This window comes from Arthrobacter sp. Soil736 (assembly GCF_001428005.1).
Lineage (GTDB): Bacteria > Actinomycetota > Actinomycetes > Actinomycetales > Micrococcaceae > Arthrobacter.
In genome coordinates this window covers 1-43,134 of the sequence record NZ_LMSB01000033.1, presented here as the reverse complement: position 1 = coordinate 43,134, position 43,134 = coordinate 1, and the positions used below count along the sequence as shown (strand labels likewise).

The 43,134-nt window shown below is 63.0% G+C and carries 43 protein-coding genes and 6 pseudogenes; 27 read left to right on the top strand and 22 right to left on the bottom strand.

The window, feature by feature from the left end; genetic code table 11:
* The 4 genes and pseudogenes from ASG92_RS17000 to ASG92_RS16990 all read right to left on the bottom strand — a co-directional run.
* Positions 1-183: pseudogene (locus tag ASG92_RS17000) on the bottom strand (NADP-dependent oxidoreductase); the annotation flags it as partial.
* Between the two features lie 231 nt (positions 184-414).
* On the bottom strand, positions 415-561 hold the full coding sequence (locus ASG92_RS28425; protein ID WP_346763001.1) for a hypothetical protein: 147 nt from the start codon (positions 559-561) through the stop codon (positions 415-417).
* Positions 562-604: 43 nt separating this feature from the next.
* On the bottom strand, positions 605-1,281 hold a 677-nt coding region (locus tag ASG92_RS16995), incomplete at its 3' end, for an SDR family oxidoreductase (protein ID WP_240987176.1).
* A gap of 123 nt (positions 1,282-1,404) precedes the next feature.
* Positions 1,405-2,481 (bottom strand): alkene reductase, encoded by a 1,077-nt coding sequence (locus ASG92_RS16990; RefSeq protein ID WP_056630746.1) that lies wholly within the window; start codon positions 2,479-2,481, stop codon positions 1,405-1,407.
* Between the two features lie 181 nt (positions 2,482-2,662).
* Between ASG92_RS16990 and ASG92_RS29915 the strand changes: the two genes are divergently transcribed.
* On the top strand, positions 2,663-3,679 hold the full coding sequence (locus ASG92_RS29915; protein WP_240987175.1) for an aldo/keto reductase: 1,017 nt from the start codon (positions 2,663-2,665) through the stop codon (positions 3,677-3,679).
* Between the two features lie 272 nt (positions 3,680-3,951).
* Positions 3,952-4,236 carry a GlsB/YeaQ/YmgE family stress response membrane protein gene (locus ASG92_RS16980; protein ID WP_056630743.1) on the top strand — a complete coding sequence of 95 codons (285 nt, stop codon included), beginning with the start codon at positions 3,952-3,954 and terminating at the stop codon, positions 4,234-4,236.
* A gap of 45 nt (positions 4,237-4,281) precedes the next feature.
* Here the strand turns inward: ASG92_RS16980 and ASG92_RS16975 are convergent, their stop codons facing one another.
* Positions 4,282-4,668: an FtsW/RodA/SpoVE family cell cycle protein gene (locus ASG92_RS16975; RefSeq protein WP_056630740.1), complete on the bottom strand. Its 387-nt coding sequence runs from the start codon at positions 4,666-4,668 to the stop codon at positions 4,282-4,284.
* Between the two features lie 291 nt (positions 4,669-4,959).
* On the opposite strand from ASG92_RS16975, the gene ASG92_RS16970 reads away from it, so the two are divergent.
* Positions 4,960-5,148 (top strand): hypothetical protein, encoded by a 189-nt coding sequence (locus ASG92_RS16970; RefSeq protein ID WP_056630737.1) that lies wholly within the window; start codon positions 4,960-4,962, stop codon positions 5,146-5,148.
* 161 nt (positions 5,149-5,309) lie between these two features.
* Here ASG92_RS16970 and ASG92_RS16965 read toward each other — a convergent pair whose 3' ends face one another.
* Positions 5,310-5,702 (bottom strand): hypothetical protein, encoded by a 393-nt coding sequence (locus tag ASG92_RS16965; protein WP_056630734.1) that lies wholly within the window; start codon positions 5,700-5,702, stop codon positions 5,310-5,312.
* A gap of 148 nt (positions 5,703-5,850) precedes the next feature.
* On the opposite strand from ASG92_RS16965, the gene ASG92_RS16960 reads away from it, so the two are divergent.
* Both ASG92_RS16960 and ASG92_RS16955 read left to right on the top strand, forming a co-directional pair.
* Entirely contained in the window at positions 5,851-6,102 is a 252-nt protein-coding gene (locus ASG92_RS16960) for a helix-turn-helix domain-containing protein (protein ID WP_056630731.1), read from the top strand.
* A 547-nt stretch (positions 6,103-6,649) separates the two neighbouring features.
* Positions 6,650-7,174 (top strand): hypothetical protein, encoded by a 525-nt coding sequence (locus ASG92_RS16955; RefSeq protein WP_157372269.1) that lies wholly within the window; start codon positions 6,650-6,652, stop codon positions 7,172-7,174.
* A 26-nt stretch (positions 7,175-7,200) separates the two neighbouring features.
* On the opposite strand, the gene ASG92_RS30460 is transcribed toward ASG92_RS16955, so the two are convergent.
* The 4 genes from ASG92_RS30460 to ASG92_RS16935 all read right to left on the bottom strand — a co-directional run bounded on the left by ASG92_RS30460 (position 7,201) and on the right by ASG92_RS16935 (position 8,961).
* Positions 7,201-7,590, bottom strand: coding sequence for a helicase associated domain-containing protein (locus tag ASG92_RS30460; RefSeq protein WP_056630725.1), 390 nt, complete (start codon positions 7,588-7,590; stop codon positions 7,201-7,203).
* Complete coding sequence (locus tag ASG92_RS29275; protein ID WP_200952004.1) at positions 7,587-7,898, bottom strand: hypothetical protein; 312 nt, start codon at positions 7,896-7,898, stop codon at positions 7,587-7,589. The genes ASG92_RS30460 and ASG92_RS29275 overlap by 4 nt, the downstream gene beginning before the upstream one ends.
* Positions 7,899-7,958: 60 nt before the next feature.
* Positions 7,959-8,084 (bottom strand): hypothetical protein, encoded by a 126-nt coding sequence (locus tag ASG92_RS30320; protein ID WP_277309603.1) that lies wholly within the window; start codon positions 8,082-8,084, stop codon positions 7,959-7,961.
* A 373-nt stretch (positions 8,085-8,457) separates the two neighbouring features.
* Positions 8,458-8,961: a hypothetical protein gene (locus tag ASG92_RS16935; protein ID WP_056630717.1), complete on the bottom strand. Its 504-nt coding sequence runs from the start codon at positions 8,959-8,961 to the stop codon at positions 8,458-8,460.
* 590 nt (positions 8,962-9,551) lie between these two features.
* Between ASG92_RS16935 and ASG92_RS16930 the strand changes: the two genes are divergently transcribed.
* The gene (locus ASG92_RS16930; protein ID WP_157372268.1) at positions 9,552-10,031 is read left to right on the top strand and encodes a hypothetical protein; all 480 of its coding nucleotides are present in this window, start codon (positions 9,552-9,554) and stop codon (positions 10,029-10,031) included.
* A gap of 637 nt (positions 10,032-10,668) precedes the next feature.
* Here the strand turns inward: ASG92_RS16930 and ASG92_RS27530 are convergent.
* Positions 10,669-10,899: a DUF1508 domain-containing protein gene (locus ASG92_RS27530; RefSeq protein WP_082579574.1), complete on the bottom strand. Its 231-nt coding sequence runs from the start codon at positions 10,897-10,899 to the stop codon at positions 10,669-10,671.
* A gap of 216 nt (positions 10,900-11,115) precedes the next feature.
* Between ASG92_RS27530 and ASG92_RS16925 the strand changes: the two genes are divergently transcribed.
* Entirely contained in the window at positions 11,116-11,358 is a 243-nt protein-coding gene (locus tag ASG92_RS16925; RefSeq protein WP_056630757.1) for a hypothetical protein, read from the top strand.
* Between the two features lie 303 nt (positions 11,359-11,661).
* On the opposite strand, the gene ASG92_RS16915 is transcribed toward ASG92_RS16925, so the two are convergent.
* The gene (locus ASG92_RS16915; protein ID WP_200952003.1) at positions 11,662-12,168 is read right to left on the bottom strand and encodes a hypothetical protein; all 507 of its coding nucleotides are present in this window, start codon (positions 12,166-12,168) and stop codon (positions 11,662-11,664) included.
* An 82-nt stretch (positions 12,169-12,250) separates the two neighbouring features.
* Here ASG92_RS16915 and ASG92_RS16910 point away from each other — a divergent pair.
* Positions 12,251-12,415, top strand: a pseudogene (locus ASG92_RS16910) (thymidylate synthase); the annotation flags it as partial.
* Between the two features lie 73 nt (positions 12,416-12,488).
* Here ASG92_RS16910 and ASG92_RS16905 read toward each other — a convergent pair.
* The 6 genes and pseudogenes from ASG92_RS16905 to ASG92_RS16875 form a co-directional block, all read right to left on the bottom strand.
* Positions 12,489-13,208: a hypothetical protein gene (locus ASG92_RS16905; RefSeq protein ID WP_056630706.1), complete on the bottom strand. Its 720-nt coding sequence runs from the start codon at positions 13,206-13,208 to the stop codon at positions 12,489-12,491.
* Positions 13,209-14,398: 1,190 nt separating this feature from the next.
* Positions 14,399-15,276 (bottom strand): annotated as a pseudogene (locus ASG92_RS16895) (fumarylacetoacetate hydrolase family protein).
* A gap of 9 nt (positions 15,277-15,285) precedes the next feature.
* Positions 15,286-15,978: a 3-oxoacid CoA-transferase subunit B gene (locus ASG92_RS16890; protein ID WP_056630701.1), complete on the bottom strand. Its 693-nt coding sequence runs from the start codon at positions 15,976-15,978 to the stop codon at positions 15,286-15,288.
* A gap of 2 nt (positions 15,979-15,980) precedes the next feature.
* A pseudogene (locus ASG92_RS16885) lies at positions 15,981-16,663 on the bottom strand (3-oxoacid CoA-transferase subunit A).
* A gap of 5 nt (positions 16,664-16,668) precedes the next feature.
* Positions 16,669-17,868, bottom strand: coding sequence for a thiolase family protein (locus ASG92_RS16880; RefSeq protein WP_056630698.1), 1,200 nt, complete (start codon positions 17,866-17,868; stop codon positions 16,669-16,671).
* Positions 17,869-17,906: 38 nt separating this feature from the next.
* The gene (locus ASG92_RS16875) at positions 17,907-18,308 is read right to left on the bottom strand and encodes a nuclear transport factor 2 family protein (RefSeq protein ID WP_056630694.1); all 402 of its coding nucleotides are present in this window, start codon (positions 18,306-18,308) and stop codon (positions 17,907-17,909) included.
* A gap of 475 nt (positions 18,309-18,783) precedes the next feature.
* On the opposite strand from ASG92_RS16875, the gene ASG92_RS27525 reads away from it, so the two are divergent.
* From ASG92_RS27525 to ASG92_RS16860, 3 genes are all read left to right on the top strand, one after another.
* On the top strand, positions 18,784-19,500 hold the full coding sequence (locus ASG92_RS27525) for an SDR family oxidoreductase (protein ID WP_082579572.1): 717 nt from the start codon (positions 18,784-18,786) through the stop codon (positions 19,498-19,500).
* Positions 19,501-19,610: 110 nt separating this feature from the next.
* Positions 19,611-20,411 (top strand): SDR family oxidoreductase, encoded by an 801-nt coding sequence (locus tag ASG92_RS16865; protein WP_056630690.1) that lies wholly within the window; start codon positions 19,611-19,613, stop codon positions 20,409-20,411.
* A 34-nt stretch (positions 20,412-20,445) separates the two neighbouring features.
* Positions 20,446-20,883, top strand: a complete 438-nt coding sequence (locus ASG92_RS16860; protein ID WP_056630687.1) for a nuclear transport factor 2 family protein — start codon at positions 20,446-20,448, stop codon at positions 20,881-20,883.
* A gap of 194 nt (positions 20,884-21,077) precedes the next feature.
* On the opposite strand, the gene ASG92_RS16855 is transcribed toward ASG92_RS16860, so the two are convergent.
* Entirely contained in the window at positions 21,078-21,833 is a 756-nt protein-coding gene (locus tag ASG92_RS16855) for an XRE family transcriptional regulator (protein ID WP_082579570.1), read from the bottom strand.
* A gap of 406 nt (positions 21,834-22,239) precedes the next feature.
* Between ASG92_RS16855 and ASG92_RS16850 the strand changes: the two genes are divergently transcribed.
* The 16 genes and pseudogenes from ASG92_RS16850 (at position 22,240) to ASG92_RS16765 (ending at position 39,736) form a co-directional block, all read left to right on the top strand.
* A complete protein-coding gene (locus ASG92_RS16850) occupies positions 22,240-23,301 on the top strand; it encodes a sugar ABC transporter substrate-binding protein (RefSeq protein WP_082579569.1) in 1,062 nt (353 codons plus the stop codon).
* 57 nt (positions 23,302-23,358) lie between these two features.
* The gene (locus tag ASG92_RS16845) at positions 23,359-24,888 is read left to right on the top strand and encodes a sugar ABC transporter ATP-binding protein (RefSeq protein WP_157372267.1); all 1,530 of its coding nucleotides are present in this window, start codon (positions 23,359-23,361) and stop codon (positions 24,886-24,888) included.
* A gap of 62 nt (positions 24,889-24,950) precedes the next feature.
* Complete coding sequence (locus ASG92_RS16840; RefSeq protein ID WP_056630677.1) at positions 24,951-25,994, top strand: ABC transporter permease; 1,044 nt, start codon at positions 24,951-24,953, stop codon at positions 25,992-25,994.
* 37 nt (positions 25,995-26,031) lie between these two features.
* Positions 26,032-26,760 (top strand): glucose 1-dehydrogenase, encoded by a 729-nt coding sequence (locus tag ASG92_RS16835; RefSeq protein WP_056630674.1) that lies wholly within the window; start codon positions 26,032-26,034, stop codon positions 26,758-26,760.
* A 44-nt stretch (positions 26,761-26,804) separates the two neighbouring features.
* Positions 26,805-27,752, top strand: coding sequence for a dioxygenase (locus ASG92_RS16830; protein ID WP_082579568.1), 948 nt, complete (start codon positions 26,805-26,807; stop codon positions 27,750-27,752).
* Entirely contained in the window at positions 27,749-28,804 is a 1,056-nt protein-coding gene (locus ASG92_RS16825) for a maleylacetate reductase (protein WP_056630670.1), read from the top strand. Before ASG92_RS16830 ends, ASG92_RS16825 begins: the two co-directional genes overlap by 4 nt.
* A 49-nt stretch (positions 28,805-28,853) precedes the next feature.
* Complete coding sequence (locus ASG92_RS16820) at positions 28,854-29,957, top strand: zinc-binding dehydrogenase (RefSeq protein WP_056630668.1); 1,104 nt, start codon at positions 28,854-28,856, stop codon at positions 29,955-29,957.
* Between the two features lie 12 nt (positions 29,958-29,969).
* Complete coding sequence (locus tag ASG92_RS16815) at positions 29,970-30,893, top strand: sugar phosphate isomerase/epimerase family protein (protein ID WP_200952002.1); 924 nt, start codon at positions 29,970-29,972, stop codon at positions 30,891-30,893.
* A 96-nt stretch (positions 30,894-30,989) separates the two neighbouring features.
* Positions 30,990-31,721, top strand: coding sequence for an XRE family transcriptional regulator (locus ASG92_RS16810; RefSeq protein WP_056630751.1), 732 nt, complete (start codon positions 30,990-30,992; stop codon positions 31,719-31,721).
* 121 nt (positions 31,722-31,842) lie between these two features.
* Positions 31,843-32,133, top strand: coding sequence for a hypothetical protein (locus ASG92_RS28420; RefSeq protein WP_157372266.1), 291 nt, complete (start codon positions 31,843-31,845; stop codon positions 32,131-32,133).
* 34 nt (positions 32,134-32,167) lie between these two features.
* On the top strand, positions 32,168-32,386 hold the full coding sequence (locus ASG92_RS16800) for a hypothetical protein (protein WP_056630664.1): 219 nt from the start codon (positions 32,168-32,170) through the stop codon (positions 32,384-32,386).
* 87 nt (positions 32,387-32,473) lie between these two features.
* Positions 32,474-33,556: a Gfo/Idh/MocA family oxidoreductase gene (locus tag ASG92_RS16795; protein WP_200952001.1), complete on the top strand. Its 1,083-nt coding sequence runs from the start codon at positions 32,474-32,476 to the stop codon at positions 33,554-33,556.
* Positions 33,557-34,420: 864 nt separating this feature from the next.
* Positions 34,421-35,320: pseudogene (locus tag ASG92_RS16790) on the top strand (ComEC/Rec2 family competence protein); the annotation flags it as partial.
* Between the two features lie 531 nt (positions 35,321-35,851).
* On the top strand, positions 35,852-36,424 hold the full coding sequence (locus ASG92_RS16785; protein ID WP_056630659.1) for a hypothetical protein: 573 nt from the start codon (positions 35,852-35,854) through the stop codon (positions 36,422-36,424).
* A gap of 1,825 nt (positions 36,425-38,249) precedes the next feature.
* A complete protein-coding gene (locus ASG92_RS16770) occupies positions 38,250-38,831 on the top strand; it encodes a carboxymuconolactone decarboxylase family protein (RefSeq protein ID WP_056630649.1) in 582 nt (193 codons plus the stop codon).
* Between the two features lie 5 nt (positions 38,832-38,836).
* Complete coding sequence (locus ASG92_RS16765) at positions 38,837-39,736, top strand: RNA polymerase sigma-70 factor (protein WP_056630646.1); 900 nt, start codon at positions 38,837-38,839, stop codon at positions 39,734-39,736.
* A gap of 720 nt (positions 39,737-40,456) precedes the next feature.
* Here ASG92_RS16765 and ASG92_RS16760 read toward each other — a convergent pair.
* The 3 genes and pseudogenes from ASG92_RS16760 to ASG92_RS16750 all read right to left on the bottom strand — a co-directional run.
* A complete protein-coding gene (locus ASG92_RS16760; protein ID WP_056630640.1) occupies positions 40,457-41,377 on the bottom strand; it encodes a LysR substrate-binding domain-containing protein in 921 nt (306 codons plus the stop codon).
* Positions 41,378-41,437: 60 nt separating this feature from the next.
* On the bottom strand, positions 41,438-41,926 hold the full coding sequence (locus ASG92_RS16755) for a RidA family protein (RefSeq protein ID WP_056630638.1): 489 nt from the start codon (positions 41,924-41,926) through the stop codon (positions 41,438-41,440).
* A gap of 22 nt (positions 41,927-41,948) precedes the next feature.
* Positions 41,949-43,007, bottom strand: a pseudogene (locus ASG92_RS16750) (ArgE/DapE family deacylase); the annotation flags it as partial.
* Positions 43,008-43,134 lie beyond the last annotated feature (127 nt).

Here is a 43,134-nt window from a genome sequence, read left to right as displayed (position 1 = left end):
GAGGATCAGCTGGAGCTTGTAGGGGAGGATCTGCTTGAACTCACCCAGGCGGATCTTCTCGTCCAACTGGTTCAGGCCCGCTGCCTGAACCTGCACGAGCACGTCGCGTTCGCCGACGGTCGGCTCAGCGACTTCCGCTTCGCGCAACGGCTCCTTGTACTTCGTGACGACGAACGCTCGCATGTCGTGATGTCCCTTCTATGAGGGTGTTGGTGGGGCGGTTGGGCCGGGCCGACTCAATACCGAATACATTCAATTCTGAGTGCACTCAGATATTTGTCAAGGTGCCTATGTATCCGGATGGTCATGGTCCTGGCCTGCTCGTAGTCGGCCATGCCGGTTCGATGCTGCGGGTTTGTAGTGCCGTGGTCATGAACTTGAGTCATGACCACGGCACTATCGTTTTCTCCTGGCTTACTTGTGGGTGAGTTGCGGGTAGAGAGCCTCGATGGGAGCGCTGAGTCCGGCCTTGAGCTGGACGGATGTCTCGTCGGCGAGAACCTCGTACTCACCGGCTTCGACGGCATCCATTACGGTGCGGACGAGATCGGCCGGGTCCATCTTTCGGCAAACTTGGGATCAGCCTGGGCGAACCACTTCTCCNTCGATGGGAGCGCTGAGTCCGGCCTTGAGCTGGACGGATGTCTCGTCGGCGAGAACCTCGTACTCACCGGCTTCGACGGCATCCATTACGGTGCGGACGAGATCGGCCGGGTCCATCTTGGGGACGGTGGCGTTCGCAGCCATCGCCGTGTCAACGTACCCGACGTGGACGCCCACCACGTGCACCCCTTCGGGGGCGAGTTCCAGGCGCAGCGAGTTGGTAGCGGACCAGAGGGCGGCCTTGGTGGCGCTGTAAATACCGCCGACCGCGTACCAGCTCATGGCGGAGTGGATGTCGATGATCACCGACTCATCCTTCGCTGAGAGGATCGGTGCGAATGCGCGGGCGAGGAACAGCGGGCCGAGGAAGTTCGTCTCGACGTTGGTCCGGATTTCCTCATCGGTGTGGGTGAGGATGCCCGCGCTGGCTACGGACGCTCCGGCGTTGTTGATCAACACCGTGACGTCACCGGCGGCTTCGACTGCTGCCTGGATGGAGGCGGCGTCGGTGACGTCGAGGGTGAGCGGGATGATGCGCTCATCGTCCCAGGTGCGGGGGGTGCGGGCGGTGGCGTAGACCTTGCTGGCGCCGCGGGCGAGGGCGTCGTGCACGAAGTGCGTTCCGATGCCACCGTTTGCACCGGTGACCAGGACGACTGCTCCATTAATTGAGGGCATTTCACGAACTTTCTTGTTGCGGGATACATCCGCACCGGTCGGCGCGGGTGGTGTTGATGGTTGAGGGGCCGCCCGCCCTGGCCCCGAGGGGGCAGCCAGGTCGGGCGGTTTAAGGGCACCTGATCAGGCGTGGGCGAGGGCTGGGTAGTCGGTGTACCCGGAGGCGCCGCCGCCGTAGAGGGTGGTTGGGTCCACCTCGTTCAGCGGGGCGTCCCCACGCAGCCGGTCCACGATGTCGGGGTTGGCCAGCGCAAAACGGCCCAGCGGGGCGATGTCAGCAAGGCCGGCCTCGATGTCGCCGGCGATCTGTTCACGGTTGCGTCCGTAACGGACCACGAGCACCGCCGTCGGCCATACATCCCTGAGGGAGCGGAGTAGTTCGTCGTCGCCCACATGGTGAAGGTGCAGGTAGGCCAGGTTCAGGGTGGCGAGCTCACCGACCAGGTGCCGGTATTGAGCGCGCACGCTCTCGGTGTCGCCCTCGTCGATTCCGCCCAAGGGCATGGCGGGGGAGAGTCGGATGCCAACCCTGTCCGCCCCGATTTCCTCGGCCAGAGCCTGGGCGATCTCGATCACGAGCCGGGACCGGTTTTCTACCGATCCTCCGTAGGAGTCGGTGCGGTGGTTGGCGTTGGGGGAGAGGAACTGGTGCAAAAGATAGCCGTTTGCGCCGTGGATTTCGACTCCGTCAGCGCCGGCGGCGATGGCAGAAGCTGCGGCGTGACGGAACTCAGCCACGGTGGCCTGGATACCCGCCGGGCTCAGCTCCCGCGGCGTCGGCGTCTTCTGCAATCCTGTTGGCGTGAATATTTCCTGGTCGGCCGAGACCGCCGACGGTGCGACCGGCAGCCGGCCGTGCTGGGTATTGTCCGGGTGAGACATCCGACCTACATGCATCAACTGGATGAACACCGCCCCACCACCGGCGTGCACTTTGTCGGTGATCTTTCGCCAGCCCTTGATCTGCTCAGGGGTGTAGATCCCCGGCGTGTTCGGATAGCCCTGTCCGTCTTCCGACGGCTGTGCGCCCTCGGTAATGATCAACCCCAGGGACGCGCGCTGCCCGTAATATTCGGCGGCCAGGTCGCCCGGCGTACCATCCGGGTTGGAACGGCTTCGGGTCATTGGTGCCAGCGCAAGTCGGTGGGGAAGGTCCAAGCGGCCAAGGGTGAAGGGTTGCCAGAGAGAAGACAAGATCATGAGGGTTCGTCCTTTGCGTTCGATGGGTCATTAGCACCACCACTGTGCGGCACGCAGTGCTTCCGCGTAAGACAATGAGCGCAGACACTTTTGAACCTGAATCAATGGTGACTATACTCATAACTGAGCCTAGTCATAGTTTATTCCGAGGGCACCCCGCTGCGCGAATCGCTTGCCGATCTTGCACGTCGGACCGGGCTTTCCGATCGTGTTCGGCGGATTCGTGCAGCAGGATCGGATGGTACTCACCCAGTTGCTTGGGAACAAGGGCGTTTCTCTGCGAGGGCTGGATGTGCGCATGGGGTCCGGGCTCGGCGGTCGGACACTCTTGGAGCGGCGTCCACGGCTGACGGCTGACTGCGGGGCATCGAGAGCGATCACGCACGACTACGATCAGGCCGCTCTCGCGGAAGGCATCCAGCAGGTCGAGCAGAGCCTGCGCCGGCTGCGCACAGACCGCATCGACCTCTATTACGCGCATTTCCCTGATCCGAACACGCCGCTGGAGCAGACGCTCGCCGTCTACGACGACCTGATCCGTCAGGGAAAACTGCGTTACGTCGCACTGTCCAACCATCCGGCCTGGCAGATGGCGGAGGCCCTGTGGATCGCCGATGACCGCCGGCTGGCCTCCGCCCCCGTGGCTGCGCAGGTGATGTACAGCCTCCTGGACCGAAGCGTCGAGCGGGAGCTGGGTGCCGCGTGCGTGCGGTTCGGACTGTCGGTCGTCCCCTACGCGCCGTTGCATGGCGGGCTGTTGGCCGACCTGTCCGTGCTGGACCGCCCGATCGCCGGGGGCAAGCGCTACGGTGGCCCCGGCTTCACCGAGTCCGAGATCGCCGTCGCCCGCAAGCTCGATTGCCTGGCCAGAGAGTGGGGATTGGGGATGCAGCAGGTCTCGCTGGCCTGGCTGCTGTCCCGTCCGGCCGTCGCCGAACTCGATTACCTCCGCACCGACGGCCACGGCTGCAACGGAAGGCAGGGGCAGTTCATAGCGCGCCTAACGGTCGCCGACAAGTCCGATCAGCAGGAATTTAACTTTGACTCCGATGGCGGGTTGGCGCTGGGCGACCCGAAGCCCACGGAGTTCACGGGCTTGCTGAGCCAGAACTCCGACGGTTCGTATACCTACACGGTCTACCCTGCTTCTGCTCTCACCGAAACGGTGGAACCGGCGTCTGCTCTCACCGGGGCATAGACCCTACTCGGGCAACCAGCAGCCGGTACCGCATCGCTGCTGGTGAGATGGGTGAAGACGCCCGGGACTGAGGCGTCAGCGGGGCATCAGTTCGATCTTGTCGCGTCCAAGCCCATGTGTTTCTCCTACGGCCTGCTCCCGCTGGCGTCTCGGTCGGCGGCTTACTCCTTGACCAACCAAGGATGCTTGTCAGATGCGAAGCACGCTGACCATACTCAGAGTATGGCCGGTGATGGCCGGTTTGTAGCTGACTGACTAGAAAGAAGTGCGTCATGGGAATCCTCGGATTTCTCGTTCTCGGCCTGATCGCTGGAGCGATCGCGAAGGCCATCCTTCCTGGCCGGCAGGGCGGCGGGTGGCTGATGACCCTGCTTCTGGGCGTGGTCGGGGCGATCCTCGGTGGGTGGATCGGCTCTCTCATCTTTGGTGGCGGCCTCGGAAGTTTCTTCAACCTCCGGACCTGGCTGCTGGCCATCCTGGGATCCGTCATCGCCTTGGGAATCTTCGCTGCCGCGACGGGCGGAAGGCGGGGGATCTTTTCCCGGCGCAGGCTCTGAAGGGCCCAGGCGGTCCGGCAGCGGCTGCGCCGCGGCGCCGCCACGCTAAGTTAGGTAGGGGGCGCTGACCGGCTGCCACTTGGGGGACCGGGGCCGTCTCCATGATCGGAGCGCCCTGGTCTCGGTGCGGGTGACGGCCAGGATCATGCCGATGCCGGCTAGGGAGGAGACCATCGGGAGCAGGCCGTAGGAGATGAACGGCAAGGGCACGCCGATGACGGGGAGCAGCCCGCTGACCATGGCGGTGTTGACGACCGCCTGGCCGATGATCCAGGTGATCACGCTGGAGGAGACGATGCGCGCAAACGTGTCCTGGGTTCTGGCGGGGACCTTGAAGACCGCGATGGCGAGAATTGTGAACAGCCCCAGAACTATCAGCGTCCCGGCCAGGCCGAGCTCCTCGCCGAGGATCGTGGACCAGAAGGCCCGCAAGCACCAGGCTGGCCAGACTAACCGGATCGGCTCCCGCTCCGCCCGGCTCCGTGCCGTCCTCCGGCACGACTACAGCTGACCGCCGATGGCATACGAAGTACTTGCCAGGTCCTGCACGGCTTCTACTGGTGGGGCCGTCAGGGGACCATCGAAGCACGCCGTCCGACTGAACAGGGACGCACCATGTTCGGCCGCGGATCAGCTCCGAGGGACCATGAAAGGATCGCCCGGCTCTCGACCGGGGCGACCTATCGGAGGACGATTAGAGGGCACCGTTTTAGGAGGTCAGTGATGTGCGGTTCGTACGGCAAGGAGTTCCGTCGTGACGCCAGGAAAGACGCCACACGGGAAACTGACAAGCGCCTGGAGCGCCGGGTGAAAGCGAAGGACTTCAAGTTCTGGGCCTTCCCATGGCGCCGCAGGGAGTTCACAGTCAAGGAACCCGAGAAGGCTCCTGACAGGACCGGCCAGAAGGTCTAGTCCAAGACATGAAGGAGGGGCGGCTGAAATGAGTTGCCCCTCCTTCATGTCTGTCCGGACCGCCGGCCGAGCAAAAGTTTGGAACGCGGCTCGCACCACTCATTGCGGGGGTCGGGGAGTACGCGTATTTGAGGGGGCGCTCCTGCTTTTTCATAAGGCCCTCAGACGAGAGTGGGCGTGTCCTGGAGCGGAACAAGCCGCAAATCCAAAGCTCCGGATGGCCGGGCGTCAACCAGAGCCTTCGACTTCGGCTTCGTATTCGGCCTCGCCCAGCTGGTGTATGAGCTGGCGATGGCGTCGCTGCCGTAGCAATGCCTCGCCCCGGAGGCGTCGGTGAAGATGAGGTACTCGTTCGGCCCAGCTGATGAAATGCGCGGGGCGAAAAGGGCCCCGGAGCGCAGCTCCTTGGTCCACAGCAGCTCGTGGTCCGCCCGCAGTTTCTGACTGTCCTGGCCGGCGTCAGGCCTGGTCCTCGCAGGAGTGTCGGTTTTGTAGTCGAACGAAGTATCGAAGACGCGCGGCTGTTGCTGCTGCGGGTATTCCGGATAACTCAAGGTTCCCCCAAAGACCAGAGTGATAAGACGCGTTCATCGTACGGGAGATAGGATCTCACCGCACTGGTTTGAAAGGCCTCCTAGATTTGGCTGATGAGACCAGGAGCACAACCCTGACCTAACTGACTGGCGCCCATAGGATGGTGCAGTGACAGATCAACCCTCACAGCGCCGCTTCCTGACCGTCGAGCAGGCAGCCGAAGAGCTCAACGTGAAGTCGAGCCTCATCCGGGGGCTGATCACCAGCGGAGAGCTGCGCGCCATCCAGGTGGGCGGCCGCGGCCTCTGGCGCATCGGCCTCCAGGATCTCGAAGACTACATCGCCGACGCCTACCGGCGTACAGCCGAACGCATCGCCGCCGGTGAGCTCATAGACGAAGGGGAGTCAGACGGTGAGTAGCCGTTCACTGGTGAGGCCTGACGGTCAAAATTACGAGCTGGGGTGCGTTTGGGTCTGGGCTGGTGACGTTCAGGAGGTCCGCTGCGGGTCACCGTGGTGTTCCGGCAGGCTGATGCGGACGTGCCGACGCCCAAACCGACGTCGGAGAACCGGAGGCTGTACAGGATGGAGCCACCGGGGAAGCTGACTGGGACTCGGTTGTGTGTGTCGATGATGTTCTTGGACCGGACCCGAGGAAGTCGGCCAATGAACACAACCAGCTGGTGACCTGGAGCAGCCAGACCCTGGCAGGGACCTGACGGAGGAACACGTGGCCCGGGTAGAGATGTTCACAGCTGGCGGCAAGAACAAGAGAGGCTGACAGGAGAATACATGGAAAACGACTCAAGGAAAGCCGCAGCCCTTCGAACAATCTCCCGGTTCGTACTGCGCGCACGGCTGGTCCAGAAGCATTCCTTGGCGGCTGACAAAGAGCACTCTGGAGAAGCACGCTGCCTGGACTATGTCCTTTCGTATCACTCATAACGCGGCGACAGGGGAGCGCGCTGTGGCTATGGTGCCTGCACCCTTACTCCCCACCGAGCAGGTCGAGTCAGCGGCGGCCCGAGTGCGTCCCGTCTTTCTGTTCAGCGATGGCGTCCATTACGACAAAGTGCTCAACGCACTGGGAGAGGCTGCGGCGGCCTCCGCCAGCGTAGAAAAGGAGATCGAGGGACTGAGGGCAAAGTTCCGGGCTGCCGACCCCGACTACCCGAAAGGTCGCCCGACCGAGCCGCGAAGCGGACCGAGCATGACCAACAAGGAAGTCGCCGGTGCCTGGCTTTACGGTCAGCTGTTGCACGAGGATGAGCTGCGCCGTTCCTACGGTGCCGGCATCAGCGCCGAAGAGATGCTGCTGAATGCAACAAAGACAGTCTGCAGCGAGATGCTGGCCGCGGTAGAAGCCCTGCACCTGACCGAGCGGCTTGTAGCTGATGGACTACTGGCTCTCTCCGAAAATCTCTTCACCGAACCCGTCAGCGTGACTGCAACCGAATGGTCACCCCAAATTGCCGGGGGCTTATGTTGCTGATGTGGGAACAGCAATGCCTGAAAGCCTTACAGAACCCCTCGGCAGAGAGTGGAGCGAGGTTCATGATCTGTTCGATTTCGACCCTCCCACCACCGGTTCATCTGGCCCCCTTTAAGGCAGACGACCTGCCTGATCATCCGGCTGTTAGCACCTCTCCTGGCCCTGCCCTGCCGCCACCCCGGGATTACCTTGTCCAGCTGGTCTTTCTTGGCGGGTTCCAGCTTGCCGGCGCGGTCGTTGATGCGTTGGACGTGCAGCCACACGCCAAGCATTCGTTCTAACGGGTCGTTGGTTTTGTTGTGCCGGGGCCAATCGTTGCCGGCAGCCCGGTACTCAGCGACCTCAGTAAGGCGCTGCGTCCAGCGCGCTTCGTCGTCAGCCTGTTTTGTCGATGGTTTCCGCCAGTCGGGGATCACGTCCAGGGCGTCAGCGTAGGCAGGGGAGAGGGTGCCCTGCGCTGCGTCCTTACGGCGTCGATGCAGCCACACCGCGCCTTTTCGCGGGCCGAGCGGCTGAAGATTGGCAACCGGCCTTCGGTCTTGTAGAAGGCGAGGACGTCTTCCAGGTTCCACCGGCCGGCCGCTGTCAGACGCTGTGGGGATACAGGGAGTGCCGCCTTATGTTCTTCTCTGATGCCGGGATCTTGTTTGGCAGCGATGGCCAGGTGGTATCGGACTACCGACCCGGCAACACCGGCGGCCGACGCAATCTTCTGCGTTGCCATGCCACGCTTGTACATCAGCACCCATTCAGGATCTGGCGCGATGCGCCTCGTCTGGGTCATTCACTTGCCAGTGTCATCACCGCAGGGGTCGTCCTTGGACCGTCCAGCCTGCTTCAGCTCAGCGATCCGCAGCCGGAGGAACACGATGACGAGGACCAGGGCGTATACCGCCAGTCCGGCCAGCACGATCGTAGAGATCGCATACAGAACACCGCGGGAACTTCTCCGGGCCGTCAGGAAAGAGTCAGCGCTTGCGAGGGACGTTGGCGCGAATGTCGGCGGCCTGGGCTTCGTCCAGCACCCACCGCGTACTTCGGATGGTCTGGGTATTTCTTACGAAGATAATCCCGGACGACCTTCCCCGGTCGATGCTCATCGGTATAGCCGAGTTCCCGAGCGAGTTCGGCAGGTTCATATGTGGCCACGACTCTGAGTCTATGCAGGCACGGGCGCGAGGACCTGTGCCGGCAATCTCAGCCGCATCACAGCCGGGGAGCAACCCGGCCCAGTTGCCGCCAGGCAACCTGAAAGCCGTCGTAGTGATGGGCACTGCCGAGGACTATCGGTAATTGGCTTCAAGAACTACGTAGCTATGGAGGCCCTCGTTGTTCACTGCCCAGCATGTCATGTCAGGTGAGCCTTCGTTCCGCTCAGCGTAACTGGCTTCGTAGCATTCGTAGTCGGCAGTCACCTGGCTGCGTGCGCCCAGGGGGCGGCCTTTGTCCAACACTGTTTGGAAGATGGACTTCGCTTCTTCGCGGGTGACGCCCGCAAGATTCTGGTACGTGAACCTGGCGCCAACGCAACTGGCGGTCATCTCACCCGGGGCAGGAGGTGAGGATGCGGTCAATGATTGGATGATGGGGAGGATTTGGGTGCGGAATCGGGGACTGGCAGCGAACCGTTCTGCTTCAGCCTTCAGATCGACTTGGTTGTTCGGACCCAGCTCCCGCCCGCCCGAGAAGGACAGCAGGTAGTCGTTACCCCAGCGAAGATCGAAGAGCGTCGTATCCGCTCCGGTGCCTGCGGCCATGCCGTAAAGCAGGCCGCCATTGGCGCCCACGTCTCGGCCCGGAGAAGCAGCGACAAGTCCGTCCAGCCCGGATTGGGCCTCGCGGCAAGACCGTGGTGAGCGGCGCAGTCCCAAAAGGAGCCTCCCAGGTACGCCCACTCAACCCGAGCACGGACTGGCCTTCGGGGTCGGTGAGTGTCCAGGACTTGTTCCCGGGGTCCACTCAGTAAAAGGTCCAGCCGGCCGTATCCTGGCTGCCGGCGCTCCGCTTCCCTGACCGCCAGGTCGCCCAGGCCCAGAATGCTGCTGTCACTGATGATTTGCTGCTGGAGCCATTTCTCGTTGAACTGCGGATGGGCTTTCAGACTGAGGCGCCGGGATGGTTTGTATTCCAGGCCATGATCGTATTTGAGACGGCAAGCCAGACTCGCTGATGACAGCCAGCTCATTCAGCAGGCCCAGTCCGGAGTTGTCGGAGGCTTTGCCGATACGTCCGGCTTAGTATCTACAGTCGGTCGGCTGCGCCGGCTAGTCCGTCAGAGGTGCTTGGTCCGGCAGCGTAAAGGTATTAAGTTCGGGGAAGGGCTTGCCTGCGGCATTTCTGCCCTACAAATTGTCGTTGCTTGGTGGGATCCTGCAGTATGGCTAGCAAGCGTCGTCGATCCAGCAGGGCCGCAGTGGGCGCCGGCGCCGCCGGGTGTGGCCCCTTCGGCATTTTCCTCACCCTCGCCGCAATCGGGCTTCTCATCCAGTATTGGTGGGTTCTCCTGATCGCCCTAGGCGTGGTCGCGCTGACCGTGGCACTGATCCACTTCGCCAGAATCCCGGCCCCGCCGCCCACGCCGCGGCCAGCCAAGCCGGTTCGGGCGCCGGAGCCCAAGCTCCTCGTCAGTGACGAGCTCGCGGCCGAGATGCGCGCCACCAAGCACGCCCGCCACGTGCGGGCTATGCAGGAATGGGACTACGAGTGGATCCGGCTGACCTACCCCGAGAAGAGCAGCCGGGAGCTCAGCGAAATCGCCAACGCCCACTTCGCGAAGGGGCGATCGGTTGGCCTCAACTACGGGGATCGCTCCGTCCCTGGATTCAACTCCCGCGAGCCCGACAAGCATCTCCCGTAGCTGGCATGCCCGGCGCCGCAGCGAGAACGCGGGAGGACTACCCATCTAGGCAACGTTAACTGTAACAAGCACGAGGAGCGCTTGCCTGGGCGACAGGAGCCCATCGGAAAGGACCGAACCCGCTCCAGCAACCCACAGCAAATCGGGGAACATGAATCCGCGCGGGGTTCTGAACCTCAGGTTTCGTCTTCTGAAGGCTCGTCTGCACCTTCTTGTTCTCGGGCCTGATCTTCGTAGGCATATGGCCATTGGCGACGCACTGCGACCTCGTCCCAACCACCCTGCAGGCGGTTGTGCGCCCGATTTGCGAGGATCTCAAGGGACCGCACAATTTCCGCCGGCGGTAGCTCGGGCCTGCCCGCGAAGTATCCCAGCAATATATTCACTGCCGTCGCTTCCTGGGGTGTCATTCGAGCCATACGGCAACAGTAGAACGTGGGGGACCGACTCAGGAAGCGTCCGGAATGCTGACACACCCCGCTCCAGCCTGTGGCCGTGGGACTGCCTTTGGGATACGCGAGGGTTTCGACGACGGATCAGAACGGCCGCGCGGCCTTGGATCGTGGTTGGCCGGGCCTTCACTTATATCGGCGACGTCAATCCAATGCGTCGGCAAGGGCAGAACGTCCGAAATCGCTTAGTTGCGCGTCTCATCAGCTGCTTCCGGCAGGGAATTGCTTTCCAGCTCACTGCTTAGATCCCGGATGAGGCCGCTCGCGGCAACCTCGCGTGTCTGAGAAACTCCCGCCGCCGCGGCCTGTTTCGTCGGATATCTCACGGACAAGGCGATAATTTCTCCGTTACCGCCACGAAGCCTTAGTTGATATCCGCCCTCCGGGGCGTTTATGAGTTCGAAGTAACCGGCCATTGTTTGTGATCAGACCCCGCGAAAAAGACTAGGAACGCATCACGCCCCGGGTGATTGACAATATTCGTCATTGAACATAACAACCCTATCACTTTGTCCTAAGGGTCGGAGGTACGCATTCAGGACGGGACGGCAACGGTCATCCGTAGCTGTAGAGGAGCGATTGAGGGAACTGCCGGAAATTGATCACCGGTGGAGGCGGCGACCCGTGAACTGATGGATCTCGCCTGGAATGTTGTCTATGACCTGCTTCAGGAACGGGGACTGATCGGCGACGGCTTCTTCGTCGAGGATTGCACCGGGATCCATTCCTGGGTGGAGGAGGCCACCCGGTACACAGTCGTGCACTCACGTGGGGTGGCGGTCCTGTTTGTGGACACCCGGCCAGTGGACGCCATCCCGTTCCATCACGACCTACTGGGCGCCGACGACCCGAAGGGCTTCTTCAACGTTCCGTAGCTGGGTCTGAGCCTTTGCTCTGGCTCTGTTGCCGAACTTGCCTCGCCCACCAAGGGCACGAACTGTACATCCCTGCTTACGGCCTCCTGAAACCTTGTCTGAACGAGGGGGATTAAGCGCTGTTCAGCGTCGTCCCACTCGCCGGCTGCAACTCGTTCACGGTTAGATTTGCCGCTATCGCCCATTTCGATTGATGGGGGTAATCCCTTTGGTACCTCCAGTCCTGTGAGCACGGGCGCCGGTCAGGGATTTCGTCCATCCGTGGGCCGAAGATCCTGGTGGCGACGGGGAGCGGCTGGATCGTCACTGGGCCCGCTTCAGCCCGTGCTCGCGTGTCCCGGCCGAGTGGGCTGCATGGGTGTGGTGGTGTTCTTCGGCGGCGGCGGCGGCGTCGTCGGTGGTGGTGGCCTCGAGTCGGGCCCGGTCGATCTTCTCGGTGCCGTCGATGATGGCCCCGATGGCCGCGTCCGACAAGAGGGCGCGGAGGCCGCCGATGCTCCCGCCGGTGCGGTCCCAGAGGTAAGCGGCTTCCTCGGCGAGGGATTCGGGTTCGTGCTCGGCAAGCGGGAGGAGGTCCTCGACGCCGAGGACGAGCTCGGCCCAGGCCTCGCGGTCTGTCTTGGAGCTGATCCCGTAGGGACGCGTCTGGTGCATGATCATCCTGGCCTTGATCTGCCTCCCCATGTCCCCGGCGAACAGGTCCGTGGTGGGCAGGTCGATGCCGGCGTAGAGGAAGGTCGCGTCTAGTCGATCGGCGAACTGCTTGAGTGTGCTGGCAGCCTCGGCGACAGCTTCTGCTGCATCACCCACCGGACCCAGGTCATGCCGCGCCGCGGCTGCATGATGCGCTGACCCACACCTCTAAAACCAGCGCTACGAAAGAAAAGGAACCATGATCCCCACCCCGTACGAGGACCTCCTCGCTGACATCCCGGGCACAGGCGTCGCCCGCTCCGACAGGACTGGCACCGGCGCCGGCACCCGCACGTTCGGCGTCTTCGGTCGCCACATCCGCTATGACCTCTCCCAGCGCTTCCCGCTCATCACCACCACGCGCGGCACGCACGCAAGGTGAAGCGGATTGCAGCGTCCGAAAAATGGGCGAACGCCGGCTACCGGGTGTCAAGGCCTCATCGGACCCTGGAGTTGGGTTGGGGACTGAGCAAGTAGTCGTTTCCGAAGTTGTTGTCCCAGTAGGTGTCACCCGAAGTCAGATCCCGATAGTACGCTGCAAGTCTCAGGGGTTGAGAACTCACGAAGGCAGGGGATATGAACTGCCATTTCTCGGCTATCCCTTGATTGGCGTACGCGGCCTCGGTGGAGGTCCCTACGTAATGAGCCGCTACGTCATGCCACACACTTCCACCATCCGTTGACATCCTGATGCCCACGTCTTTCTGCGGGGACAGATTGTTGACATAAATATCGCCCGCCACATCCCGCTGGGTGGGCCCCAGCCCGGCGAACCTGGTGGTGGCTCCGAAGAGCGCGATATTCCCACCAGTAACGGTGGTGAGTGGAGGCGTCTGGTAGTTCTGCCCATATTGGCTATCCCAATAGGTTTGCCCGTTCACAGTGTAAGAGAGCGCGAATTCAGCGGCGCTGGGAGGGGAGTCATTCGGCGCGCCCGTCGAGAAAATGTCGTGGTCCCCCTGCCACTCAATCCAGGACATCTGGCGTTGTTTCCACGGACCAAATCCCTCACGGTAGTGCAGGAAAACCTTCTTGTCGTACCCAAGGTTGGCGACCTTCGCGATCACGTACGTGTAGGACACATGGATTCCTCCACCCGGTGAGAATTGCTGGGACGTTGCGTAGGCAAGCCTCAGGCCGCTGTTCATGTTCGGCATGGCTATTGCTCCTCAAGGCCTAATGCGATGAATGATGTTCGGTGGGGCTTAACCGTAGGGTCCGCGAAGCGGACGAATACGCCCTGGCCGAAAGCGGTCGTATGAGCGTGAAGGCCCCATGTCGTTTTCCTCAGTTCACGGCCTGAAAGACTGCCGGCCCGGCGTGAAGGTCGGCCGACGGAAGTGCCTGGTACCACCGCAACTGCGCTGGCAGTCCGGCCACGTTGGGGGTGACGAGTTCAATGGTGCACACCATGGCGGTGGCTGGCAAGAGCCTGTCAAAGGATGAGTGCCAGGTTCCACGTGGCCGCTCACTTGCTTCAGCGAGCTAGAGCATTTACTGCACCCATCTCCTGAGTCAACAATCACTGGTGTATAAAATGCGGAGATACAGATGGGTCGTCAGGCGGTCGCCGCAAGGTATCGGCGCAGGTCAGGGGCACATTTGCATACCCATCTGACAACTTTGGTTATTTGTCGGTTTGGCCGAAAGATCTCGGGTCCTGCTGTCACCGACCTCCCCAGGCAGCGATGGCTCGTTCGACATAAGCCGAGACGTTGGCGTGTATGTCGGTTTCGGGGTTGAGGAGCCATTGCATACCGATGCCGTCCATCATGGCGGTGAGTAGCCGTCATTCCATTTCGATCTGCGTAGGGGGAGGGAGCGATGTCACCGACCTGGGCGGCTTCGCGCAAGTGCGCTGCGAGGGTGCCCAGGTTGGCGGCGTAGCGCAGGCCGCTGACGTCGGTGAGGCTGTTTTCTACGGTCCTTCGGTCCCATTCCTCCAGCACGGCCGTAAGTAGGCCTTCCTTGCTGCCGAAGTGCTGGATTCATGGCGTCCCAGTCGAGGCTCATGGCCTCACCGGAATCAAGTCGAGGTTGTCGATGGCGAGGCCCGCAACGCGGGCCTGCAGGAGCTGCGGGTGCGACGTGGCACGGGCGCTGGCATAATCCAACTCTCCCGGAAATCGGGGCGGGGGAGTCGTTCCGCGGCGGAGCGAAGGTGCGGCCAACTGCGGCCGTCCCTTTGTTGGACCGCTTGCCAGGCGCTGGCTCGCGGTCGTGGGCTTTGCTTCGACTGGCTTCTCCGCCGGTTTGCCACGTGTGCATGTGGGCATTCACGAAACCGTGAATGATGATGCGTCCGCGTCTGGTGAGATCTATGAGATCGGTCCGGGTGATCTGGGGGTCATCGCAGTTCGTTGCGGTGTCTGTTGGAGATGATCGGGTTGGTCAACGTTCCAAGTTTTTCCACTTCGACTTCCACGGTGTCACCAGGATGGAGAAGCCATTCGGGTGTGCGTGCATAGCCGACTCCGTCCGGTGTCCCTGTGCAGATGATGTCTCCGGGGTTCAGAGTCAGGGTGCGGGAAATGTGTGAGATGGTCTCGCCGAGCTCAAAGATCATGTCCTTTGAGTTGCCGTCCTGCACGGTCGTGCCGTTGACGCGTGTCTGAATCCGCAGGCCATGGCGGAGATCCCCGACCTCGTCGGCTGTCACGATAGGTCCCAACGGACCGCTGCGGTCGGCTTTTTTCCAAGTGTCCATTGGGACGTAAGTTTCTGCGTTGTCCGCGCGGTCAGGTCGTTGAATGTTGAAAACCCTATTACTACCGCTCTTGCTGCATCGGCTGAGGCATCGGACAGTGACTTTCCGACATAGGCAGCAATTTCACCTTCCCAGTCCAGTCCGTTCTCTCCTGATGGCACGGGAACAGCTGTGTTACCGGTGGTAAGCGATTGTGTCCACCGGCCGAAGACGGTTGGGGGCGAGGGCAGCTCCTCGTGACGATGGCTTCCTTCGGCAGCATGGGCGAGGTAGTTCAGCCCTATGCACAAGACCCTTGCGGACGGAAGAACGGGGGGAACGATGCTGACGTCCTGCACCGGAAACACTCGCGCGTCGGGTATGGCCGTTTCCTTGTCAGCGGACACCCAGGCGAAGGGGTCGGACCAGAAGGCCTGAAGGTCGGTGAGGAGCAGAACTGTTGATTGATCGCCGTCCTCTTCCAGTCGACTAGCAAAGACTGGGCCGGTTGCTGAAACTTTGACTCCGACAATTCTCATTTGAGGCCTTTAGTCTTCGACGGCGGGGGCTGCGGTGAGCGGGACGGGTATCAGTTCCTGGAGTTCCTCGAGCGTGCAGCCGAAGGTTTCGCGGACCTGCACGCCGCCGGGGCGGGTGAGGAACACGGCTTTGTCGGTGTACACGCGGGTGACGCAGCCGACGCCGGTGAGCGGGTAGGTGCAGGCTTCGACGATCTTGGAGGCGCCGTCGCGAGTGAGCAGGGTCATCATCACAAAGACGTCCTTGGCCCCCGTGGCCAGGTCCATTGCCCCGCCCACGGCCGGGATGGCGTCCGGGGCTCCGGTGTGCCAGTTCGCGAGGTCGCCGGTGGCCGAGACCTGGAAGGCGCCCAGCACGCAGATGTCCAGGTGCCCGCCGCGCATGATCGCGAACGAGTCGGCGTGGTGGAAGTAGGACGCGCCCGGGAGCTCGGTGACGGGGATCTTGCCGGCATTGATCAGGTCGCCGTCGACCTGGTCCCCTTCAGCGACCGGGCCCATTCCCAGCATGCCGTTCTCGGTATGGAGCGTGATGTTCTGCTCTGGCTGGAGGTAGTTGGACACCAGGGTGGGCTGGCCAATTCCCAGGTTCACGAACGAGCCGGGTTTGATGTCCCGGGCAACGAGGCGGGCGAGGTCGTCGCGGCCCAGCGGCGTGTCGGAGGTCTGGATGCTGGTCTGGCTGTTGGTTTGTGCGCTCATGGTCAGGCCGCCTTTTCGGTGATGCCCGCGGCGACGCGGACGATGGTGTTGACGTAGATCCCCGGGGTCACCACGGCCTCCGGATCCAGGGAACCGGTGGGCACAATCTCGGAGACCTGGACGATGGTCTGCTTCGCGGCGGCGGCCATGATCGGGCCGAAGTTCCGGGCCGTCTTCCGGTACACCAGGTTCCCGACGCCGTCGGCCTTGAGCGCCTTGATCAGGGCGACGTCCGCGTGGATCGGGTCTCGAACACCTGGCCGCGGCCGCCGATGATCCGGGTTTCCTTGCCCTCGGCCAGCATCGTGCCGTAACCCGTGGGCGTAAAGAACCCGCCGATACCGGCCCCGGCGGCACGGATCCGCTCGGCAAGGTTGCCCTGCGGGACCAGCTCCAGTTCGATCTGCCCGGCCTTGTACTTGGCGTCGAAGTGCCAGGAGTCGGACTGCCGCGGGAAGGAACAGATCATCTTCCGCACCCGGCCCTCCTTGATCAGCAGCGCCAGGCCCTGGTCACCCTGGCCGGCGTTGTTGTTCACCACGGTCAGCTCGCGGGCTCCGCAGTCCATCAGCGCGTCGATCAGTTCGAACGGCTGCCCGGCGTTGCCGAACCCGCCGATCATCACGGTGGAACCGTCCTTGATCCCGGCGACGGCATCGGCCACGGTGTCTACAAAATTCAGCATCTCTCTTAGCCCTTCACACCAGCAGTTACGTTTTCGAGGACAACGGCCAGGCCCTGGCCCACGCCGATGCAGATCGCGGCGACGCCCCAGCGCTGCCCGGAGGCCTGCAGGGACCGGGCGAGGGTGCCGAGGATCCGGGTGCCGGACGCGCCGAGCGGGTGGCCCATCGCGATCGCGCCGCCATGGCGGTTCACGATCGAGGCGTCGATGCCCCAGACGTTGATGCATGCCAGGGACTGCGCGGCGAAGGCTTCGTTAAGTTCGACGGCGCCCACCTGGTCCCAGCCGATGCCCGCCTTCGCGAGGGCCTTGTTCGCCGCCTCCACCGGGGCGTAGCCGAAGTACTGCGGGTCGTTGCCGTGCGCGCCGCGGCCGGCGATGCGGGCCAGCGGTTCCAGCCCGAGCAGCCCGGCGGCCGCTTCGGAGCCGATCCAGGCTGCGGAGGCGCCGTCGTTCAGCGGGGACGCGTTGCCGGCAGTGACGGTGCCGTTTTCGGTGCGGAAGACCGTCTTCAGCCCGGCAAGCTTCTCCGCCGTGGAACCGGGACGGATGCCCTCGTCCCGCACGAGGTCAGTGCCCGGGACCGAGGCGACCAGGTTGTCGTAGAAACCCTCATCCCACGCCGCGGCCGAAAGGTTGTGGGAGTTCGCCGCGAACTCGTCCTGCGCCTGCCGGGTCACACCGTACTTTTCGCGCAGCCGCTCCGTAGCCTCACCATTGGATATGGTCCACTCCTTGGGCATCGCCTTGTTCACCAGGCGCCAGCCCAAAGTGGTGGAAGCCAATGTCATGTCCCCGGCCGGGTAGGGCTTCTCCGTCTTCGGCAGCACCCACGGGGCGCGGGACATCGATTCGGCGCCGCCCACCAGCATCAGCTCGGCGTCGCCGGCGTTGATCTGGCGCGAGGCAATGATCGCCGCGTCCAGCGAGGAACCGCACAGCCGGTTCACGGTCGTTCCGGGAATGGACACCGGAAGGCCGGCCAGCAGGGTTCCCATCCGGGCGATGTTGCGGTTCTCCTCGCCCGCGCCGTTGGCGTTGCCGAAGATCACCTCATCGATCCGCTCCGGATCCAGGGCGGGAGCGCGCTTCACGGACTCCTTGATCACATGTGCAGCAAGGTCGTCCGGGCGGACGGCGGCGAGGCCGGAACCGAACTTGCCGAACGGGGTGCGCACGGAGTCGTACACAAAAGCCTGGTTCATGGTTTTTCCTTCGTTGACGCGAACAGAGGTTGCGGGGGTTAGGCTGCCGCAGGCGCGGCCTTGCGCGGAGTCGGCTGGTACGCCAGAAATTTCCAGGTCTCGCCCTCTTTGATCCATACCGAGAGTGCGCTGTTGGCAAGCGTCTTGTGAGTTCCGTTGACCGTGAGGTCCGCGTTCATCTGTCCCAGTACGAGCGCGGTGTCCCCGATCAGGACGATGTCTTCGATGGGGTGGTCGATCCGGTGGTACCTGTAGTAGCCCTTGCGAAGCTTCTCCAGGTAGCTGCTCAGCGTGTCACGATCACCCAGTGAATGGGTGTAGACCAGACGCTGGTGGCATAGATCCTCGAAGGCGTCGTAATCACCATCGACCACGGCTTGGTAGCGCTTTTCTTCCAAGGCTACAATCTTGTCTTTTTCGGCTGCAGTGGCGTTATCCACGGAGCACTCTCCTTGCTCAAAATGTTGGCGACTATAGGCCACGAGTCTGATTCCGCCTGCTGTCCACGCCCAACGCTGCTTCTTCACGACGTTAAGCCGGGCCTTCGTTAGGGAAAGCCAAACCTGAGCTGATGATTCTTGGCCCAGCCTCATTCCAAGGTAAGCGAAGCTAGCTTCTTCGTCAACTGATAGTTGACACAATTCGCGTGTCTGGTTGTGCGGCAGAGCCTGCGACCAGCATTCTCTTACCGCGCATTCAGTAGAGGAACGGCCTTAGTTCGTAGGAGAACGCGCTTTCTTAGGACTCCTCCGTGGCGCGTTGACCGACAGCCGTTGGTTTACACAAATAGTGCACATGTAATCTTTTACTTGACACCTGTGTGTTAAATCACTTAACGTCGTCCTCGAACCAATCAAACGGAACGAGGTCAACGTGGTCCTTAATACCGAGCAGTAGGCAAGTAACAGAGGATTCATGACTGACTGGACACTCACTCTTCCCGACCATGTCATCGTCACGGGCACAGCCAGTGGGTTGGGCCTGGAATGCGCGAAGGCACTGCTGTCAGCGGGAAGCCACGTCTTCGGTGTCGACCTCGGAGGCAGCCCCGCAGAGTTGACGGACCACCCCCGGTACCAGCACATCGTCGGCAACGTCGCAGAAGAGGCGACCTGGCAGGAAGTAGCCAAAACGGCCACTGCCGGCGCCAACGGATTACTGGGGCTGATCGCCGCAGCAGCGATCCTTGGTGTCGGCACGCTCGAGGAAGAGACGCTGGAGTCGTGGAGGCGGACCTGGGAAGTGAACGTCCTCGGCAACGTCATCGCCCTCAAAACGCTGATGCCGCACCTGCAGAAAGCGGTGCACGCCTCCGTGGTCGTGGTCACCAGTGTGGACGCCCACTTCGCGGAGCAGCAGCTGGCGTCCTATGCGTCGTCCAAGGCCGCCCTCACCACATTGCTTTGGACTACGCCCGCACGGGCATCCAATTCAATCTGCTGGCACCGGGGCCCATGCGGGCGGGACTCTTTGAACGCCACCTGGCCTCGGCCAGTGACCCGGAGAAATTCCTGGCCACCCGTGAGGCGCGGCAGCCCCTCAGGCGCATTCCAGGAGCGGATGAAGTCGCCAATTCGGCACTTTTCCTGCTCTCCAAGGAGTCCTCGGCCGTCTTCGGCACCACTGTTATAGCTGACGGGGGCTTGACCACCGGTTTTGATTTCCGGACGGGCTCCGAAGGCTCTTCCGCGCATCAGAACTAAAGCACCACAGGAACACCGAACCATCGAAAGGTACTACTCATGGAACTGGAACTGACCGGCAAAAAGGCCGTCATCACCGGCGCTGCCTTGGGCATTGGCCGTGCCACCGCCCTGCTGCTCACCGCCGAAGGAGCCACGGTGGCTGCCCTGGACATCGACAAGTCGGCTCTGACCGAACTTGAGGCACTGGCCGCTGACCACCCTGGCCGGATCGTCCCGACCGTTGTTGACTTCACCCAGGCCGAAGCAACGAACAACGCAGTTACCGAGGCCATCGACCAGTTCGGCGGCCTGGACCTTCTCATCAACAACGTCGGCTCGGGAGCAGTCCGGACCTTCGAGCAGATCACCGACGAGGACTGGGCGCTGACCATGGAGTTGAACTTCATGAGTTACGTGCGCGCCATCCGCGCCGCCTTGCCTGCCCTGCGCGAGTCAGCGGCCCCGTGCATCGTCAACAACGCATCCGATCTCGCACGCCAGCCTGAGGCCCAGCCTGTCGACTACTCCGCCAGCAAGGCTGCCGTCCTGGCCTTGACGAAGTCCATTGCCCGCGCAGAGGGCCCGAAGATCCGGGTCAACGCCGTGGCACCGGGACCCATCTGGACACCGTTCTGGACCAAGCCGGGCGGCTTCGCTGACACGTTCGCAACCCTGCACGGGATGGAACGCCAGGCAGCCGTCGAACACGAAATGAAGCTGCGCCAGCTGCCCCTGGAACGGCTCGGCACCCCGGAGGAAGTAGCACGCGTCATCGCGTTGCTCTGTAGCCCGGTGACCAGCTTCGTTACCGGTTCCGTCTGGGGCGTGGATGGCGGCAGCATCCGTGGACTCATCTAACCTTCAGCCCGCCCTGGATCGGAAGGAGCACCACGTGCCCGATCATCATTCTTCAAACGAACAGGAGATCCTGTCCCTCGAAGACCGCCGCTACGAGGCCGTGCTTAGGTCTGACTTCGACGCCTTCGCTGAACTTTGCCATGAGGACCTCGTCTACGCTCATTCAAACGGGGAACGCGATGACCTGAGGAGCTACATAGACAAGTGCCGGCAGGGTGTGTACGTCTATCACCGGATCGATCATCCGGTGGAGCAGGTCAAAATAGTGGGCGATGTAGCCCTCGTGATGGGAGAAATGCACGCTGATCTGACCATCCGGGGCACACGTACCGCATTGGACAACACCGCCCTGGCCGTGTGGATCCGCGTGGGTTCATCCTGGAAGCTGCTGGCCTATCAGCCGACGCCCAAGCCTGGGCAGGCTGCCCTCGGTCAGGAAGGCACAACCGCCTCCGCGGGCTCAGCTGTCTAAAGCGACCAGGCCCGCAAAACCAAAGAGTGCCGGCGACACCCGTCGCCGGCACTCTTTTGACGTCTACCGCGTCCACGTCTTGGCAGGCGGACCAATGCTGCGAGCGTGCCTGCTTGTATTCCCCCGGTTGACACTCACAAAACAACTTCCGCACTGACGGCACGACACGTCCATGCCATGAAAGGGGAGGAACGCTAAGAGTGGGAGTGTTCCATCGTCGCAGAGTCCTCACCGTTCGATCCCTGTCCGGCCCTGGCCAGGTCGAGGGGATGGGCGAAGCCCTGACGGCCGACCACGGCCCAGATGGCGACACAGTCTTCACCGGAGGTGTTGCTGAGACGGTGCGGCACGTTCGAATCGAAGTTCATGCTGTCTCCAGGCCCGAGAACATCGCTATCAAAAGCGACCTGGACGTTGAGCCGGCCGGAAAGGATATGGATGTACTCCCATCCGGGGTGGCGCATCAGGGCGTCCGCGGCGCAGGACTCGCTCCCCGGGCCGTACGTAACCCGCAGGAACTCGACCAAAGGGTCCGCCCGTTCGGTGAGCCGCTCCCAGCGGACGCCCCCCATGTTGATCTCTGGACGGTCCCCGGCCCTCTGGATTCCCGGGATTGCCGTGCCCGCAGACGGGGCCACGACGGAAAGGCCGGCCAGCCCGCTGACAGTCGCATCAACGGCCGCGCCATTTCCTTGCGGGCCGGGAGCCGGGTGTTCACCACTCATGAGCGTGTCCAAGGACAGGCCAAGCTCCGAAACGATGGTGTACAGGGTTCCGATAGAAGGGACGGCACGGCCCAGTTCGACCTGTGACATAAAACTCGCAGAGATACCGACCCTGCGGGCGAGCTCCCTAAGGGATATCTTCGCCTTCGTCCGGGCAGCCCTGAGCTGACTGCCCAGCTGGGCACGACCCTCCTGGGTAACCGGTGCAGTGGCTTGAATGCTCATCCTCGGCCTTTCCGGCGATCCAGTCCGTCAAAAGAAGGGACCGCTGATTTGTCTGTCCACCAACGGGCCGGGGAACCAGCCCATAGATGTACAGTGCGCGTACACACAAGTTTAGCTTCTCGACTGCATCATTGCCCAGACTTCACAGTTATTACGCCGGAATGGATCATTGAAGGGTGCGGAGTGGCGGATTGTAAAGTGATATGTGCTGTATTACTTGACACTGTGCGGTGTATCACTTTACACTTGAAGGGTGATGAAGCCGCGAGAGCTGATAACGGCGGGGATTTCCCCGGCCGGTCGGCGCAGCGGCCAAAGCTTCCGGAAGCGCCGGACTCGAAGTCGAGGACGGGCAGCACCGGAGCCAGAGTTCCACTGTGTATGTCTACCTTCTAATTAGGAGCAAATGATGGTGCAGGATCGCAAAGGCGCCTCCGCATTCAAACTGAGCCGCCGCCACATTGGTGTCGCCGTGCTCGCCGGCGCCACGTTGGCGCTCTCCGCCTGTGGCGGAGGTGCGTCATCGGGAAGTGGTGATGCAAAGCCCACCGTTGGCTTCTCAGCCGGTGTCCTCGACAATCCTTTCACGGCAGGTCTGGTGGACTCCGTCGTTACCGAAGCCAATTCGAATGGCCTGAACATGCTCCCGGCGTCCAATGCCGAGGGCGACCCCGCCAAACAGGTGACCGACATCAACACCCTGATTTCCCAAAACGTGAAAGGCCTGGTGACCATACCCCGGGACAGCGATGCCATCATCCCGGCCATCCAGGCCGCTAACGCCGCAAACATCCCCGTCGTGACCGTGGACACCGCAGCCAATGGCGGCAAGATCTACATGAACATCAGGGCGGACAATGTTGCCATGGGCACCAGCATCTGTGAACAGATCGGCAAGCTGACTGGCGGCAAAGGCACGGTCCTGGAACTGCACGGCGCGCTGTCAACGACGTCCGGCTTCGACCGCGACAAGGGCTTCAGCGACTGCATGAAGTCCAAGTTCCCCGGGATCTCAATCATCAAGAAGGACACCAACTGGGAATCCGCGAAAGCTGTGGAAAACGCCCAGACAGTTCTGAGCACCTCCAAGGTCGACGCTGTCTTCCTCGCCAGCGACTCCGTCATGCTCTCCGGCGTGCAGACCGTAATGGAAGGCCAGGGCAAGTGGGTTCCCGCCGGACAGCCCGGCCACATCCCGCTGGTCACCATTGACGGTTCGAAGGGATCCCTGGACGCCATCCGCTCGGGTCACGTTGACGCTGTTGTTTCCCAGCCCGTGGACCTCTACGGCAAGTACGGCGTCCAGTACCTCAAGGACGCCATCGCCGGCAAGGAATACAAGGTCGGCCCGTCCGAGCACGGCAGCGAAATCGTCGATTACAAGGGCAACCTTGCCGACATGCTTCCGTCCCCGGTCATCACCAAAGACAACGTTGACGACCAGAACCTCTGGGGCAACAAGAAGTAGCCTCCTCCCGGCCGAGTAGGGCCAGGGTGAAGACTGAATTTGAGAAAGGGTGACATCGTGGTCACAGCCAATATCCAGAACGCCATCGAGATCCGAGGGCTGCAGAAGTCCTTCGGATCGACCCAGGCGTTGACAGATGCCAACCTGATCGTCCGTTCAGGCGAATCCCGGGCCCTCCTCGGCCGCAACGGCGCCGGAAAGTCCACCTTGATTGCGATGCTTACCGGTCTGGTGACTCCGGACGCCGGCAGCATCCACATCCAAGGCGCCAACGGTGAAGTCACCGAAGGCCCGGGATCCGATTCCATCGCCTGCGTGTATCAGAAAAGCACCCTCGTGCCGGAGCTGACGGTGGCGGAAAACATCAGCCTGGGTGCATACCCACGCAAGCGGTGGGGGAGCGTGGACTGGCCCGCGATCCGCAGGACGGCCACCGACCAGCTCAAGGACTGGGGTTACGAGCGCATTGTCGACAAAACAGTCGCTGACCTGGAACCGCTGGAAAAGAAGATCGTCGAAGTATGCCGGGCACTGTCCCGGGGACCGCGGATCCTCCTTCTGGACGAACCGACAGCCGGCCTGGACGAAGGAGCATCCCATGAACTCTTCGCCCAGATCAACAGCCTGCGCCAGCGCGGGGTCACCGTTATTTACGTGTCCCACCATCTGGAGGAAATCTTCAAGGTCTGCGACTCTGTCACCATCCTGCGTGACGGACGCGACGTCCTGACCGCACAGACGGCGGACCTTACGGTCAACCGGATCGTCAACGTCATGGCCGGAGTAAGCGAGGAAGAAGCTGCCGCGGCAAAGAAAGAGATTGCCGTCGAGCACCGCCGCCAGGACCAGTTGGGCGAGACGCGCCTCACCGTAACCGGCGCCACCGTCGGCTCCCGCGTCCTGGCAGCCAACCTGACGGTCCGCGCCGGGGAATGCGTAGGCCTCACAGGCCTCGACGGGGCAGGACACGTCCAGCTGGCACAGGCCATAGCCGGCCAGCTGGCACTGGATAACGGCACCGTTGACCATAACGGCCACACCCTCGGCCAGGGAAACGTCATCAAGACCATCAACGCCGGTGTGGGCTTTGTTCCCGAAGACCGCCACGTCAACGGCTACGTCCCGGAACTGTCCGTTGAAGAGAACGCCACCCTGACGATCGTTGACCGGCTTCGCGGCCGCGGCGGCCTCATCAGCCCAGGCCGCCGCCGCGCACGCTTCACGGAACTCTCCGGGGCCTGGGCCATCAAATGCGACGGACCTACCCAGGCCGTCGAAGAGCTCTCCGGAGGCAACCAGCAGAAGGTCGTGCTTGCACGGGCCCTGGCTTCCAACCCGGACACACTTGTCCTCGTCCACCCCACCGCCGGTGTGGACGTGACGGCCAAGGAATCCATCTACGAATCCCTCCGGGCACTGCGCGACAGCGGACGGTCCTTGCTGATCGTCTCCACCGACGACACCGACCTGGAAATCTGCGACAGGGTGATCGTCATGTACAAGGGCGAAATCCACGCCGAACTCAACGCCGGCTACGAAGAGTGGGAGCTCGTAGGCGCCATCCAAGGGGCGGAGGCAGCGGCATGAAAATGTCCACGCCGTCCCTGCAGCCCACGACCACAGAGTCAAAGAACCAAGGAGAAAGTCCAATGTCCACGCATACCCCGACCGTTGCGGGTACGCCGACCAGCCGCCGGCCCCTCAACATCATCGACCAGGCCCGCTCGTCCGGCTGGGCCCGTGAGCTCGCGCTGCTGCCCGCCATTATTTTGGCGATGGTGATCGGGGCCATCCTGTCCCCGCAGTTCCTTACGGCGAACAATCTCCTGAACAATGTCCTTGTCACCTCTGCTGTGCTCGGGATCGTGGTGATCGCTGAAAGCATCATCCTGATCTCCGGATACTTCGATTTGTCCCTCGAATCCGTCGTGGGCCTGGCCCCGATGCTTGCCGTCTGGCTGGTCCTGCCCGCCGCGGTCGGCGGCTCCGGCTTTGGATGGTCGCCGTGGGGTGCGTTCGCTGCGATGTTCGTCCTGAGTATCGTCATCGGACTCATCAACGGGTTCCTTGTCGGCAAGCTGAAGCTCAACGCCTTCATGGTCACCCTCGCCATGCTCACCCTGCTCCGCGGCCTGACCATGGGCCTGTCCGGTGGCAAGACGCTCTCGGGGCTGCCTGCTGAATTCCTGGCCCTTGGCAACACCAAGTGGTTCGGGATTTCCATCCAGATCTGGCTGTTTGCGATCTTCCTGGTCGCCGCCGCAGTCTTCATGCGCAGCCACCCGGTCGGCCGCAAGCTCTATGCCATGGGCGGCAACAACGCTGCCGCTGCAGCAGCAGGCATCAAGACGCTGCGTCTGACCATCGGAGTATTCGTCGCCGGTGCCATTATCGCCGCGTTCGCCGGGCTCATGCTGACCGGCCGTATCGCGTCCGTGACCGCCAACCAGGGAGACGGGCTCATCTTCACTGTGTTCGCAGCAGCCGTCATCGGTGGCATCAGCCTCAACGGTGGCAAGGGATCGATGATCGGCGCACTCAGCGGCGTACTGCTGCTGGGCATCATCCAGAACATCCTGGTCCTGTCCCAGGTGCCCTCATTCTGGATCAAAGCCATCTACGGCCTGATCATCCTCAGCGCACTGATCTTCAACTACTTCGCCGGGTCTCGACGGACCCGCCGCGTCGTCTAACCAATCCCGGCACTTTTGAAAGCAAGGAGCACACGCCGTGAGTTCACCATCCTTTGACGGAAAGGTCGCAATCGTCACCGGCGCGGCCAGCGGCATCGGCCACGCCACAGCACTGGCACTGGCGGCACAGGGTGCGACCGTCTACGGAGCCGACATAGCCGCCGGTGACGCAGCTGACGAAACCATCCAGTGGCGGCGCCTCGACGTCGCCGAAGAAGACGGCTGGAAGGCACTTACGGAAGAAGTGCTCCAGGCGCACGGCCGGATCGACGTCCTGGTCAACAACGCAGGCCTGGTCGGATCGTACGAATCGATCACGGATATCGACATTCAGGACTGGCACCGGATCATCTCCATCAACCAGACCGGTGTCTTCCTGGGAATGCGCTCGGTCGCACCGGCCATGCTGGCGCAGGAATCCGGATCCATCGTGAATGTCTCGTCCATCTGGGGACTTGTCGGAGCAGCCGGCGTCGCCGCCTACCAGGCATCCAAGGGTGCGGTGACCATGATGACGAAGAACGCCTCCGCCACGTGGGCGGCGCAGGGGATCCGCGTGAATTCGGTCCACCCCGGTCTGATCACAACTCCCTTGACGGAAAACCAGGATCAGGCGATTTCCGATGATCTGATTGCCAAGACACCCATGCACAGGGCAGGGAAGGCGAGCGAAGTCGCCGATGCGATCGTCTATCTCGCCTCCGACAAGGCCTCGTACATCACCGGCGCGCAGCTCGTTGTCGACGGCGGATTCACCAGCATCTGAGCACCCCTTACCAGCCGCCCCAGCTCCAAGGAAGGAACAGCACCATGAGCACGGACCTCGGCCCCGGAACACTGACTGCCGCTGTTATCGACAGTTTCCGCAATACCCCGGATGACCGGCTTCGGACCATCCTGACCAGCCTTACCATCCACCTTCACAACTTCGTCAGGGAGATCGAACCCACGATCGAAGAATGGGAAACCGCCATCAACTTCCTGACCGCCACAGGCCAGAAGTGCGACTCCGTCCGACAGGAGTTCATTCTCCTCTCCGACGTTCTGGGCGTGTCCATGATGGTGGAAACCCTCAATGACGCCGAAACCCCTGACGCCACCGACTCCACCGTCCTGGGCCCGTTCCACATGGTCGAATCCCCACAGCGTGAGCTCGGCGAGAACGCCTCCCCGGAAAGCGAAGGAGACATCTGCCTGGTCAGGGGCCGCATCCTCTCTGTCACCGGTGAACCTGTCCCCAATGCCGCCATCGACATCTGGCAGGCAAACACCAAGGGCTTCTACGACGTTCAGCAACCCGGCATCCAAAGCATCGGCAACGGCCGCGGCCTGTTCACGTCCAACGCCGCCGGAGAGTTCTACTTCCGCAGCGTCATCCCCAGCTATTACCCGATCCCGACAGACGGGCCTGTCGGGGACCTGCTGCACGCGACTGACCGGCACCCGAACAGGCCGGCGCACATCCATTTCATCGTCACCGCGCCGGGTTTCCGGGAACTGACGACCCACATTTTTGTTGCCGGCAGCGACTACATCGACTCAGACGCCGTTTTCGCCGTGAAGCAGAGCCTGATCGCCGAATTCGTGCCCAACACCTCAGAGGCCGATGCAGCCCGCTATGGGCTCACCTCACCGTTCATGGAGGCAGTGATTGACATTGTCATCCACCCCGACCTCGTCGACCCGGACATTATCAACACGGCAGTGATGTCCCCGTCCACTGCACGGATTATCGAAGCACAGGAGAACACCCGATGAAGGATTTTCAGTACCAGGCCCTTCCGATGCGCGTCCGCTTCGGAGCAGGCTCGCTTGCCTCACTTAACGACGAAGTCGTCAGCCTTGGCCTCAAGCGTGTCCTGGTCCTGGCTACACCCTTCCAGGCGGACATGGCCGAAAGGGTTTCACAACAGCTGGGCGAGCTCAGCGCCGGCGTGCATGCAGAAGCTGAAATGCATGTGCCCATCGAATCCGCCCACAAAGCGCGTGAAGTAGCTGCTGCTGCCCAGGCCGACGGGTACGTTGCGGTCGGCGGCGGGTCCACCACCGGCCTGGGCAAGGCCATCGCGCTGGAGTTCGGCCAGCCCATCATTGCCGTACCCACAACCTACGCGGGCTCCGAAATGACGCCGGTATGGGGCCTGACCGCCGACGGCGAGAAAAAGACCGGACGCGACTCCAAGGTTCTGCCCACCAGTGTCATTTACGACCCCGAACTCACCGTGTCCCTCCCGGTGAAGATGTCGGTCACCAGCGGATTCAATGCCATCGCCCACGCCGTGGAAGCGCTGTACGCGCCGGACGGTTCGCCCATCATCTCCCTGATGGCCGAGGAGGGCACCCGTGCCCTGCTCGAAGCGATGCCGAAGATCGTCGAAGACCCGTCCAATATCGAAGCGCGATCCGATGCCCTGTACGGGGCTTGGCTCTGCGGAGCTACTTTGGGTGCGACGACCATGTCCCTGCACCACAAGTTGTGCCACACGCTCGGTGGGACCTTCAACCTTCCCCACGCTGAAACCCACACAGTGGTGCTTCCCTATGCCCTGGCCTACAACGCCCAGCACGCCCCGCAGGCGATCGCCGCCCTGCAGCGCGCCACCGGGGCAGACAACCCGGCGGCCCACTTCCGGAAACTGAGCCTCTCCCTCGGTGCGCCGGCGTCCTTGGCCGAGCTGGGCCTGAAGGAATCCGACATCGACAAGATCGTTGAAATCGCCACCAGGAACCCGTATGCCAACCCGCGGGAAGTGACCCCGGAGGGTATCCGGGAACTCGTCACTGCCGCGCTTCACGGCGACGACGTCTAACAGCGTCCTCGTTCCTGCCCGTTGCCTGAACCTACAGAAAGAACACAACATGTCTGAGACCGTCAACGACGTGCGTTCGGTGCCCGCAGCACCTCCGCTGGGGACTGTGCCGGCCGTCCTGGTCCGGAAAGACGCGGGCGGCGCCGTCACAGTCGAACCCGGCACCGCAGCTGTCACTGCACCCAAGCCCAACGAGCTCCTGGTTAGGCCTGCTTACGTGGGGGTGTGCGGTACCGATATCGAGATCCTGCACGGCAGCATGCCGGAGACCTTCAAGATCAATTACCCGCACGTCCTGGGCCATGAATGGTCAGGCATTGTCGTGGAAGCCGGCGCTGCTGTTGAAGGATTCCACCCGGGGGACCGCGTTCTCGGGCACGGACATCTGGGCGGCAATGACTGGTTCGGGGTCACCCATGATGGAGCCGCCGCTGAACTGTTCACCGTTCCGGCCGACATGTGCTTCCACATCCCTGACGAGGTGGACATGCTCACGGCCGCGGTTATTGAACCCTTCGCCTGCGTATTGAACGGACTTAAGAAGATCGGTGGCATCAGTGCTGCCGACACGGTCCACGTGCACGGGCTCGGAGCAATCGGTCTGAACGCAGTGATCCAGGCTGTTACCGCAGGAGCGGAAGTGGTCGTATTTGATCCGAGCCCACTTCGTCGGGAAACGGCGATGAAACTGGGAGCTACGGCTGCCGTTAATCCGGTCGAAACCCCGGACACCACCGCTGCTGCAGCAGCAGCCATGGGGCGGCCCTTCGCTGACGTCGTCATCGAAGCGTCCGGCAACTCCGCGGCGCAGGCAGCAGCCCTTGAAAGCGCAGACCACAACGGACGCGTCCTGCTCATGGGCGTCTCCACGCCAAAATTTGCCCCTGCGCGCCTGGGCCTGGTCCAGGAACGAAACCTCTTGATCACCAGCTCCACCGGGGCGCCGGTAGCAGTATGGCCCGCAGCAATCCGCTATGTGGCAAACACCCGCCTCAACCTCGGTGAGATCGTCTCCACCGTCGTCCCGTTCTCCCGCGGAGACGAGGCCCTCCAAAGGGCACAGGATTCAAGCCGGGAAACGAAGGTCATGCTTGCTCCGGATGCCACCAACGCCGACGGCGTGGCCGCCTCCTCAACCCACGAAGCCAACTAACAAAGGACGAACGTGAACGACACGAACATCATTGAGAACCGGGACCTCCTGGCCTCCTGCTGGACCTGGGCAGGAAACGCAGCACCGCTTCGGGGCGATGAGACAAGCCCGATCGACGTGCGCACCCGGGTTGAGGCTGCCGCCAAGGCCGGCTGGAAGGGACTGGGCTTTATCCACGCCGACCTTCCCGAGATTGAAAAGACCATTGGTCTCAAGGGGCTCCGCCAGCTGCTGGACGACAACGGCATCGTCCACGTCGAGATGGAATTCCTCGCGGACTGGTGGAAGACCGGCCCCGAACGCGAAGAATCCGATCGCTGGCGTAAGGTCCTGTTCAACGCTGCAGAGATCCTCGGCGTCAAAACCATCAAGATCGGCGCCGAACTGGCCCTGGAAGGCGAACCAGCGCCTGTCGATGAAACCGCGTTCCACCAGGAATTCGACCGGCTCGCCACCCAGGCCGGGGAAGTGGGCACGCGCGTCGCTTTGGAGCCGATGCCGATGAACAACCTCAAGACGATCGAAATCGGCGCGAAGTTCATCAGCGAGGTCAACAACCCGCACGGCGGGCTCACCGTTGACACGTGGCACACCAGCCGCGGCGGCACACGCTACGAAGACCTGGCCGCCATTCTGCCCATGGACAAGGTCTTCATCGTTGAGATCGATGATGCCCGTAAGGACGTCAGGGGCTCGCTGTGGGAAGACACCATCAATGAGCGTCTGTACCCCGGTGAAGGTGACCTCGACACGGTTGCCTTTGTCAAAGCCATTCATGAAGCCGGATGGCGCGGACACTGGGGCGTGGAAATCCTCGCGGAATCCCACCGCCTGCTGCCGTTGGATCAGGCATTGGCACGCGCCCACGATTCAGCCGCGGCGACACTGGAGGCAGCGTCCCAACTGATCGCCGCGGAACAGTCCGAAAAGGTCTAACCCGAGCTGATCCACACTAAGCCTGGCCCACGCGCTACCCGGCAGGGGTGGCGCGTGGGCCGGACCGCACTGAGCACAGAAGAGAAGCAGAACACCATGAGCGCACCAGCCCCCGAGGCACGATCGGATGCTGCCATCCAGCTTGGGATGCGTCTCCGTGACGCCCGGCAGAGCGCTAAGCTCTCCGTACGCGAGCTGGCGCGCCGTGTGGACGTTTCCGCCAGCCTCGTCTCACAGGTCGAGCTGGGCCGGACAACACCGTCTGTCGGAACCCTTTACGCCCTCGTGTCAGCACTGGGCTTGTCCCTTGATGCGGTAATGCAGGATGCGGGGCAATTTCCATCGACAGGTACCAGTCTTCGGGTTGTTGAAACTCCAGCCGACAATGAGGACGGGCAGCCTTGGTCATCCGAAGGTGCGGTGACACCTCTGGTGCCTTCTACAGGGAGTAACGAACTTCCCGGACTCCTGGAAGCGAAGGACCGTCCAAAACTCCGTGTCGATGGTGTCCTCTGGGAGCGACTCACCGCTGAGAACGACCCCAACGTGGAACTGCTCCGCGTCACGTACCGAAGCGGCACCGAATCATGCCCGCCGGACAACCTCATGCGGCACGGGGGACACGAATACTTCCACATCCTTGAGGGAAGACTCAACGTGGAGGCCGGCTCCTCCGCGGGAACCCTTAGCGCCGGTGACAGCATCAACTTCGTCTCTTCCGCTCCTCACCGGCTCAGCAATCCTTTCAACGAAGATTGCATCGCAATTTGGGTGGTGGTCGGCCGGCGAAGCCATCAGCCGGACAAGTCTGTCTCACCGGTCGCATAACCCTGGCGGAGACTGCCCGTTCGCAGCGGATTTACGCTTTGGCTCTGCATGCATACAACACAAATCAGCAGCTGAAAGAGAGCGACACCTGCTCTCACGGAATATGGAACGGAGTCCCCAGTTGAATTCTTCATCCACTCGCTACCGTTGGCGGGGACCTTCGGGTGAGGCGCAGCCAAGCACTGCGACCACTCCTGTCCACTGGAACGAACTGAGCCCGGGCGACCTTGTGTTGGTGCTGTCCGGGAAGACTTCGCACACCGGAACGGTCGACACCGTATCCGCTGACGGCGAGTACCTGTGGCGGCTCCTGAGCGACGGCACGGGCCGCCGCCTGTTCACCAAAACCGAGGTTCACAGGACCTACGCCGATCCGATAGACCTGGCCAAGCGCTCAGGACCAGACCTTTGAATTCACTCACTTCACTTTGGGGAGGACGATGAAAATGCTGCTCAACCTCTTTTCGGTTCTGGTCGATGGGGCCGGTTACGGAGGCGACGGCAACGCGTCGTCCCATGACCCCAAAGAGGCGGGGTTCCCCCAGGGAGTCCTTGCATCCTTCGCTTGGGAAGGCTGGTGGCAGGAGGAACCGGATAAAGTCGCGGCGCCGGCGGCAAGCCGCGCCCTGCCACACGGCACTGAAAATCAACTGCTGACGGAATAGGGCACCTCGCCTGGAGCACAATCCGGTGAGCCGCCCGGACCGACCATGACCGATGCCTTGTTACAAGAACCGATAGGAGACAGCCCGTTGGAACCGCTCGTAGTAGGACTCCTGGGAATCACCCACCCGCACGCTTCCGCACGGGTTCGTGCCCTCCGCGAAATCGAGGGCGTCGAGGTTGTGGCCGCCGCAGACGACGATCCGCGGCTGCAGTACTTCACCGACAAGTACGACATGGAGCCCCGCGACATCGACGGAGTGCTCGAGGACGGGCGCATCAACGCAGTCATGGTCCATTCCAAGAGCAAGGACATGGTCCCCCATGCCCTGCGGGCCCTTGCCGCCGGAAAATCTGTCGTCGTCGAGAAGCCGGGCGGCGGAACTGTCGATGACCTGCTGAAGCTGGCCGAGGCGGAGATCCTGGCTGCTCCGGGGTTGGTAGTCCAGGTCGGCTACAACGTTCGCCTGGCGCAGTCGGTCACTCGGGCAAAGGAGCTCATAGACGCCGGGACCATCGGGAATGTGGTCAGTGTGTCGGCCAGAGGTGCCGCCCTGGCCGGTGAGCATCTCACTGCACATCTAAATCAGCCGGCGGACATGGGAGGGGCGCTGTGGATCATCGGGTGCCACATGATCGATTCCCTGGTCAGCATGTTTGGGGTCCCCGAGTCCGTCAATGCACGAGTTCGCAAGTCCGCGATGCTCTCCGACGAGTCGAGCCGCGAGGACTCCGCGGCTGTGCTGCTGAATTATTCCGATATATCCGCTACGTTCAGCTTCGACAGCCACGACCGTCTCGAATGGTTCGAAAGCTCAGGTATATCCGTCTACGGCACCGCTGGAATGATCGAGATCGGCGTCCTTCCCCAAAGGCTGAGAGTCTACGTCGAGAAGGACCGGGCTGGTTGGTCAGCCGGCTGGACCGAATGGACGCAGAGCTATTTCACTCCGCCGTTCGCCCGTACTGATGCGAACAAGTTCTCTGAGCTGCCCGAGTTGGAGAACATCAGCAATTTCCGCACGGAAATGCGTGGATGGGTCGACAGCATCCGCACTGGTGCACCTGTGGTGGCACCCGTCAAGGATGCCCTTGCCGTGGCGCGGATTATCGACGCCAGCTACCGGTCCGAGAAAGAGCTGGGGGCATCAGTTCAAGTGGCTCAGGCGTGATACTGGACGCGGAGCCCACAATATGACAGCCGTTCGCTGGGGGAGTGCTCACCACCGCCCGCATCGCCCAGGACAAGTGCCTAGCACTGTGTAGCCCATCCCGACCTCGTCGCGGAACAGCCGGGAGAGCGTGCGCTCGTTCGCCCCGACCCGGCGGCCGAGCTCGGCCAGGCCGGGGGAAGTGGTGCGAGGATCCATTCCAGGTCGGCCGGATTCAGCGCGACATTGTGGAGCCGGCGACTCCACTGCGGCAACGGAACTCAACAACTAGTGAGCATGTGGTGATCACAGCGGTTGTGCCTAATTGTGCGGTAATCGCAGGCGCGTTTTCTGCTCGTGTATGAGGACATCACGACCCTTTTACACCCACCTCCGGGAGCAGGCAAGACGATGCACGATCGGTGGGGCGGCGAATTTCGCCCGATCGCGATGATGCTGCGCCGTGGTGACCTTTTCGAGCCTGCCCACTTGGACTCCCGGGCGACAAAATTTCGGGAGACAATCGGCGGCGCACTGTTGACGGCGGCCTCCGCCGGACACGGGTCTTCGTAACCGAGCTCGAGCCCGCGTCCCACGCGATGATCATCCATGTGCCCGATTTCTCGTCCGTCAGACGGACGCTGGTTGGTTGAGCGAGCACGATGCGACCTGGGCCCATGCCGACCCACCTCGTTCTTGAACGTTCGTCAGTCACCTCCTCTCAGATGGTCTCTCGGAAGTGCGTTATCGTCCTCCGGTCAAGCTCGGCACGGTCGACTTGATCGCCGTGCCAGGGGCCCATTGAATGCCGAGAACCTTGCCTGAACAGGGGAAACACGGGCCTGAACCGAGCCACCTCCTCTTTTAACATTCACTGGCGCCAACTGCAGCCTGATCCTAGGGGCCCTGCTGCTGGCGGCCCGCAGCCTGCGCCTGGCCAGGCTGCCGGCTGCCGCATTCGCCTTGGCCGGACTCGGCATGTTCGTGCTGATGGTGGGCCCGGACGCCAGTGTCCTGAGGGCTTCGCTGATGGGCGCGATCGCCCTGGCATCACTGGCTGGTGGAAGAGCCGGGAGGGGGCTGAGCTTCCTGTGCCTGGCGGTCATCGCCCTGCTGCTCATCGATCCTGCCCTGGGTACCAGTTTTGGATTCCTGCTGTCTGTGTTGGCCACGCTGGGGATCATCGTGCTGGGACGGCGCATCACGGAGTGGGTTCCACACCCGGTCCCGCGCTGGGCGGCCGCCGGGATCGCAGTGCCCCTGTCCGCCCAGCTGCTGTGCGGACCCGTCATCGTGGTGCTGCAACCACAGTTCGCCACGTACTCGCTGCTGGCCAACATGCTCGTGGCGCCGCTGGTGGCACCGGTCACCATCCTGGGGACGGCTGCCGTGCCGTTGGTGCCGCTCCTGCCGTGGCTGGCCACCGCACTGATCGGCATGGCCGGCCTCTTCGCAACGGGGGTGGCCTGCATCGCCAGGTTCATGGCGGGCTTGCCGGGCGCGGCCCCGCCCTGGCCCGAGGGCCCGTTCGGATTGCTCACCATGGTGCTGTTCTCCGTCCTGACTGCGCTGGCAGTCTGGGTGGCGGCCCATCCCGCCGGAACCATCCGTCTGGTGCTGGCTGCCCACCACCGGACAGCCTGTGTGCTTGACCGGATACTGGAAGGAAAGTCCACGCAGCCCGGCCCTCCTCGCAGGAACGGCCGCGGCTTGGTGCAGCCGTTGCGCCGTGGCAGGCTCACGCTCGACCGCCACCTTGATGCCGTAGTCCGGATCGATGAATGAGTAGACGATGGCGTACGAACCTTCACCGATCATTTTCAACGGAGCAGCTGTCTCCTGCTTTTGCAGGCGCATCGATGTCTCAGGTCTGGTGAAGACTGGCTGATACTTGATCAACGGGATGGGGATGAAATCCTCGGGCACAGCACTACCACCGCTCGACGAAAGCCATGGCTTGCACCGTTCGAGACCTGCGAAATACCCTGCGGAGAAGACGACCTCCACACCAGCGCTTTTCATGGTCCTACTAGGGCTCGCGTTGAAAACCGATACTGCCCCCTAAGGGGCCTGCAGCCTCGACCAGACTTTCGCGAGAATACTGGGGGACCTCCAAGTAGCATTCCGACGGGTTCGGGCTGTATTGAGGCCACGTTTGACCTCGCACCTTAGTGATGAGCTACGACCATGCAACTACTGCTCGAAGCTTGCGAGCGAGCTGTAGCCCGTTCACGGAGGGGGCCTTAGTTCCTTATTTTGCCGAGCAATCCCTAGTGGGGATGGCCATCACGCAGCGGCTCAATGGAGAATAGCGCCATGGGCGGATCGATGTACGAGCGCAGGGACTCCGTCCCACACCACTCCTCCCTCCGTGACCGCATGAGGGCGGAACTCGAAGCCTTTGGCCCCTATGCAGTCCGCACAGACACACAGGGAAACGAGCCTGGCAGCGTATCCACACCCGTAAGGCGAGGTACAACCGGAGAGACGGTGGTTGCACGCTTCGCCATCGCGTCAGGACCGGGCGCCGGAGCCGACGCACCCGAGTGCCTGGCGACCTTCAAGCCCGATCGACCCGGCCCCTATCACGCCGCATTCCTCATCACAGCCCTCGCCACCGAGATGACCGAGTTTGCCAGGAGACGGTTGCTCTCGGCTCTTGCCGATACCCTCAGATCTATTCGCTTGACGCAAGGCAGCCCGCACCACGTGAACGTCGACGGCGACCGCGTCCTCGGTTGGGCCCTGTTCGCGAACGGCGCAACTGGAATAGCCTGCGAACACCGTGACCGGGTATTCATGTGGCTCGGGACGGAGCAAGCGGTCATACCCGAATCGATCTATACAAAGACCGTGGGCGGTCTCCGTATGAGCGGACGCATTCTTTGAGTCCAACCTAGGCCCGGCGCTGCTCATCCCAGAGGTTCCTTTGTCTGCCCCTCTGGCCACGCTACGCCCGCGTCTCCACATCCAGTGACCGCCTGTCTCCCGAGCGCTGAGTCCCCTGTCTCCCACAGGGCACAGGGCTCGGCCTCTTCACATGCGGGGATGGCTTCAGATCCAGCCGTCTGAGACGCCCGGGACTGGTGCACCGCGACCATCTGGGCCGCGCTCATCCCCCTCAGGTACCCCTCGGCTGCCTGCGCGGCGGTGATCCCCGCGTCGGCGAGCCTCATCAGGTCGCGCTCGTCCGGCAAGGCTGACAGCCCTGCCGCCCGCGAGGCCCCCGCCAAGACGTCCGCCCCGAACAGAATCAGGCGCCGCTCGATGTCCAGACCACGCCTCTCGCCGTGGGCGGCACGCGAGAGGCCGTCGGCAAGCCTCATGGTGCGTGCATCCCGCGGGATCTGCGCGGCGAAGTCGCCGCCATGCCGTACTGCGAGCCGGTAGACCCCCTGCTTGACCTCGTTCGGGGTCGCCCGGCCGATCCCGAACCGCTCGATCCAGCCGCTGATGTCCTCGGCCCGGACCGGCTGATCTGCACCCGACTTCAGGCTGGCCAGCAGCCCACTGAGGGTACCCTCGTCGTCCTCGGCGTCGAGGAACCGCGAGATGCCGATCTGGAGGATGTCTCGCAGATCGATCCTGCGCTCCTGCGCGGCGGCCCAGACCGTCTTGTTCCTGCGGAGCTTGCCGAGCAGGTCCTCCCCCAGCTTCTCCTCGAAGCCCTCCGGGTCGTCATAGAAGGACAGGGGGGAGTGCTGGAAGCGGTCGAGCACCTCCGAAGGCATCGCCGCCCAGCGGAGCGCGGCCTCCGCGGCGTCGTGGTTGTCCTCGACGAGATCGTCGAGCCCTTGCTCTTCGAGGAACGCGACGGCCTCGTCCGCCGTGGTGATCCCCGCGTCGANCGGAGCTTGCCGAGCAGGTCCTCCCCCAGCTTCTCCTCGAAGCCCTCCGGGTCGTCATAGAAGGACAGGGGGGAGTGCTGGAAGCGGTCGAGCACCTCCGAAGGCATCGCCGCCCAGCGGAGCGCGGCCTCCGCGGCGTCGTGGTTGTCCTCGACGAGATCGTCGAGCCCCTGCTCTTCGAGGAACGCGACGGCCTCGTCCGCCGTGGTGATCCCCGCGTCGAGCAGGGCCACGGCGGTCTCCGGGGACGCCACGCAGAGGACCTCGCAGAAGTTGTATGGAGTGGCCGTGAACTCGAACTCGGCCTTGCGCCCCCCGCGGCTCGTCCGCTTCGTATTGCCCGGAACGGCCTTGACCAGCGGAGCGCGGCCTCCGCGGCGTCGTGGTTGTCCTCGACGAGATCGTCGAGCCCYTGCTCTTCGAGGAACGCGACGGCCTCGTCCGCCGTGGTGATCCCCGCGTCGAGCAGGGCCACGGCGGTCTCCGGGGACGCCACGCAGAGGACCTCGCAGAAGTTGTATGGAGTGGCCGTGAACTCGAACTCGGCCTTGCGCCCCCCGCGGCTCGTCCGCTTCGCGAGGGCGTCCAGCAGGCTGTTGCCACTCGGGAGGTCGCGAGCGTACGTCTCCACGACGCGGCGGTGCACATCGTAGGACGGAGCGTCCGGGAACCTCCTCCCCGGCACGGGATCGCTGCCCATACGTCCGAGACTAGACCTTTCCCCCGTCGTAGGTCCTCGGGACGGGAAGAACAGGCGCCGCTGTACCCCGGGCGTTTCCCAGGCAGTTTCACGGCGTCGCTGTCACAGATCGGGCGCGGGCGGTGTCTTCATGTCGTAGGACCCAGAACCGACCGCAGGAGGAGACATGACCACCAGGATCCCGGCCGCAGAAATCACCGGTTTCTACGGCGCACTCATCAAGAAGTTCAGCGCGAAGATGTTCGGCAAAGTCCCGGAATCGCTGGGCGTCATGTGGCACAACCAGCCCGTTCTCAAGGCATCCATGGGCTTCGGACAGAAGCTGCAGAAGTGGAACAGTTGCGATGAGTCGCTGAAGTCCTACGCTCACATGGCCGTGGCCTCCTTCATCGGCTGCACTTGGTGCCTGGACTATAACTACTTCATGGCGCACAACCACGGCCTGGACCTGGAGAAGGCCCGGCAGATCCCGTGCTGGCGCGAGTCCGACGTCTTCACGGCGCTCGAGCGGGACGTCCTGGAGTATGCCGAGGCCATGAGCGCCACGCCCGTCTCGGTGACCGACGGACTGTCGGCGCGGCTGCTCGAGCAATTGGGCGCGCCGGCGCTGATCGAACTGACCAGCGTCATCGGCTTCGCTAACCTCACGACCCGCGGCAACGTGGCCCTCGGCATTGAATCCGAGGGATTCGCGGATTCCTGTGAGCTGAAGCCGCTCGCAGTGCGCAGCGGCCACGGGGTAGCCTGAGCGGCATGAGCAGCCTCGGCGCCACTGACAGGCCGGACCCCTTCGTCGCCCACCGCAGCCTGCTCTTCACTGTCGCCTACGAGATGCTCGGCTCCGCCGCGGATGCCGAGGACGTGGTGCAGGAGGCCTGGCTCCGGTGGGCTGAACTAGGCCCCGACGTCCGCGCGGGGGTCCGCGACCCGCGGGCCTACCTCGTTCGTACCGTCACCCGCCAGGCGCTCAACCGCCTCCGCACGCTGTCACGGCGGCGGGAGGATTACATCGGGGAATGGCTGCCCGAGCCCCTGCTCACCGTGCCGGATGTCGCCGAGGACGTGGAACTGGCCGAAAGCGTCTCGATCGCCATGCTCACGGTTCTCGAGTCGCTCACCCCTGTGGAGCGGGCGGTCTTCGTACTGCGGGAGGCTTTCGACGTGCCCTACGAGGAGATTGCCGAGGCCGTGGGCAAGTCAGCGGCCGCCGTGCGCCAGATCGTCAGCCGTGCGCGCTCTCATGTGGCCGCCCGGCGCCCCCGCATGCGCGTGGAGCGCAGCGAGCAGCAGGAAGTCGTCGAACGGTTCCTGACGGCGGTCACCACCGGGGATGTGCAGGGCTTGATGGACGTGCTGGCGCCTGACGTCGTACTCATCGCCGACGGCGGCGGCGTCGCGCAGGCCGTTCGCGTGCCGGTGTACGGTGCGAAGAAGGTGACAAATCTGCTGCGGTCCTTCCCAGAGGCCGCGCTCAACCCGAAAATCGCTCTGCTCTGGCTCAACGGCGGCCTCGGCATCCGGATCGACGACGAAGCAGGCGGTCCGTCACTCATCAGCCTGGTGGTGGAGGACGGCAGGATCGCACGGATCTTCGCCATGCGGAACCCGGACAAGCTCGGCCACTTGGAGGAGGAGACCCGGCTGGCGCGTTAGCCGCTCAGACCCTCCATAGCGATCTCGGCGCCAGTCGGCGTGGCCTCGTACAGATGGTCTTGTTGTCCTTGTCATAGAATTCCCAGGGAGCATTGGACGGATCTAAAGCAACTGTCAATGTTCCATCGCTTTCACTTCCGAGGGAAGTAGGGTTCGGGCGGCCTCGTTGACTTGTATCGATTCGTCACCACCGGTAGGGCTCAAATTTGTGCTGGGCCCAGCTTGACTGCCCCCGCAGCCTGACAGGGTCAAGGCCAGCAGTGAGGCCGCGCCCACAATTTTGAGGTAATTGGTCACAGCATTCTCCTAAGTCTCAGAATTGGGAAGGTAAATGCGCGAGATCAGTGATCACTGAATTTAGAATCGAACTAGCGTCGGGAAACGTCAATAGTCCGATTGTCGTCCGGCCAAGTCTCTCAAGATGGGGCAGCGGGGTTGGGCATGGGCCCGAAATCCAGGTCAAGAGCGGGCGAATCCAGATCATCGACGGCAGAGAGAGCTGCGTGGGCGCGCACGGGCCAGCACTAACCGGACTGGACGGCGTGAGAAGTAGGCGTGACTGGATACCCCGAGGAACGTTGGCGTTGCGAGGTTGAGCTGCGCCGATTAATTATTGGCTGCAGCACAAGGATCAGCAGTAGTCCTCGATTCCGGGCGGCAGTTATGGGTGCGCTGGTCCGGGCCCCGCGGGAGCGGGGATGTACCGGATGGCGGGACTGATTACGTTGTTCCGCTTCCATAGGCCGCCGCGGCGTGCTGGAGTGCTGTGGATACGGCGATGATGGAAGGGCGTTTCATCGACGCTTCGCGGCCGGCGAGTAGAATCGTTCTGCTCTGCATGCCGGGGGCGGTGGGGTATCTGCGGACGTTGGGTGCGGCTCCTGCGAGGGCCAGGCCGGGTAGCACGGCCACGGCGAGGCCGGCTTCGACGAACCGCAGATGGACAAGGACGTCTTCGGAAGAGCAGACGACTTGTGGGTCGAAACCGGCTTTCCTGCATTCGTTGGTCACCCAGGTTCTCGGGGCTGACTCTGCTGTTTCCACGGCCCATTTGGCGTCTGAGAGTTGGCTGATCATGTCTTTGTGCGGATCAAGGGTTTCCGCGAGGCCAGCGTCCATGGTGAGCCACAGGGGATCTTCCAGGATCCTCGTCGTCGTGACTCCTGGCGTGGAGGGAACGGGGATGCCGGGGTAGGACTCTGCGATGACGAGGTCGTATTCGGATGAGGCGAGGGCCGGCAGTGTTGTCTCCGGCTCGCCTTGTTCGAATTCAATGGTGAGCTGGGGGTGGAGGCGGCGCAGCTCTTTGAGGGCCTGGGGGACTATGGTCAGGGCTGCGGACTGGAAGGCCGCAATCCGGACCGTTCCGCGAGGCTGTTCCATTGATGTGGAGACGTCGGCTTCGGCCCGTTCGAGCAGGTCCAGGATCTGTTCGGCGTGGGCGACGAGGATCAGGCCTTGGGGCGTGAGCTGCAGGCGCCGTCCGGCGGGTTCGACCAGGGGCACGCCGACTTCTTTTTCGAGCAGGCGGACTTGTTGGGAAACCGCTGATGTGCTGTAGGAGAGGGCTTCGGCCACGGCAGAAAGGGTCTTGCGGTGATACAACTCCCGCAAGACCCTTAACCGGACGATGTTCAGCACATCCGTCCTCTCTGCCTGTTCATGGTGACCTCATGCGTTCGATAGCAACGAGTGCCGGTGTCAGGAGAACTCTACGATAAGTTCCACTTCGACGGGGGCGTCCAGGGGCAGCTCGGCGACGCCGACCGCGGAGCGGGCGTGCTGGCCCTTGTCACCGAAGACCTGGAGCAGGAGGTTACTGGCTCCGTTGATGACGGATGGCTGACCGTTGAAGCCGGGGGCCGAGGCGACGAAGCCGACGACTTTGAGGATGCGGGCGCTGTCGAGGTCACCGTGGGTGCCCGCCGCGGCCAGTGCGTTCAGGACGCAGGTGACGGCCAGTTCGGCGGCGTCGTCCGCACGAACCTGCGCACCGACCTTGCCCGTGGCGGTGAGCGATCCGTTCCGGAGGGGGAGCTGGCCGGACGTGTACACGGTGTTGCCCGTCCTGACGGCGGGGACGTAGCTGGCGACGGCTACGGCGACGTCGGGGAGTTCCAGTCCCAGTTCGGCGAGCCGTTGCCGGGTCTTGTGATGGGTGCGTGCTGCTGTTTCGGTGCTCTGGGTCATGGCTTCCTTTGTCATCGTGTAGTCAGTTGCAGAAGTTGGCGGCGGCCTGGGCGAGGATCCGGCTGACCCTGTCCAGGGAGTCCAGTTCGATCCATTCCGTGGCGGCGTGGGCGCCGCCGCCGTCGACGCCGAACAGGAGCCCGGGGATGCCGGCTTCGAGCATGAGCGCGGCATCAGTCCAGAAAGGTTCCCCGCGCAGCACCGGAACCTTTCCTGTGACTGCTTCCCCTGCAGAGATCACGGTCTGGACGATCGGGGCCCCGGCGGGAACTTCGAAGGGGTGCCGTTCTAGACCGCGGGTCAGGGTGTAGCGGAAGTCGGGATCTGTGGCCGCAATCGCGTCGAGGATGGCCCTCAGCTCGGTCTCGAAGGTGTCGGCGGTTTCCCCGGGGACGGTGCGGCGCTCCACGGACACGGTGCACTGGGCCGGGTAGCTGGAGATTTCCTCTCCACCGCGGATGAGTGATGCATGGACGGTGCCGGATCCGAGGATCGGGTGTGAGGGTCCGTTTTGGAGGGAGCTGGCCAGGTCATCGATTCCGGTCAGGAACCGTCCGGCCTTGGCGATCGCGTCAATGCCGAGATCCGGGCGGGAGCCGTGTGCGGCGACGCCGTGGACGGTGACGTCGATCCAGGCGAAGCCTCGGTGGGCGATGACGATGTCCTCGTGGCTGGGTTCGGAGATGATGGCGGCGTCTGCTGTGAAGTGCCGGAGGACTTCTTCGGTGCCGGCGCTGGCGAACTCCTCGTCCGCGACCAGTGCCACGATGATGTCGCCCCGATGTGGCTGGGCGGCTGCGGCGGATGCGGCGACCATCATCGCTGCGATGCCGGCTTTCATGTCGAAGGTGCCGCGGCCGTACATGCGCCCGTCTTCGATTTTCGGTTCCAGGGGCGAGCCGTCGTAACCGGCGAGGGTGACGGTATCGAGGTGGCCGTTGAACATTAGGCTCTGTCCGTTGCCGGTTCCCGGGGCTACCGCAACGATCGAGGGCCGGCCGGGGGTCGTTTCGAGCCGGGTGATTTCGAATCCCCGGGATTCCAGCCAGGACGCGGTGAATGATGCGATCGCTGCTTCGCCTGCCGCTCCCGGAACGAGTCCGGGACGTAGTGACTCATGTCAAGATGCTCGCGAAAGTGTTGTGCGTGCCTCATCTATTTGTGCTCGCGTGGATGCTGTTTCCAGGGCCCGTGTTTTTGCGGCGGCG

Coding starts and splice junctions, on each gene's coding strand:
- ASG92_RS16905 (WP_056630706.1), bottom strand. CDS start 13,208: ATGCCGAACATGAACAGCGGCCTGAGGCTTGCCTACGCAACGTCCCAG.
- ASG92_RS16925 (WP_056630757.1), top strand. CDS start 11,116: ATGGATCTCGCCTGGAATGTTGTCTATGACCTGCTTCAGGAACGGGGA.
- ASG92_RS16755 (WP_056630638.1), bottom strand. CDS start 41,926: ATGACCCAGAGCACCGAAACAGCAGCACGCACCCATCACAAGACCCGG.
- ASG92_RS16855 (WP_082579570.1), bottom strand. CDS start 21,833: ATGAGCATTCAAGCCACTGCACCGGTTACCCAGGAGGGTCGTGCCCAG.
- ASG92_RS16830 (WP_082579568.1), top strand. CDS start 26,805: ATGAGCACGGACCTCGGCCCCGGAACACTGACTGCCGCTGTTATCGAC.
- ASG92_RS16930 (WP_157372268.1), top strand. CDS start 9,552: ATGGCTAGCAAGCGTCGTCGATCCAGCAGGGCCGCAGTGGGCGCCGGC.
- ASG92_RS16970 (WP_056630737.1), top strand. CDS start 4,960: ATGTGCGGTTCGTACGGCAAGGAGTTCCGTCGTGACGCCAGGAAAGAC.
- ASG92_RS16990 (WP_056630746.1), bottom strand. CDS start 2,481: ATGATCTTGTCTTCTCTCTGGCAACCCTTCACCCTTGGCCGCTTGGAC.
- ASG92_RS16840 (WP_056630677.1), top strand. CDS start 24,951: ATGTCCACGCATACCCCGACCGTTGCGGGTACGCCGACCAGCCGCCGG.
- ASG92_RS16880 (WP_056630698.1), bottom strand. CDS start 17,868: ATGAACCAGGCTTTTGTGTACGACTCCGTGCGCACCCCGTTCGGCAAG.
- ASG92_RS16980 (WP_056630743.1), top strand. CDS start 3,952: ATGGGAATCCTCGGATTTCTCGTTCTCGGCCTGATCGCTGGAGCGATC.
- ASG92_RS16770 (WP_056630649.1), top strand. CDS start 38,250: ATGACCACCAGGATCCCGGCCGCAGAAATCACCGGTTTCTACGGCGCA.
- ASG92_RS16890 (WP_056630701.1), bottom strand. CDS start 15,978: ATGAGCGCACAAACCAACAGCCAGACCAGCATCCAGACCTCCGACACG.
- ASG92_RS16825 (WP_056630670.1), top strand. CDS start 27,749: ATGAAGGATTTTCAGTACCAGGCCCTTCCGATGCGCGTCCGCTTCGGA.
- ASG92_RS16810 (WP_056630751.1), top strand. CDS start 30,990: ATGAGCGCACCAGCCCCCGAGGCACGATCGGATGCTGCCATCCAGCTT.
- ASG92_RS16765 (WP_056630646.1), top strand. CDS start 38,837: ATGAGCAGCCTCGGCGCCACTGACAGGCCGGACCCCTTCGTCGCCCAC.
- ASG92_RS16865 (WP_056630690.1), top strand. CDS start 19,611: ATGGAACTGGAACTGACCGGCAAAAAGGCCGTCATCACCGGCGCTGCC.
- ASG92_RS16785 (WP_056630659.1), top strand. CDS start 35,852: ATGGGCGGATCGATGTACGAGCGCAGGGACTCCGTCCCACACCACTCC.
- ASG92_RS28425 (WP_346763001.1), bottom strand. CDS start 561: ATGGACCCGGCCGATCTCGTCCGCACCGTAATGGATGCCGTCGAAGCC.
- ASG92_RS16850 (WP_082579569.1), top strand. CDS start 22,240: ATGATGGTGCAGGATCGCAAAGGCGCCTCCGCATTCAAACTGAGCCGC.
- ASG92_RS27525 (WP_082579572.1), top strand. CDS start 18,784: ATGACTGACTGGACACTCACTCTTCCCGACCATGTCATCGTCACGGGC.
- ASG92_RS16800 (WP_056630664.1), top strand. CDS start 32,168: ATGCTGCTCAACCTCTTTTCGGTTCTGGTCGATGGGGCCGGTTACGGA.
- ASG92_RS16820 (WP_056630668.1), top strand. CDS start 28,854: ATGTCTGAGACCGTCAACGACGTGCGTTCGGTGCCCGCAGCACCTCCG.
- ASG92_RS29275 (WP_200952004.1), bottom strand. CDS start 7,898: ATGGCAACGCAGAAGATTGCGTCGGCCGCCGGTGTTGCCGGGTCGGTA.
- ASG92_RS27530 (WP_082579574.1), bottom strand. CDS start 10,899: ATGGCCGGTTACTTCGAACTCATAAACGCCCCGGAGGGCGGATATCAA.